This window comes from Marinomonas sp. KMM3893 (genome assembly GCF_004352855.1).
In the GTDB taxonomy this organism is placed as follows: Bacteria; Pseudomonadota; Gammaproteobacteria; order Pseudomonadales; family Marinomonadaceae; genus Marinomonas; species Marinomonas arenicola.
Map to the genome: position 1 here is coordinate 57,672 of NZ_SJSC01000006.1, position 57,671 is coordinate 115,342.

57 protein-coding genes (2 of these 57 cut by a window edge) are annotated in these 57,671 nt (G+C 44.1%); 31 read left to right on the plus strand and 26 right to left on the minus strand.

Translation table 11 applies throughout. The features are described from left to right. On the minus strand, positions 1 to 912 hold the 5' portion of the coding sequence (locus E0D71_RS13985) for a Wadjet anti-phage system protein JetA family protein (RefSeq protein ID WP_133003940.1). Its footprint begins 480 nt before the window's first position; 912 of the gene's 1,392 nt are visible here — the first part of the coding sequence; its start codon is at positions 910 to 912; its stop codon lies beyond the left edge, outside the window. A 33-nt stretch (positions 913 to 945) separates the two neighbouring features. Further along, positions 946 to 1,326, minus strand: a complete 381-nt coding sequence (locus E0D71_RS13990; RefSeq protein ID WP_133003941.1) for a CbiX/SirB N-terminal domain-containing protein — start codon at positions 1,324 to 1,326, stop codon at positions 946 to 948. A gap of 195 nt (positions 1,327 to 1,521) precedes the next feature. Between E0D71_RS13990 and E0D71_RS13995 the strand changes: the two genes are divergently transcribed. Next, the gene (locus E0D71_RS13995) at positions 1,522 to 2,406 is read left to right on the plus strand and encodes a TIGR01777 family oxidoreductase (RefSeq protein ID WP_133003942.1); all 885 of its coding nucleotides are present in this window, start codon (positions 1,522 to 1,524) and stop codon (positions 2,404 to 2,406) included. A gap of 6 nt (positions 2,407 to 2,412) precedes the next feature. On the opposite strand, the gene E0D71_RS14000 is transcribed toward E0D71_RS13995, so the two are convergent. The 6 genes from E0D71_RS14000 to E0D71_RS14025 all read right to left on the minus strand — a co-directional run bounded on the left by E0D71_RS14000 (position 2,413) and on the right by E0D71_RS14025 (position 7,153). Then, positions 2,413 to 2,922: a topoisomerase DNA-binding C4 zinc finger domain-containing protein gene (locus E0D71_RS14000; protein WP_133003943.1), complete on the minus strand. Its 510-nt coding sequence runs from the start codon at positions 2,920 to 2,922 to the stop codon at positions 2,413 to 2,415. 49 nt (positions 2,923 to 2,971) lie between these two features. After that, on the minus strand, positions 2,972 to 3,319 hold the full coding sequence (locus E0D71_RS14005; protein WP_133003944.1) for a hypothetical protein: 348 nt from the start codon (positions 3,317 to 3,319) through the stop codon (positions 2,972 to 2,974). Between the two features lie 12 nt (positions 3,320 to 3,331). Continuing rightward, positions 3,332 to 4,051 (minus strand): HAD family hydrolase, encoded by a 720-nt coding sequence (locus tag E0D71_RS14010; RefSeq protein ID WP_133003945.1) that lies wholly within the window; start codon positions 4,049 to 4,051, stop codon positions 3,332 to 3,334. A gap of 2 nt (positions 4,052 to 4,053) precedes the next feature. Further along, a complete protein-coding gene (gene hemH, locus E0D71_RS14015) occupies positions 4,054 to 5,049 on the minus strand; it encodes a ferrochelatase (protein ID WP_133003946.1) in 996 nt (331 codons plus the stop codon). Positions 5,050 to 5,231: 182 nt separating this feature from the next. Continuing rightward, positions 5,232 to 6,056, minus strand: a complete 825-nt coding sequence (locus E0D71_RS14020) for a sulfite exporter TauE/SafE family protein (protein WP_133003947.1) — start codon at positions 6,054 to 6,056, stop codon at positions 5,232 to 5,234. Positions 6,057 to 6,217: 161 nt separating this feature from the next. Continuing rightward, entirely contained in the window at positions 6,218 to 7,153 is a 936-nt protein-coding gene (locus E0D71_RS14025) for a chemotaxis protein CheV (protein ID WP_133003948.1), read from the minus strand. A 114-nt stretch (positions 7,154 to 7,267) separates the two neighbouring features. On the opposite strand from E0D71_RS14025, the gene E0D71_RS14030 reads away from it, so the two are divergent. Further along, a complete protein-coding gene (locus E0D71_RS14030; RefSeq protein WP_133003949.1) occupies positions 7,268 to 8,458 on the plus strand; it encodes an HDOD domain-containing protein in 1,191 nt (396 codons plus the stop codon). Continuing rightward, a complete protein-coding gene (locus tag E0D71_RS14035; RefSeq protein WP_133003950.1) occupies positions 8,458 to 9,228 on the plus strand; it encodes a TatD family hydrolase in 771 nt (256 codons plus the stop codon). Before E0D71_RS14030 ends, E0D71_RS14035 begins: the two co-directional genes overlap by 1 nt. 120 nt (positions 9,229 to 9,348) lie before the next feature. Here E0D71_RS14035 and E0D71_RS14040 read toward each other — a convergent pair whose 3' ends face one another. From E0D71_RS14040 to E0D71_RS14050, 3 genes are read right to left on the minus strand one after another with little or no spacing between them, the layout of a single operon-like run. Further along, positions 9,349 to 11,724, minus strand: coding sequence for a DNA polymerase II (locus tag E0D71_RS14040; RefSeq protein ID WP_133003951.1), 2,376 nt, complete (start codon positions 11,722 to 11,724; stop codon positions 9,349 to 9,351). Between the two features lie 45 nt (positions 11,725 to 11,769). Further along, the gene (locus tag E0D71_RS14045; RefSeq protein ID WP_133003952.1) at positions 11,770 to 14,229 is read right to left on the minus strand and encodes an FtsX-like permease family protein; all 2,460 of its coding nucleotides are present in this window, start codon (positions 14,227 to 14,229) and stop codon (positions 11,770 to 11,772) included. After that, positions 14,226 to 14,909, minus strand: coding sequence for an ABC transporter ATP-binding protein (locus tag E0D71_RS14050; protein ID WP_133003953.1), 684 nt, complete (start codon positions 14,907 to 14,909; stop codon positions 14,226 to 14,228). Before E0D71_RS14050 ends, E0D71_RS14045 begins: the two co-directional genes overlap by 4 nt. Positions 14,910 to 14,937: 28 nt before the next feature. On the opposite strand from E0D71_RS14050, the gene E0D71_RS14055 reads away from it, so the two are divergent. The 3 genes from E0D71_RS14055 to E0D71_RS14065 are packed head-to-tail and all read left to right on the plus strand — an operon-like array spanning position 14,938 to position 17,227. Then, positions 14,938 to 15,567: an arylesterase gene (locus E0D71_RS14055; protein ID WP_133003954.1), complete on the plus strand. Its 630-nt coding sequence runs from the start codon at positions 14,938 to 14,940 to the stop codon at positions 15,565 to 15,567. After that, entirely contained in the window at positions 15,564 to 16,502 is a 939-nt protein-coding gene (locus E0D71_RS14060) for a D-2-hydroxyacid dehydrogenase (protein ID WP_133003955.1), read from the plus strand. Before E0D71_RS14055 ends, E0D71_RS14060 begins: the two co-directional genes overlap by 4 nt. Beyond that, a complete protein-coding gene (locus tag E0D71_RS14065; protein WP_133003956.1) occupies positions 16,499 to 17,227 on the plus strand; it encodes a pseudouridine synthase in 729 nt (242 codons plus the stop codon). Before E0D71_RS14060 ends, E0D71_RS14065 begins: the two co-directional genes overlap by 4 nt. A 28-nt stretch (positions 17,228 to 17,255) precedes the next feature. Here the strand turns inward: E0D71_RS14065 and E0D71_RS14070 are convergent, their stop codons facing one another. Continuing rightward, positions 17,256 to 17,780 carry a GNAT family N-acetyltransferase gene (locus E0D71_RS14070; protein ID WP_133003957.1) on the minus strand — a complete coding sequence of 175 codons (525 nt, stop codon included), beginning with the start codon at positions 17,778 to 17,780 and terminating at the stop codon, positions 17,256 to 17,258. 133 nt (positions 17,781 to 17,913) lie between these two features. On the opposite strand from E0D71_RS14070, the gene yciH reads away from it, so the two are divergent. The 3 genes from yciH (at position 17,914) to E0D71_RS14085 (ending at position 19,887) form a co-directional block, all read left to right on the plus strand. Further along, positions 17,914 to 18,264 (plus strand): stress response translation initiation inhibitor YciH, encoded by a 351-nt coding sequence (gene yciH, locus E0D71_RS14075; RefSeq protein ID WP_133003958.1) that lies wholly within the window; start codon positions 17,914 to 17,916, stop codon positions 18,262 to 18,264. Between the two features lie 196 nt (positions 18,265 to 18,460). After that, positions 18,461 to 19,468, plus strand: a complete 1,008-nt coding sequence (locus E0D71_RS14080) for a diguanylate cyclase (protein WP_133003959.1) — start codon at positions 18,461 to 18,463, stop codon at positions 19,466 to 19,468. Positions 19,469 to 19,485: 17 nt separating this feature from the next. Continuing rightward, positions 19,486 to 19,887 (plus strand): acyl-CoA thioesterase, encoded by a 402-nt coding sequence (locus tag E0D71_RS14085; protein WP_133003960.1) that lies wholly within the window; start codon positions 19,486 to 19,488, stop codon positions 19,885 to 19,887. A gap of 105 nt (positions 19,888 to 19,992) precedes the next feature. On the opposite strand, the gene E0D71_RS14090 is transcribed toward E0D71_RS14085, so the two are convergent. Beyond that, positions 19,993 to 20,886: an AraC family transcriptional regulator gene (locus E0D71_RS14090; protein ID WP_133003961.1), complete on the minus strand. Its 894-nt coding sequence runs from the start codon at positions 20,884 to 20,886 to the stop codon at positions 19,993 to 19,995. A gap of 226 nt (positions 20,887 to 21,112) precedes the next feature. Here E0D71_RS14090 and E0D71_RS14095 point away from each other — a divergent pair, with 226 nt between their 5' ends. The 3 genes from E0D71_RS14095 to E0D71_RS14105 all read left to right on the plus strand — a co-directional run bounded on the left by E0D71_RS14095 (position 21,113) and on the right by E0D71_RS14105 (position 23,738). After that, positions 21,113 to 22,273 carry an iron-containing alcohol dehydrogenase gene (locus E0D71_RS14095; RefSeq protein ID WP_133003962.1) on the plus strand — a complete coding sequence of 387 codons (1,161 nt, stop codon included), beginning with the start codon at positions 21,113 to 21,115 and terminating at the stop codon, positions 22,271 to 22,273. Between the two features lie 296 nt (positions 22,274 to 22,569). Beyond that, positions 22,570 to 23,370, plus strand: a complete 801-nt coding sequence (locus tag E0D71_RS14100) for an SDR family NAD(P)-dependent oxidoreductase (protein ID WP_133003963.1) — start codon at positions 22,570 to 22,572, stop codon at positions 23,368 to 23,370. 131 nt (positions 23,371 to 23,501) lie between these two features. Then, positions 23,502 to 23,738 (plus strand): YdcH family protein, encoded by a 237-nt coding sequence (locus E0D71_RS14105; RefSeq protein ID WP_133003964.1) that lies wholly within the window; start codon positions 23,502 to 23,504, stop codon positions 23,736 to 23,738. Positions 23,739 to 24,063: 325 nt separating this feature from the next. On the opposite strand, the gene E0D71_RS17460 is transcribed toward E0D71_RS14105, so the two are convergent. Then, complete coding sequence (locus tag E0D71_RS17460) at positions 24,064 to 24,237, minus strand: hypothetical protein (RefSeq protein WP_207923411.1); 174 nt, start codon at positions 24,235 to 24,237, stop codon at positions 24,064 to 24,066. 310 nt (positions 24,238 to 24,547) lie between these two features. Here E0D71_RS17460 and E0D71_RS14115 point away from each other — a divergent pair, with 310 nt between their 5' ends. From E0D71_RS14115 to E0D71_RS14160, 10 genes are all read left to right on the plus strand, one after another. Further along, the gene (locus E0D71_RS14115; RefSeq protein ID WP_133003965.1) at positions 24,548 to 25,537 is read left to right on the plus strand and encodes a zinc-dependent alcohol dehydrogenase family protein; all 990 of its coding nucleotides are present in this window, start codon (positions 24,548 to 24,550) and stop codon (positions 25,535 to 25,537) included. A 222-nt stretch (positions 25,538 to 25,759) separates the two neighbouring features. Beyond that, positions 25,760 to 26,770, plus strand: coding sequence for a YeiH family protein (locus E0D71_RS14120; protein ID WP_207923412.1), 1,011 nt, complete (start codon positions 25,760 to 25,762; stop codon positions 26,768 to 26,770). A 10-nt stretch (positions 26,771 to 26,780) separates the two neighbouring features. Beyond that, a complete protein-coding gene (locus E0D71_RS14125) occupies positions 26,781 to 27,203 on the plus strand; it encodes a universal stress protein (RefSeq protein WP_165943010.1) in 423 nt (140 codons plus the stop codon). 378 nt (positions 27,204 to 27,581) lie between these two features. Then, the gene (locus tag E0D71_RS14130; protein ID WP_133003968.1) at positions 27,582 to 28,247 is read left to right on the plus strand and encodes a GntR family transcriptional regulator; all 666 of its coding nucleotides are present in this window, start codon (positions 27,582 to 27,584) and stop codon (positions 28,245 to 28,247) included. A gap of 72 nt (positions 28,248 to 28,319) precedes the next feature. Beyond that, positions 28,320 to 29,759: an MmgE/PrpD family protein gene (locus tag E0D71_RS14135; protein ID WP_133003969.1), complete on the plus strand. Its 1,440-nt coding sequence runs from the start codon at positions 28,320 to 28,322 to the stop codon at positions 29,757 to 29,759. 71 nt (positions 29,760 to 29,830) lie between these two features. After that, positions 29,831 to 30,751 (plus strand): tripartite tricarboxylate transporter substrate binding protein, encoded by a 921-nt coding sequence (locus tag E0D71_RS14140; RefSeq protein ID WP_133003970.1) that lies wholly within the window; start codon positions 29,831 to 29,833, stop codon positions 30,749 to 30,751. A 60-nt stretch (positions 30,752 to 30,811) separates the two neighbouring features. Next, the gene (locus E0D71_RS14145; protein ID WP_133003971.1) at positions 30,812 to 31,267 is read left to right on the plus strand and encodes a tripartite tricarboxylate transporter TctB family protein; all 456 of its coding nucleotides are present in this window, start codon (positions 30,812 to 30,814) and stop codon (positions 31,265 to 31,267) included. 4 nt (positions 31,268 to 31,271) lie between these two features. Further along, positions 31,272 to 32,750: a tripartite tricarboxylate transporter permease gene (locus E0D71_RS14150; protein ID WP_133003972.1), complete on the plus strand. Its 1,479-nt coding sequence runs from the start codon at positions 31,272 to 31,274 to the stop codon at positions 32,748 to 32,750. Positions 32,751 to 32,953: 203 nt separating this feature from the next. After that, a complete protein-coding gene (locus tag E0D71_RS14155) occupies positions 32,954 to 33,949 on the plus strand; it encodes an ABC transporter substrate-binding protein (protein ID WP_133003973.1) in 996 nt (331 codons plus the stop codon). 177 nt (positions 33,950 to 34,126) lie between these two features. After that, positions 34,127 to 34,564: a thermonuclease family protein gene (locus E0D71_RS14160; RefSeq protein WP_133003974.1), complete on the plus strand. Its 438-nt coding sequence runs from the start codon at positions 34,127 to 34,129 to the stop codon at positions 34,562 to 34,564. Positions 34,565 to 34,624: 60 nt separating this feature from the next. On the opposite strand, the gene E0D71_RS14165 is transcribed toward E0D71_RS14160, so the two are convergent. After that, positions 34,625 to 35,482 carry an SDR family oxidoreductase gene (locus E0D71_RS14165; protein ID WP_133003975.1) on the minus strand — a complete coding sequence of 286 codons (858 nt, stop codon included), beginning with the start codon at positions 35,480 to 35,482 and terminating at the stop codon, positions 34,625 to 34,627. A 90-nt stretch (positions 35,483 to 35,572) separates the two neighbouring features. Continuing rightward, positions 35,573 to 36,064 (minus strand): DUF2798 domain-containing protein, encoded by a 492-nt coding sequence (locus E0D71_RS14170; RefSeq protein ID WP_133003976.1) that lies wholly within the window; start codon positions 36,062 to 36,064, stop codon positions 35,573 to 35,575. Positions 36,065 to 36,165: 101 nt separating this feature from the next. Here E0D71_RS14170 and E0D71_RS14175 point away from each other — a divergent pair, with 101 nt between their 5' ends. Next, a complete protein-coding gene (locus E0D71_RS14175; RefSeq protein WP_207923413.1) occupies positions 36,166 to 36,591 on the plus strand; it encodes a MarR family transcriptional regulator in 426 nt (141 codons plus the stop codon). 67 nt (positions 36,592 to 36,658) lie between these two features. On the opposite strand, the gene E0D71_RS14180 is transcribed toward E0D71_RS14175, so the two are convergent. Next, entirely contained in the window at positions 36,659 to 39,583 is a 2,925-nt protein-coding gene (locus tag E0D71_RS14180; RefSeq protein WP_165943011.1) for an HD domain-containing phosphohydrolase, read from the minus strand. A gap of 167 nt (positions 39,584 to 39,750) precedes the next feature. Between E0D71_RS14180 and E0D71_RS14185 the strand changes: the two genes are divergently transcribed. Beyond that, positions 39,751 to 40,548: an ABC transporter substrate-binding protein gene (locus tag E0D71_RS14185; RefSeq protein ID WP_133003978.1), complete on the plus strand. Its 798-nt coding sequence runs from the start codon at positions 39,751 to 39,753 to the stop codon at positions 40,546 to 40,548. Between the two features lie 103 nt (positions 40,549 to 40,651). Here E0D71_RS14185 and E0D71_RS14190 read toward each other — a convergent pair whose 3' ends face one another. Beyond that, positions 40,652 to 41,482: a DUF4437 domain-containing protein gene (locus E0D71_RS14190; protein WP_133003979.1), complete on the minus strand. Its 831-nt coding sequence runs from the start codon at positions 41,480 to 41,482 to the stop codon at positions 40,652 to 40,654. 194 nt (positions 41,483 to 41,676) lie between these two features. After that, a complete protein-coding gene (locus tag E0D71_RS14195; RefSeq protein ID WP_133003980.1) occupies positions 41,677 to 42,297 on the minus strand; it encodes a TetR/AcrR family transcriptional regulator in 621 nt (206 codons plus the stop codon). A 171-nt stretch (positions 42,298 to 42,468) separates the two neighbouring features. Here E0D71_RS14195 and E0D71_RS14200 point away from each other — a divergent pair, with 171 nt between their 5' ends. Continuing rightward, entirely contained in the window at positions 42,469 to 43,710 is a 1,242-nt protein-coding gene (locus E0D71_RS14200; RefSeq protein ID WP_133003981.1) for a hypothetical protein, read from the plus strand. Positions 43,711 to 43,712: 2 nt separating this feature from the next. Further along, a complete protein-coding gene (locus E0D71_RS14205) occupies positions 43,713 to 44,858 on the plus strand; it encodes a hypothetical protein (protein WP_133003982.1) in 1,146 nt (381 codons plus the stop codon). 167 nt (positions 44,859 to 45,025) lie between these two features. Here the strand turns inward: E0D71_RS14205 and E0D71_RS14210 are convergent, their stop codons facing one another. Continuing rightward, on the minus strand, positions 45,026 to 46,816 hold the full coding sequence (locus E0D71_RS14210; RefSeq protein ID WP_133003983.1) for a SulP family inorganic anion transporter: 1,791 nt from the start codon (positions 46,814 to 46,816) through the stop codon (positions 45,026 to 45,028). A 401-nt stretch (positions 46,817 to 47,217) separates the two neighbouring features. Then, positions 47,218 to 47,688: an SDR family oxidoreductase gene (locus E0D71_RS14215; protein ID WP_133003984.1), complete on the minus strand. Its 471-nt coding sequence runs from the start codon at positions 47,686 to 47,688 to the stop codon at positions 47,218 to 47,220. Positions 47,689 to 47,895: 207 nt separating this feature from the next. On the opposite strand from E0D71_RS14215, the gene E0D71_RS14220 reads away from it, so the two are divergent. Further along, a complete protein-coding gene (locus tag E0D71_RS14220) occupies positions 47,896 to 48,807 on the plus strand; it encodes a 2OG-Fe(II) oxygenase (protein WP_133003985.1) in 912 nt (303 codons plus the stop codon). Positions 48,808 to 49,379: 572 nt separating this feature from the next. On the opposite strand, the gene E0D71_RS14225 is transcribed toward E0D71_RS14220, so the two are convergent. After that, complete coding sequence (locus E0D71_RS14225; RefSeq protein WP_133003986.1) at positions 49,380 to 50,726, minus strand: MATE family efflux transporter; 1,347 nt, start codon at positions 50,724 to 50,726, stop codon at positions 49,380 to 49,382. A 236-nt stretch (positions 50,727 to 50,962) separates the two neighbouring features. On the opposite strand from E0D71_RS14225, the gene E0D71_RS14230 reads away from it, so the two are divergent. Beyond that, entirely contained in the window at positions 50,963 to 51,859 is an 897-nt protein-coding gene (locus E0D71_RS14230; RefSeq protein ID WP_133003987.1) for a LysR family transcriptional regulator, read from the plus strand. A gap of 87 nt (positions 51,860 to 51,946) precedes the next feature. Here E0D71_RS14230 and E0D71_RS14235 read toward each other — a convergent pair whose 3' ends face one another. The 3 genes from E0D71_RS14235 to E0D71_RS14245 all read right to left on the minus strand — a co-directional run bounded on the left by E0D71_RS14235 (position 51,947) and on the right by E0D71_RS14245 (position 55,460). Further along, positions 51,947 to 53,797, minus strand: coding sequence for a monovalent cation:proton antiporter-2 (CPA2) family protein (locus E0D71_RS14235; RefSeq protein ID WP_133003988.1), 1,851 nt, complete (start codon positions 53,795 to 53,797; stop codon positions 51,947 to 51,949). Position 53,798: 1 nt separating this feature from the next. Then, on the minus strand, positions 53,799 to 54,407 hold the full coding sequence (locus tag E0D71_RS14240) for an NAD(P)H-dependent oxidoreductase (RefSeq protein ID WP_133003989.1): 609 nt from the start codon (positions 54,405 to 54,407) through the stop codon (positions 53,799 to 53,801). A gap of 207 nt (positions 54,408 to 54,614) precedes the next feature. Further along, a complete protein-coding gene (locus tag E0D71_RS14245; protein ID WP_133003990.1) occupies positions 54,615 to 55,460 on the minus strand; it encodes an enoyl-CoA hydratase/isomerase family protein in 846 nt (281 codons plus the stop codon). A 302-nt stretch (positions 55,461 to 55,762) separates the two neighbouring features. On the opposite strand from E0D71_RS14245, the gene E0D71_RS14250 reads away from it, so the two are divergent. After that, positions 55,763 to 56,716, plus strand: coding sequence for a LysR family transcriptional regulator (locus E0D71_RS14250; RefSeq protein ID WP_133003991.1), 954 nt, complete (start codon positions 55,763 to 55,765; stop codon positions 56,714 to 56,716). 19 nt (positions 56,717 to 56,735) lie between these two features. On the opposite strand, the gene E0D71_RS17420 is transcribed toward E0D71_RS14250, so the two are convergent. Beyond that, the gene (locus tag E0D71_RS17420; RefSeq protein ID WP_165943012.1) at positions 56,736 to 56,903 is read right to left on the minus strand and encodes a hypothetical protein; all 168 of its coding nucleotides are present in this window, start codon (positions 56,901 to 56,903) and stop codon (positions 56,736 to 56,738) included. Between the two features lie 174 nt (positions 56,904 to 57,077). On the opposite strand from E0D71_RS17420, the gene E0D71_RS14255 reads away from it, so the two are divergent. Together E0D71_RS14255 and fepB are read left to right on the plus strand one after the other, a co-directional pair. Continuing rightward, entirely contained in the window at positions 57,078 to 57,272 is a 195-nt protein-coding gene (locus tag E0D71_RS14255) for a hypothetical protein (RefSeq protein ID WP_207923414.1), read from the plus strand. Between the two features lie 138 nt (positions 57,273 to 57,410). Beyond that, positions 57,411 to 57,671, plus strand: partial view of a Fe2+-enterobactin ABC transporter substrate-binding protein gene (fepB, locus tag E0D71_RS14260; RefSeq protein ID WP_133003992.1) — the 5' end (the start) only. The gene runs 777 nt beyond the window's last position; 261 of the gene's 1,038 nt are visible here — the first part of the coding sequence; its start codon is at positions 57,411 to 57,413; its stop codon lies off the right edge, out of view.

A 57,671-nucleotide genomic window follows, 5' to 3' on the forward strand; every position in this document is an offset into this window, starting at 1 on the left:
TGGGCGTGAGCTGTCCATGTATCTGGCGGTGTCTGCGGCTCGTTTCTCTAATCGATAGCGATATTCATCGATACGATCAAGGCGCTGCTCTATGTTACTAAAGGTCTGGATGATGTCACGACAGTCTTTCTCGACCATCACTTGCGCCGCTTTATGACTGATCAGTTGTTGATCAACATAACACTGGGAAACGTCTTGCAATAAATCTGGATTCGCAAGAAATTCCTGCGCAAGCTCTAGAATCTGGCGACGAAAACGAAATGGGTTGTTGCTGGTTTTGATGGTTTTGTAGTCAGCAATCAAAATCCCTTCGACAAACAAGTCAAAAAAGCCTGCCACAATCGCCTTCGGGTCACGACTAGAAAACAACTCACGCTGCAAACTTCTAATACCGAGTAAAATCTGATTCAGATGCGCTGAAAAATCGCGAGACGCTTCAGCGGATTGGCTCAAGGTCACACCGCGCTCTTTAGGGTATTTCGCTACGGATTCAAGGTTGCTTAAAATGCTCAGAACGGTGGCGCCATAATTGCGCTTTCCGTGACGACTGATTTCCACAAGAGAGCGCAGTAACATGGATATTTGCGGTGTCATTAGCACGCTAATCCGGTAAAGCTCTTGTTCTTCAACCAGCCAACCGGTGTTCACCAAACGATGGTAAATCCGAAGGGCATAATCATGGATCGTTTTGGGGGACTCAAAGGGCTCTTTTTGATCATCATGCCAAGCCAGCGTTTCGAGCTTGTGCAGGGTGTCTTCAATCGACTCAATGATGGCCGACTTTTCTTTTATCGGGTCTTCCGCATGATCGTAAAACACATCCGCAAGATCGTATAACACAGCCTCTATCAAGGCGCGATTGGAGCCGGACAGCGCCTGAAATATTTCGTCAGGTAAATGTTTAAACAGCATTCCGTGCTCCAGAGATCAGCAATAAAAATGACATTATTCTTCTCGTCCTAAATGGCGCGCAATGACGGTATACATGGCCTGCTTAACCAGTTCATCGTCGCCGATCGGTGGCAACAGATCAATGCGTAACTGCTCAGTTTGCAGGGCGGCGATCTGCGCGGGAACGTCGTGACGTAAATGACGACCTACAGCAAAAAACAAAGGCAAAACAGCGACTGTCTTAATTTTCTCGTCTAGCTGCCCTACCACGTCTTCTAACGTCGGTGTGGTTAATTCCATAAAAGCTAAGCTGGAATGTTCTGTGCCGTAAAATTCAACAGCTTGTTCATACAAGGCTTCAAACGGCTTCTTCCATAATGGGTCTGGACTGCCGTGAGCAAGAAGTATGATGTGATCGTATTCATTGTGTAGCATTTTGATACCTAATGTTTCAGCTTCCCCATTTTAGCCATCCTACCTTAGAAAAAGAAGGCGTTAAAAGAAAAAGCTTACCAGGCTTTTAAATATTCCGGTTAAATCCTAACATTTGGCTAAAATTCAGAAGTGATTGATCCTATTTCATATTTTTTTCGTATCCAGTTGGTTAACTCTCAAACAATAGGCGCTTAGATGAAAATTCTTATTTCCGGTGCAACGGGTTTTGTTGGCACAGCTCTGACGGCGTTACTGCAATCGTCAGGACATCAGCTGTTTGCCTTAGTCAGACATGTCGATATCAGATTGGCACCTAGTATCACACAATACACGTTAGAGACATTGCACGAGCTTGATCAGCAAATGGACGTGTTTATCAACCTTGCAGGGGAAGGCATCGCTGACAAACCTTGGTCAGAAAAACGCAAGAAAAGCCTCTATGAAAGCCGTGTCACCTTAACGAGAAGCGTCAAAGAGCAACTGGTGAAAACGCCCCATACTGTTATTTCTATGTCGGCCATTGGTTATTACGGCAGCCATTCCAATGCTGAAGTGGATGAATTCAGTGAGCCTGACAAAGGCTTTGCCCATGAACTGTGTGACAAATGGGAAGCGGCGGCCTTCGAGTTTTCCGAGTTAGGAGCAAGAACCGTGGTGTTTCGTCTTGGCGTTATCCTTGGCAAGAATGGCGGTGCTTTAAGCAAAATGAGACCGGCCTATTTATGCGGACTGGGAGGAAAAATAGGTCGAGGTAATCACGGATTTTCCTGGGTACACCTTCAAGATGTATTAAAAGGGATTGTAAGCGCCATGCTAGATCCACGCTTCGATGGCATTTATAACCTCACCGCCCCCGACTGTGTTGCGCAAAAAGAATTTGCTAAGTGCTATGCCCACGTACTCAAGCGCCCTGCTGTTTTCACCACGCCGAACATGCTCTTGCGCCTGTTATTTGGAGAAATGAGCTCGCTGCTGACTCATGGCGTCAAAGCGCACCCTAAGCGTCTGATAGAACAAGGCTTTCTGTTTGATTACAAAAATTTGGAAGCGGCGCTCATGGCCATAGAAAACAAACATTAAAGCGGCTCAGCGTTTACGCCGTAATACTGGCAAGCCTTTATCATCGTTTAATGTGTGTGTGCATTTGGGGTACTCAATGCACCCCCAGAAATAACCATTTTTACTTTTTTTACGAACCAAATAGTGCCCACACTCACGACATGGGTACTTTCTGGTACTAGACGGGACACCATGGTCATCTTCCACGGTGACCTTACATTCTGGGTAGCCACTGCAACCCCAGAACACATTGTCTTTAAAGGTCTTTCGACGTAACGGAGATTGGCAAGCGGGGCAAAGAAATCGCTTTGCCCTGACTGGCTTACCCGCTTCATCATTGGCGGTATAATCACAGCTTGGGTAGGACTCACAGCCCCAAAACAACCCGTTTTTCCCTTCTTTGTGAACCAATAAACTCTCACACTTTGGGCATCTATAACGAACATTAGGCGTAACTAACTGAGCATTATCTTGTGAGATAAACTCTTGCTCCCAGTAACTTGCTGAGATTTTATTGTTGTCATCCTTTTGACTCATTACAACACATGCCTATTTTTCTGAGATTTACATCGGTTGTTGCCACAGGCTATTGGCCTGCCGCTGCTCGTATTTTCTGCACGCCTTCTTTGCTTTTATCGGCCGCTTCAGACCCCAGCTCTTTCATCTTATCCCATACTTCTGCGCTGGTTTCTTTGGTTTTCTCAGCGGCAATACCACCATATTCTTTGCTCTTATCAACAGCAATGCCGCCGTACTCTTTGCTTTTATCGACAGCGATACCACCATATTCAGAAGCTTTCTCTTTGGTCTTGTCCCACATTTCTGAGGCTTTGGCTTTGGCACTGTCCAGCTTGCTGTCGCTGTCTTGATCTTGTGCTTGAGCCAATGGCGCTGTGAGTAAAAAAACAGACAATAATAATGGCAGAAAACGCATACTTAATACCTTTTATGAATGTTGTGATAACCACTTAGGCAGTAACGCAATAGACTCCAACGTCACTAACTGAGGGTATTCTATTAAAGTTTGCTCAGAGACTTCTTCATGAGCCCATGTGGTGTGATAAGGCACATGAATTGCGGTGGCGCCAATATCGAACAAAGGCAAGACATCGGATTTTAAGGAATTGCCGACCATGAGAAACTCTTTTCTGGAAATCTTGTGTTTGCTGAGTATTTTTTCATAGGCTTCAGGCGTTTTATCGCTAGCAACTTCAATAATATCAAAAAACGGGGCTAAGCCAGAGCGTGCTACTTTGCTCTCCTGATCCAATAAATCCCCTTTCGTAATAATCATCAATTTATGATCCGCTTGCAGCTGTTCAAGCACGGATTTGATGCTTGGGAGTAATTCAATGGGCGCCTCCAGCATACGCCGAGCAAGTTCAATAATACTATGTACTTGATGGCCTGTAACACGGCCTTCTGTCAGCTCTATCGCGGTTTCTATCATAGAAAGCGTAAAACCTTTAATGCCATAGCCAAAATGCTTCAAATTTCTAATTTGCACATCGCCTAGGTGTGAACGAATGTACTGCTCATCATGATATTGAGCGAGCAGTTCAATGAACTCACCTTGCGCAGAAACGAAAATATCTTCATTGCGCCATAAAGTATCATCGGCGTCAAAGGCGATAATAGGGAATTTCTGTTGAGAAAGTTTTGTCAATGTTATTGTGTCCACTGTTGCGTATTTTGCTCGATCAAATCAAGGTACAGAGCCAATTGATCATCGCTATCATTTAGTGCAGGAATGTAATCAAAAGCCTGTCCGCCATGCTGCTTAAACTCATCACCAAGCTCTAGAGTGACTTCTTCTAAGGTTTCAATGCAGTCAATGGAAAAGGCTGGACTGATGACATTGATGCGTTTAATGCCCATCTCAGGCATGGATTTAAGCGTCGCATCTGCATAAGGTTTCAACCATTCTTCGCGACCAAAGCGAGATTGATAAACATGCGTCCACTCGCTGTCACTTAACCCTAATGCTTCTGCCACTAACGTACTGGTGTTTTCGCAGCGTCGTGCGTATGGGTCACCGTTTGAAACATAGCGCTTTGGAATGCCGTGATAAGACAGCACGAGATGGCGTTGTTCGCCTTGCTTTGCCCATTGCGTTCTCACTGAATTGGCCAGCGCTTTAATGTATAAGGGGTGATCCGCATAATCTTGAATCAGCTGCAATGCAGGCCAATGAGGGCATTTTTTCAGCGAACTCATTAATCTGTCATACCCTGCCGCAGTTGTGGTGGACGAGAATTGTGGGTACATAGGCACGACTAGGATTTTATCCGCGCCCGCAGCCCGCAATTTATTCGCGGCGCTTTCCATGCTTGGATTACCGTACGTCATCGCCATTTCTACCGGAATTCCGTGATCGAAGCGAGTTTCAAGAGCGGCGGCGATACGATTCTTTAATCGATTACCTAGCACCAACAATGGAGAACCCTCCTCCATCCAGACCTGCTGGTAAACCTTGGCCACCTTGGCTGGGCGAATCGTTAAAATAATCAGGTTTAAAATCGGCTTCCAAATAAGAGGATTTAAATCTACCACTCGCTTGTCAGACAAAAACTCTCTTAGAAACGTGCGCACTTCAGGTGTTTTAGGTGCATCTGGCGTGCCTAAATTAATCATTAGTACGCCGTATTTTGGTGAGCTTTTCATGATAAACCTTTTCGTCATATTAGAGGGCTATTATATCGTTAAACGAAGCAATAGAAATCGTCATAGCCTGTGAATTTTCAATCCTGTTAATAGCTTACTGCTATCTACTGCACGAGCAAGAAAGACACTCTAGAAAGACCCGCTATAAAGAGGGTCAGAATAAAAGTAACTGAACGCGCTCATTAAAACGCCATCAGCCACACTCTGGATGCCGCAATCAACATAAAGAGAACAAAACCTATGGTTAATACCAGGCGATCTAAGCGGTTTCCTTTCTCACGGCACAACAGATAGAACAACATCTGGCTAACCGCCAAGACCAAGCACGACAGCAACTGAATGCCGCCAATAAAACCGTCCGTATTAGGCAGACTCAATGGCATGGCTGGAAATGAAAACCCAACCATGGCCGCAATGGAAACAAACAATGCCACACCTACCGCCGTCGAATGTCGATGTTCGTCATCCACCGACGATTTGGTTAACACAGTCTCTGCCATGATTTTACCCGCGCCACCAGCCATCATGCTGACAACACCAATAAACAAACCAATGGGCATACGCAAAGCGTGGCTGTTTAGATTACCTAAATACGCATTATTTGTGTTTTGCAAACGCTGGCGAGCGCTTAACCAACCACGATACACCAGCAATAAGACAAGTATGCTTAATGCCACTTTGAAATAAATCGGCGACATAAAAGACACCAGTTGCGCGCCAATGACACCGCCCATTGCCGCACCAGGAGACAAGGCTATCAGCACGACAGAGTCGACCTTACGCTCTTTCATATCCCTAACCCACTCAAGCAACAGAATAGGAATAAAAGAAACGACGGCGGTGGCGATGACCGGGAGCAACACCCCGCTCAGCTCTACGCCTAATGCGGGTAAAAATAGCAGCACAGCAGAGACAATAAACAAAGGTGTGGAGACTTGAGTGGTGGCGTACAAGGCCCCAGCGACGCCTCCAATGATGAATAACAAAATAAGCAGTTGCAGTTCCACGGTTGTTACCTAAAAAATAATGTCAAAAACAAATAGCCTAACGAGACACAAGGCATTCTTAAACAGGTTGAAAAGACAAATTAAAAGCACAAATTGGCAAGAGACATTAAGAAGACAAAAAAACAGGCATTAAGCCTGTTTTTTTTTAACGCACGAACACACTATTTGCGTGCCATGACATCGCGAATGCGTTCTTGAATCACGCCAGCGAGCTTATCTGGCTGAAACTTAGATAAAAAATCATCACAGCCAACTTTCTGTACCATGGCTTTATTAAAGCTGCCACTTAATGAAGTATGAAGCACAATATAAAGATCTTTTAATCGAGGGTCTTCGCGGATTTCACGGGTTAATCGATAACCATCCATTTCCGGCATTTCGGCGTCTGTAATCAGCATAAGTAACTTCTCGGGGACGATTTCTCCCTGATCTGCCCAGCCTTTGAGTTTTTCCAAGCCTTTTTTACCGTCGGTGGCGGTATGCACCTTAATGCCCATGAAGTCGAGCGTAGACTGACATTGAGACAAACCAACGGAAGAATCGTCGACCACCAGCACCTCAAGATCCGTTGCTTGACTCAGCAGCTTAGTATCAATAACGTCGGCACTGACACTGGTGTCATAAGGTGAAATCACCGCCAGAACTTTTTCCACGTCAATGATTTCTACCAAGCGTTCGTTAACGCGCGTAATCGCCGTTAGATAATGCTGTCTACCGGTACCGTCAGGCGGTGGCAGAATCTCGTTCCAATTCATATTAATAATGCGATCAACTTCGCCGACCATAAAACCTTGCACTGTGTTGTTGTACTCGGTCACAATTAAGTTACAAGGTTGGCTACGGTCTATCGGTCTCATGCCAATGGACTCAGACAAATCGATCACGGGAATGGTTCGATTTCTAAAATGTGTCACACCGGCCACCGAAGGGTGACGATGGGGCATTAAATTTAGCCTAGGAAGCTGAACTACTTCCTGGACTTTAAACACATTGATGGCAAACGTTTGCATTCCACCTAAGCGGAACATGAGAAGTTCCAAACGGTTCTCACCGACCAATTTAGTTCTTTGATCTACGGCGTCCAACATGCCGGCCATATGCTACTCCAATGGTTTTCTTATATGGGATCTATTTAATAGCAACCATGATATTGTATTCGGCTATCCGTTACAGTAAATTTTTATACAAACTGCGCTTACAGAGACAATTTAATGATCAGTAACAATTTTCTTTTTAGCCGCCAAGCTGTCGTCGACAGTAAATTGTCGGTCAAAGCGAATAATTTGTTTCATCTCAACAACATGGAGCAAGAAAAAAAGGATTCTTTCTTAAGTTTATTATTTACGGACTTGAGTATTGTTGATGTCATAAAGCATCAACCGATCTTTATCACTGTTTCAATTCATGAGGTAGAACACCTTCCTACACCACCTTCCGCATTGCGCTTTGTGCTGTTTTTTGACGCCGCAGAGTTGGTCCCAGAAAGAGACAGCGATCGTCTGTCTGGACTGCGCTTAGATGGCTATCAGTTAGGTTTAACCAATTTTTCGCTTAAGTTTTTTGGCACGCCTTTTTTTGACTACTTTTCATTTGTTGAGCTTAGCCTTAACAAATACGATGTGAGTCATGTTTTGCACGTGGACCGTCATCAAGCGCTTGCCCATAAAGAGATATGGATTAGCCATATTAAAACTCAAGAGCAACATCGTGAAATCGACACTCATACTCACGCAAGCTGGTTTAGTGGTGACTTTTTGTCCCAGAGCGTTCCTGTGAGAGGCAGCAATGTCCCCGGTTATCGCTTGATCTTGATTGACTTACTCACTCGCCTGCAAGATGGCCGTTCTTCGATCCGCGATATTTCAGCGGCCATAGAAAAAGACGTCACCTTGTCCTATCGAGTATTAAAGCTGACCAAGAGTGTGATGTATCACCGTCAGTTTAACGTGCATAACGTACAACGGGCGATTGAGATAATTGGCATTAAGGACCTAATCAAATGGGTCACGTTAGCCATGTTCAGCAGCATTGATGGTAAGCCGGATTGTCTGTTCTCCATGGCGGTGAACCGGGCTTGTTTGTGTGATGGCATTGCAAAAGCGATTTACCCAAAATTAGAAGGGGCGTTTTTGGTTGGCTTGTTTTCTTACCTGCCTAGCTTCTTTGATTCTCCGATGGAAGAGATTTTAAAAGATCTGCCATTGGATGAAAGTCTAGTCGTGGCGCTAAGCCATCATCAAGGGCATTTAGGCAGCATTCTAGCGGTGGCTAAAAACTATGAGTCAGGTTGTTGGGAGAAGATTCCTTTTGAGCAATTAGCACAGAAAAGCTTATCCAGTAATCAGCTTCGCCAAGTTTACATAGACAGCCTAAAAGCAGCCAAAGAGATTTACCAAATATAATGATCGACATCGGCGTTAATATCCAACACGACTTCTTTTTGCAAAATATAGAAGACACCATAGAGCAAAGTAAACAGGCTGGGGTCGAAGGCATGGTCTGCATTGCGTCAGACTTGGAAGAAAGTCAGTTTTTACAGACCTTGTGCTTAGAACATCCTTCCCTGTGGCCAACCTTTGGCTGTCATCCGCATCAGGCAAAAAGTTGGCATTCGAACAGCGCCAATGAGCTTACGCAGATGATAAAACATAACCGCCCGATCGCACTTGGCGAAACGGGGCTGGACTTTAATCGTAATTATTCAACGCCAGATGAGCAACGCTACGCCTTTCAGGAACAAATTGAATTGTCTTTGCAGCATAATCTACCGCTGTATTTGCATGAACGTGACGCCCATGAAGAGATGGTCGCTCTGTTACGCGCGATCGGAGGAGAGCAAATAACAGGCGTTATTCATTGCTTTACTGGCAGCATAGAGCAACTGGAGAACTATTTAGCATTAGGTCTGCATATTGGCGTAACAGGTTGGGTTTGTGATGAGCGACGAGGGTTGTCATTGCAACAAGCGGTGCCACACATTCCCCTAGATCGTTTGCTGCTAGAAACCGACGCGCCTTACTTACTGCCAAGAAACATTCGTCCAAGACCGAAAAAGAATCACCCGAAATACTTGCCTTGGGTCGCCGCAGAAGTTGCTAGATTAAAAGATCTGTCTCAGGACGAGCTTGTTGCGCACACAATGGCCAATACAAAACGCCTCTTTGCCCTGTGATGGCTCGGTTGTTTCCTTAAGCCATCAGTCTAAGAAAGTGACAAAAAAGCCGTACTGTATATTTATACAGTACGGCTTTTTTATTGACCTAAACGCAGTCAATAGACAATTTTAGGGCCATTAGATAAGCGAGATTTGCTTACTCAAAATGGCTTCCATACTGGATTTATAGTGCGTCAATATGCTGTCTGCGATGGGTTCTATCTGCTTACTAATATAATGTTCGTAATCCAAATCCACCAGATCAGCAGCGCTTTCATAAGGCACAACCCCACGACGCTGATAAAGATAACTCACTCGTTTACGCCCTTTATCGTATTCAAGAGGCTGTCCAAGTTCCGCTCTTTTCGCGTCTATCATAGCGGCCGCTCTTACGTGAGGAGGAATGTTTTTCTTATAGGACGCCAGCGGTCTGCTCAACTGCTTACTGTAAATCAGCTGTTCGTCAAACTCCCCTGCCTTGAGTCTATTGACCGTGTCCTGAATATAATCAATGGGGTTTTCATCGTTAAAGATTTTCTTGAAAAGCTCACGCTGAAACTCTCGAGCCAATTGGGTCCAGTCAGTACGAGCGGCTTCTAGCCCTTTAAAGACCAAGTTACCATCAGACAAGCCAGCATAGCGTTTTTTACTGCCCTCTTCTTGGCCACGAATGGTTGGCATAAAGAAGCGGTCGTAAACCCTTTCAAACTCAAGCTCTAAATAAGATTCTAAATGCGCGTACTCTTGGCACCACTGAGTCAGAAAGGCGTTCATATCGTCACAAAGACGCTGCCCCAAGACTCTTGGGTCGGTTTCTTGATCATTTAGGGTAATGAAAATAGAGTCCGTGTCCCCGTAGATGACTTTTGCACCGCGTTCTTCCATCCATTGCTGAGTGCGCCCTAGCAACTCATGACCACGCATGGTGATCGAGCTGGCAAGCTCAGCGTGGTAAAAACGACAAACATTAGAGCCTAGTACACCATAGAAAGAGTTCATGATGATTTTGATCGCGTAGCTTAGGATATCATTACCCTCTTGCTTGGCTTTTTCCCTTGCCTGAGCAAGCTCAGTCACCAGTTCTGGCAGAATGGCTTCTTTGCGATTGAAGTGCGCGCCTAAGTAACCAGGCACTAAGGTCTCTGTCGGGTCATCAGGCTCTTGCGGTTCAATAGCATCGCTGTGTTGCAGCGCCTTTTTTTGTTGCCCTGCGGTGATTCTAGCAAGCGGATCAATGTAAAAGGTTCGGATAATGCTGGGGTACAGACTCTTAAAATCGAATACTAATACGTTCTTGTACAAACCAGGGATAGAGGACATCACAAAGCCCCCTGGACTTGGAACAAAGACGTCGTCATGCCAAGCGGGCGCTACCCATCCAGCTTTATGCAGCCTAGGCAGATACAAGTTTTCAAACGCCGCCACCGAACCGCCAGTCTGTTCGAAAGGAATGCCGGTCAAGTCCACGCGAGTTTGCTGTAATTCGATGAGTTTGAGCTTTTCGAAAATCTTCAGCACCAGATCGCAATCTTGCAAGTTGTAATCGACAAAGCCTTGCAAATCTTCTTGGTGTAAGCGTTCGATTTCTTGCCAACGGTCGCCACCCTGTAACAACTTCTGATCTTGTAAAATTTCTTTGCTTACGTTGTTCAGGCTGTAAGATTCAAAATGATACCCCCCCACTTTCAGTAAGGTGATGCCGTCCAGCGCGACCCGCCCAGGAATGCTCGCAAAATATTTGCCTTGGTTATCCGACGAATGAATTCGCCATGTTTCACCATTCACCCCAAAAGCAGGGCGAATACCCAAGCGCTCACAGCGCTGATTGATAAAGTTCAGATCGAAACCAATCAGGTTCCAACCAATAAAAATATCAGGCGAATACTTTTTGACGTAACGAATGAAGTCCAACAGCAGGTCTTTTTCATTCTGATAGGCTTTAATAACGTCGGTGTTCACCGCTTGATCTGTCACCACAAAAGCAATGCGCTGCTGGTTAGAAGTGATGCCAATGGAGAGCAAGCAGTTTTTGCTCACAGAGGTTTCAATGTCCAGCGACCAGACGGTCCAATCAGGACGCCACTCACCGGGAATCACCTTAGCTTTGGTATAACGCAGACCGCTGCTGTCTGGAATCCCAATAAAGCGAACACTGCCACGAATGTTGCGCTCCATGAGATAGCGGTTATGGGCTTTAATGTCTTCTTCGTACACAGAAAAGCCATTTTTCTTAGCCAGTGCGACCATTTGCTGGTGCAGCACCAAACTCTTACTTTGAATCAAGGTGACATATTGATCATTAAAGGCCCGATAACTGGGCTCACTAACACGAACACCGCGCAGGCTGTCTGGAAAACAGTGACGCGGAGCATCACTGAAAAACGTACTAAATTGGCGGTCAGGTAATACCTGCACTGTGCCTTCCGGTGTTTTCACGAACAAGCTCATCTCGAGCTGTCCGTTTACTTCTTTGGTATGGCGACTAATGATATAGCCATTTTTTTCTACAAACATCGATAAACCAAATTGTCTTATGTAAATTGTCTTGTTAAATTGCCATTAAAAATCACGCAACAGGTGCATAGGCGGCACTTTTAACACAGTTCGACTTGCGAAGACACCAATGCTCGTTATCAAGATCACCCCGATTAATGGGCCAAGTACCCAAAGTAGCGGGTGCCAGCTAACCGCAGATTTAAAGACAAAGGTTTGCACGCCGTACAAGGAAGCCTCCGCACCTAGCGCGGCAATCACGCCAGAAAACAAACCAAGAAAGCCGAATTCAACGATCAAAGCTTGTCTCACCAAGCTGGCTTTTGCCCCCAGCACTCTTAACAAAGCGCCTTCTTCACGGCGCTCTTCTAAGGTGGAACCAATGCTTGCGATTAACACCAAGGCGCCTGCCGCTAAGATACACAGCAGCACCAGTTGAATCGCTTGAGAAAGCTGCGCAATGATGGTCTGAATTTGCTTAAGCAAGTCCCCCACATTCAAAATAGACACAGTAGGATAACGGGACATATTTTGATAAAAAGCCTGCGCCTGATCCGGTTTAATGAAAAAGCTGCTGACAAAATTCGCAGGGTAATTTGCTAAAGTTTGTTTCGGCACAATGACATAAAAGTTAGGTCGCATACTTCCCCAATCGACCGTACGAATGGATGTCACCGGCAACGTATAATGCAGGCCGCCAATACTAAGCGTGAGCTTATCACCCATTTTGATGCCCGCTTCCGCGGCGGTTTTTTGCTCTAATGAAATACCTTGATCATGAAAATCCCCCGCGACAACTTGATTGCCCTCACCAACATGATCGGCCCAGGTTAAATTCATTTCGCGTTCAAACAACTCAGGTTCAGGCGTGCCTTCGGGGTACAGTGTCTCCACCAGATCCTCGTTCACTTTCGTGATTCGGCCTCGCACCATAGGAAACCAGCTTGATGACGAGAGATTTAATCGCTGACTGATGTCGTTGATGCCGGCAACCTGATCCGCTTGCACATTAAATAAATAGTGATTCGGAGCGTCTTCCGGCAGTTGTGCTTGCCAATCGGACACCAAGCTGGTTTTTATGCCAACTAAAATAAGCCCCAGCATAATGATTAAGGTAAACACCAATAATTGGAACAAATTAGGAGTCAGGCGGCGATACAAAGAAGCCAAGCCAATTTGCCAACCACTGGTCGCGCCAGAAGTCGCCCATCGACCTAACTTAAACATCCCCCAGCCAAGAATCGACACCACCAAACCGACGCCGGCAATGGCCAGCGTCATAATACTTGGCAGCATAAAGCCTTGGGTGTACAAACACATCAGACCATAGAGTCCAACAAAGCCCACCACGTAGATAACCAAGGCGTTCTTTTCCACTCGTGCAGAAGGCTGCAGCACTGACAGCGGTGAAATTTGAATCAGCCGAATCATCAGCGGCAAGCAAAAAGCAATTAACGAGATAAAGCCCGTCGCCACCCCAAGCCAAAGCTTGCCAATGGATGGTTCCGGCAAGGTGGTTGTCATTAAGCTTAAAAGCAGTGACGAAATCCCTTCTTGAATAAACCAACCACTGATCAAGCCACCTAATGCGCCCACCACAAATAAGATAAACAACTGCAACAAAAATAATTTTGCGAGTATGCGAGGGGTTGCCCCCAACGTTTTTAACACAGCAACCTGCATTAAATGGCGTTTTACAAAACGTGCTGAGGCCAAGGCCATTGCCACACCTGACAGCACCACGGCCAAGGTCCCCGCCAATAATAAGAAGGACTCGGCTTTATTTATGGTTTGGCCGATGCTTTGGCCTTTCTGCTTGGGTGTTTGCCAACGTTGACCCTCTTTCAGTTGCGGCTCAATCCAAGTTTCGTATTGCTGCAAGGCGTCTCGGTCACCCGCGAGCAACAATGAATAGCGCACTCGACTACCAGGAATAATGACATGGGTCGCGGCCAAATCAGTCACATTCATCACCGCCCGTGGCGAGACAGCAAACGCAGAAGTACTAGAGCCTGGGTCCAATACAAGGTATTTAGACACACGCAATTTGGCATCGCCCACCTCGACCATTTGCCCTATTTTTACCGCCAACAAACTGGCCAAACGAGACGAGAGCCAGATCTCCCCACTGGCAGGGGCTATGGTAGAAGGGTGGCCTTGGGCAAATAAGGCGTCATCGACTAAAAACTGCCCTTTTAATGGGTAACTCGCACTCACCGCACTGATTTGCGACAGTTGCAGTTTGTCATTCGCGAAAATCATAGTGGCAAACGAGGTGCGCTCGGCTTGTTCAAGCCCCTGTTCCGTGGCGTGAGATTTCCAGCTCTCTCGTATCGGTTGATCTGAGCGCACCACCCGATCAGCGGCCAGTAGATTGGCCGACTCTTGTTCGAAGGAGAGTTGCAAGCGGTCAACAAACAAGCTAATCGAGGTCACAGTCCCCACAGAAATAATCAGCGCTATGATGAGCGTGATCACCTCACTGCTGCGTATTTCTCTAAGAATAAAGCGCAGAGCAAAACTCATAGATTGCCTTCCTTAAGTTGCCCAGCAGACATAATTAACTGGCGGTCACACATGCTCGCCAAAGTATTGTCATGGGTCACCATAATCAGCGTTGTGCCTTGAGAGCGATTCAAATCGAACAACAACTGAATGATGGTTTTGCCATTTTCTTCATCCAGGTTGCCCGTTGGTTCGTCAGCAAATAAGATTTTAGGCTCGGAGGCAAACGCTCGAGCAATGGCCACCCTTTGTTGCTCGCCACCAGAAAGTTGACGAGGGTAATGGGTTAATCGATGCGATAAACCGACTTGTTCAAGAAGGTATTCCGCTTTTTGACGTGCTTGCTTGTCACCTTTTAATTCTGCAGGAAGCATGACGTTTTCAACGGCTTCTAAGCTGGGCAACAAATGAAAAGATTGAAAAATAAAGCCCACATACTGACCGCGTAGCAACGCGCGTTTTTCTTCGCTTAATGACGTGAGTGAATGATTGTAAAGGGTTATCTCTCCTGCCGTATTACGGTCCAATCCCGCAAGCAAACCAAGCAGCGTAGACTTCCCTGAGCCTGACGCCCCAACAATAGCAACCGACTCTCCCTCCTTGATTTCTATATCGATTCCTTTCAATATGGTCAAATTTCCGGTTTTAGACGTTACCGTGTGTGTTAGATTGTGTGTTTGAAGTGCGGTAATTTTATCCATAAAACAGTATTCTCACTTAAGGTTTCTTATGCCATTCAAAATACGGCTTCTGTTGAGTTCAATTCTCTTGATATTGTCTCTTGGCGTAGCGCACGCTTCTTCATTGCTGGTTATGGGAGACAGTCTCAGTGCCGCTCATAATTTACGACAACAAGAAGGTTGGGTTAGTTTATTAAAAAACTCACTTGCACATTCTTACCCCAATGTGACCATCAATAACGCCAGTGTGAGTGGCGAAACCAGTCAAGGTGGGCTGTCTCGATTCCCTTCATTATTGCAAGAATACACGCCAAATTGGGTGATTTTAGAGCTTGGTGCGAACGATGCCTTACGGGGTTATCCTCTTGACCAGACCCGTGCGAACTTAGGCGTAATGATTGAGCAAGCTCAGCAAGCCGGTGCTCAGGTCTTATTACTTGGTAACCGGATTCCACAAAACTATGGCAAGCGCTACACAGACATGTTTTTTGGTTTGTATAAAACACTTGCAGATCAATATGATGTTACGTATCTGCCGTTTATGCTAGAACATGTTGCACTCAATAAAACACTGATGCAGCAAGATGGGTTACATCCTACAGCGGAAGGTCAAAAACAAGTATTAAAGAATATTCTACCCTACCTCATTCCATTATTAGACAAAGAGAAAATACAATGAAAGCCGTATTTTTAGATCGTGGCTCTTTCCCTAACAGCGTCAATCTGGTGTACCCAGAATGCATCACTCAGGTGGTTGAATTCGAAAACACTCGCGCAGATCAAGTAATCCAAAGAATTCAAGACGCCGACATAGTACTAACCAACAAGGTGGTGGTCGACAGAGCGGCCATCGAGTCAACAAGCGCCCTTAAATTAGTACAAGTCATGGCCACGGGCACCAACAATGTTGATAAGCTCGCCTGTGAAGAAAAAGCCATCGCAGTGCAAAACGTGGAAGGCTACTCCGGCATCAGTGTTCCTGAGCACACCTTCTCTCTTTTATTGGCGCTGCGCCGCAACCTGGTCTCCTACCTTGATGATGTAAAGAAAGGGCATTGGGCTAAATCCGAGTATTTTTGCTTTTTGGATTACCCTATTCAAGATTTGGCCAATACCACCATGGCCATATTTGGTAAGGGTAATTTGGGGCAAAAAGTCGCAAACATTGCCGCCGCTTTTTCCATGAAGGTTCTCTTTGTTGAGCACAAAAATGCCACCACAGTGCGCCCAGGTTACACAGGGTTTCAACAGGCGTTGAAACTGGCTGATGTGATTACCTTACATTGCCCATTAACCGACAACACCGCCAATATGCTGTCTTATGATGAATTTAAAATGATGAAGCCCAACTGTGTGTTGTTAAACACCGGCCGTGGTGGCTTGGTCAATGAAGACGCCTTGATTGATGCATTAACCACACACAAAATTGCCGCCGCAGGCTTTGACGTTGCCACACAAGAGCCAATGCCAGTTGATCATCCACTGCAAAAGCTGACCGAACTACCGAACTTCTTGCTGACGCCTCACGTTGCTTGGGCAAGCGCCGAAGCCATGCAATCCCTCGTTGATATTGGCATGGATAAAATCAAGCAATTCTCAGAAGTCGCGCAATGAGCCTAGAGATCTTATTTGAAGACGAATACTTGGTTGTGGTTAATAAGCCGGCAGGTTTGTTAGTCCACAGAACCGAGCTGGATAAAACCGAAGAAGATGCCGTGGTTCAGCGATTAAGAGATCAAACCGGTCGTTGGGTATTTCCGGTTCACCGATTAGACAGAGGCACATCTGGCGTTTTGGTCATGGCCTTTTCGCCACAAACTGCACGCTATTTATCGGAGCAATTTGCCAATGCGGCCACGGCGAAAACCTACCATTGTTTAGTCCGCGGCTTTTGTCCTGATCAGGGTGTGATTGATTACCCATTGGCGAAGCTGAACGAACAAAAAGGCATGTCTCGGTTCAAAATCGAAGGCACTGAAAAAGAAGCACAAACCGAGTTTGTTTGTGTGCAGCATTATCAGCTTCCTGTACCGGTGAGTCGTTACGATGCCATGCGCTTAAGTTGGGTTGAAGTCTCGCCAAAGCAAGGACGAAAGCACCAAATTAGACGTCACTTTAAGCATCAGTTTCACCCATTAGTGGGCGATACTTGTTATGGCTGTCGCCATATTAATAAGGTGGTCCGAACACTGTGGCCTGATGAACAAAGGCTAATGTTACACGCCTCTTCGCTGACATTTTTCCACCCTCACACGCACAAATCCATGACCTTTAACGCGCCATTAGACGATCAGTTAAACGCCGTGTTAGCAAAGCTGGAAGCCTATAAAGTGGCTTAGAAAGAGGCTCTATTAAGAAAAACAGCGTTTAAAGAAGCACCGCGCTGTTTTCCCATTTAAAGCTTAGTTTGTCTTGAATGCCGGTGGGTAATTTTATCGAATGGGTATCGGTGGCGGTATGCGAGAATCCGCAAGAGAGCAATAACCGAATGGAGGCTTCATTGCCGTCGCCCACATAGGCATAAACCGTCTGTACCCCATAACACGAAAAGAGCACCAAGAGTCGGCGCAAAACATACCGGGCAATCCCCTGCTTTGTAAAACTCTGCCCAATGCGATAACTGATTTCTACGGACTTAGCGCGGCGATCCAGCAGCTGCACACAAAATCGACCTATGACATTGTTATGTCGATGATAGATAAGATATTGAAGGGTATTTCTGGTGTCAGAAATCTGCGTTTGAAAATACTGTTTGTTTTGTTTTTCTAGCACCTTTTGAGGCAAAAATTGCGCAAACCATTGCTGGTTGCGGGCCTCAAACGACAGGATATCCTCAATATTGGCTTCGGTAGCCCGTTGTATTTTTAAACGCTCATCGATATCACTTTTCATAATGACACACGCACTGTTACCTTAATCTATTCAGTTTAGGCTATTCGCTTCATTTATGTTGAATTCTAGTGTGATCTATATTTTTATAAATGGTAAAATACAGCAAGATTAAGACCCATTAAGTGAAGCCTAAATGAAAAAAAACAATCTCGTATACTCTACCGATCAAGGCCGACTCTGCCCTGACTGTGAGCAACCTGTTGATCAGTGCCAATGCCAAAATAGCGCGATTATTGGCGATGGCAATGTGAAAATTTCCCTTGAAACAAAAGGCCGAAAAGGCAAAGGCGTTAGCCTAATTTCAGGGCTTGCTATGACGCCAGACGAGCTTAAGACATTGGGCAAAAAACTAAAAGCTCAATGTGGCACAGGCGGAGCGGTCAAAGACGGTCACATTGAAATCCAAGGCGATCATCGACAAAAGTTAAAAGATTTGTTAGAAAAAGACGGCATAAAAAGTAAATTTTCGGGCGGCCAGCCTTGAAGAAAATCAACACGATTAAAGCTTCCACTTTGTACGCCGATAGCTTAGCGTGTTACCTACATTGTTATTGCTTCCCCCTAAGCATATAACATCCAAGCTTTTTAATAGAACCGCGAACAGTGCGTTGTACCGCGCTCATATTCTTACCATTTTAGAATGGATTTTTAGGTAAGTTGTTCTCTGTATAGAGGTAGTAATGCAGAACGAAAGCCCTACAAAAGCCACTGAGCTGATGCAAAAAGCAGTCCCTATGATGTTAAAGCTAGAGGTAGCTCCGACACCATATAACTATGGAATATGGTATGAGTATGTTTCTAATAGAAACCAAAAGCTCAATCAAATTATGGACGGTACCTTACGAAAGCTGGGACACTTACCTAGTTTCTTATCCCGTGAGTTATTCCATGAATTTCTGCTGCCAGATGAATTCCAACAGGGGAATGGCCAGAAAAAAAAGCTAAAATCCATTGTTGATAGCGCCGCCTCTTCCTCTAAAGACATGAGTAAAGGGCTTGATGAGCTAAATACCGTGTTAGCGAAAAGTCGAAAAATCCTAAAGCGCGCCGACAAAGAAGAACACATTGATAGCGTGATCAATTACCTTGAAAAAGGCGCCTTGGTTGCCAGTCAAAAAGCCAATCACTTTAATCAATCCCTTGAACAAGTGCACGCCGAACTCGCCAAACTAAAAGCAGAGTTAGACGACATTAAAAAGCAAAACGATGTCGATGAGCTTACTCAATTAGGCAATCAAAAAGGCTTTGAACGCACCTTGTATCAGTGGCTTCCAGACGCCGAAGACGACATCAGTATTATCTTGTTGGACATTGATAATTTGGCGTCCATTAATCAGCAGTTTGGAAAGCGTGCCGGCACCGCATTGATCCGTTATATCGCAGATCTGATGAAGACCTTAGCGTTAGAGAAAAGCGTTATGTCCAGGTTTGAAGGTGGCACCTTTGGCATACTCCTTAATGAAGCGACCTTGGATTTTACCCACCGTTTCGCTGAGCTGCTTAGGCAACAAATTTCTGAGCAAAAAATCCGTTATAAACAAAGTAAAATTCACATGCCACAAGTCACTGTATCCGTTGGCATTGCGACTCTACTGGGCCAAGAAGGGCCGGAAGAGTTTTTAGAAAGAGCGCGTAAAAACCTGTTGCGGGCAAAGCAATCAGGTAAAAACTGTACATCTGACCGATAAAATACTTAGGAAAATTTATGTCTACCAACCTCACCGCTCCCCATTCTATTGCTTTTAGCGTGAGAGATTATGAATGTGATTTACAAGGCATTGTGAATAACTCCGTCTATCAGAATTATTTAGAACATGCTCGTCACTCTTTTATCAAATCCAAGGGATTGGATTTTGCACAAATCACAAAAAGCGGCATTCACCTTGTCTTAATGAAGGCGGAGCTCGATTACAAACGCTCTCTAAAAAGCGGTGATGAGTTTGTTGTAGAAACCTTTGTAGAAAGAACTTCTCGCTTCAAATTTGTTTTTCATCAAGTTATTTTGGACTCTGAAGGTAACAAATACTTGTCCGCCAAAATGACCATCGCCTCCATTACTGAAAATGGCAAACCAATCGTCTTTGAAGAAGCCAACGTACTCCTATAACGCTTCTATCTAATGGTCATTGCCCTTGTCCATTTGAATCTCGCCCATACTTCTTTTATAGAATGGGCGTGATTTCTCCTCTCTCCCTGCCCAACAATACGGCTTCTAACTGGCGGTTTGCGACGGTGGAAAACCAAAAAACCGCTTATATTCCCGACTAAATTGAGAAAAGCTGTTATAGCCAACTTGGTAACTGGCTTCGTTTGCTTGTATGCCTTGAATCAACAACGCCTGTGCTTTCTGTAGCTTAATGGATTTGATGTATTGCATGGGTGAAACATGCATGAGCTTTTTAAACGCGTTAAAAAAAGACGTTTTACTCATATTGGCAATGGACGCCAACTCATCCACCTTGATGATCTTGTTGACATTGTTATGGATGTGATTCACTGCCCGTGACACAGGCTGTATATTGCCATATTGATGCAATAATTGACGCAAGGCGTAACCGTGTTCACCAGTGAGTAATCGGTAGTAGATTTCGTCAATAACAGATTCCCCCAAAATGGCGGATTCCAATGGGTCCGATGCGACCTTCAACAATCGTGAAAACAATTCAACCAGATCGCCATTGGCTTTACCTACAACCACACAGGACGCCGTTTCTGGCACGGCTTTTCGCAAACTCATCTCTTGGCGCTCAATGCGCACAATCATATCGGCCAATTTTATTAAATTGATGCTCATCACCGCCGATTGAAATGGCACCTCGGCGGAGGCTTTCGTCACCTCGGCGTACACGGGTATGGGCAAAAAATTGATGAAAAAATCGCCCCCTTGATACACAAAAGCAGCGTCGCCAATCCGGCAAATTTTTTCACCTTGGCCCATCATGCAAATAATAGGCTCATACAAAAAGGGCGACATTTGTTGCGCACGGTGCCATTGCACCACACCCACACCCTCGATGTGCATTTCAGTGAATCCTTCGTGATGAACATTTTGTTTAATCAACTGATTAAACTCATCCATTTGGTTTGATCGTACGACTTTCATCATTGCTGTTAGATGGCCTATTGAGCGGTTTAAAGAAAGATAAGGTTCTAGTATGCAAACAATCGATAGGATTCAAGGAGCATTTAAGAAAGAACACTCACCCATCCGTGCAAATATCAGGGAGTGTACGATTATGCATGTTTTTTAGCGGTTTGTGGATATGAAAACAATTATATTAATACTATAGTGCATGACAAATTTGGTAACTATATCGCATACGAGGAAACCTATGCTTGATTTTGATTATTACAACCCGACTCGCATCGTCTTTGGACAGAACCGCATCGCTGAACTAAACAGCCTTATTCCAGCGGATGCCAAAGTTATGATTACCTTCGGTGGTCAGAGCGCTAAAAAATACGGCACCATTGATGCCGTTCGTACTGCTTTGGCTTCTCGTGACATCATTGAGTTTGGCGGCATCGAAGCCAACCCTCAATTTGACACACTGATTAAAGCGGCGAACATTGCCAAACAAGAGAAGGTAGATTTTCTTCTTGCTGTCGGCGGCGGTTCGGTAATGGACGGCACAAAATTCATCGGCCTTGCCGCAAAAGCCGCGCCTGAAGATTACGCAGGCCTACTGTCTCACGGCTTTGCTCCGGTTCCTGTTACAGACATTTTGCCTCTTGGCTGTGTCGCGACATTGCCAGCAACAGGCTCTGAAATGAACATGGGCGGCGTGATTACATTAGAAGGTCAAAAGCGCCCATTCATGTCACCTTTGGCTTTTCCTAAGTTCTCATTATTGGACCCTGACTTAACAAAAACCTTGCCGAAAGAACAAATCGCGAATGGTGTTGTTGATGCCTTTATTCACGTTTTAGAGCAATACTTAACCGTTCCTGTGGACGCGCGAATTCAAGACCGTACCAGTGAAGGCATTCTAAAAACATTGATTGAAGTGGGCCCTGTAACCTACCGTGACAACGATGATTTAGACGCTCGTAAAAACTTCATCTGGTCTGCTACTAATGCTCTAAATGGCGCGATTGGTGCCGGCGTACCACAAGACTGGTCTACACACATGATTGGCCACGAATTGACGGCCTTGTTCGGTATTGCTCATGGTCGTACCCTGACCATTGTGTTGCCTTCTCTATTGCGCGAACGCAAAGCGAAAAAACACGCTAAATTGCTTCAGTTTGCAGAGCGTGTGTGGGACATCACAGAAGGGACTGATGATGAAAAAATCGAAGCGGCAATTAACAAAACAGAAGCCTTCTTTAACTCATTAGATATCGTAACGAACCTAACTCATTACGGTATTGATGATGCTGGCATTGATAAAGTGATCGCGAACTTAGAAAACGTTGGCATGACAGCATTGTCTGAAAGTGGTGATTTAACGCTTGATATCGTTCGTAAGATTTTGGTAGCGGCTAAGTAATTTAGCACAATCCAAGCACATACTTACTAAAGGTCAGCTTATGCTGACCTTTTTGTCTTCCTCCATGACCCTCTCTTCTTTTGTTAATTATTAGACAAAGCTGGATAAAAAAATCAAATCATTATAAATAAAAACTAAAAACAGCTTTCGTTTTAACCATCATTATCAAGACCTGCTTATACTATTATTATACTAAGTATCGAAGGTGCAGTAGAGAATAAGGCAAGCTACAATCTGCCGCTGTTATCTCATCACCCTATGCATCGTTAGATCACTTTTATGTTAGGAGTATTACCATGAAGAAAACCATATTGATTACCGGCTCTACCGATGGAATTGGCTTTGCTACGGCTAAATCCCTACTAGCACAAGGCCATACAGTACTGCTTCATGGTCGCAGCGCCGGCAAGCTTGACTCAGCAAAAGCGCATTTATCAGACCCAAACTTAGAAACTTATCAAGCAGACTTATCACGCTTAGAAGAGGTTTATTCACTGGCTTCACAAATACGTCAAAATCATACAAAACTTGATGTTATTATTAATAACGCTGGCGTATATATGGTACCGGTAGTCATTACTGAAGACGGCTTGGATGTTCGCTACATGGTTAACACCATTGCTCCATATTTACTGACTAAAGAATTGTTACCTATATTAACGCCAAGCAGTCGTGTGGTGAATTTATCATCTGCTGCACAAGCGCCTGTGATGGCGGCCGAATTATCGGCTCCCAGTCAGCTAGTTGATGGCATGGTATACGCTAAAAGTAAATTGGCGTTGACCATGTGGTCTCGTCATTTAGCCACCACACTAGGGGCACAAGGCCCTATTATTGTAGCGGTAAACCCTAAATCCTTTTTAGGTAGCAAAATGGTGAAAGAGGCTTATGGTGTTAGTGGAGGCAACCTACAAGATGGTGCTGATATTCTGACCAAAGCGGCATTATCAGACGAGTTTGCTAACGCATCAGGCCTTTACTTTGATAATGACATTGGCCAGTTTAGCGACCCGCATCCAGACGCTCTGGATGCTCAAAAAAATGCGGAAATCAGTCTAGCGATTGATAAAATCTTAGCAAATAAAAAAGTCGTATAAACGGCACAAGTTAAGCCTTCAGAGTCACAATATTACTGACTCTGTTAGCAGATAATTCGCAATTCCATGAGTCACGAGCTATGGTAAAAGTGATTCGTGTCGCTAGCTGTAAATATAACAAGGAGAAAAGTATGTTAGGTGAAGATCACGCTATTGTAATCGAGTTTCCAGAACACAAAGAGAAAATATCCGAGCTTAATAAAACAGATTCCGCATTTGCCGAAAGTGCTCGTCGCTACCACGCATTGGATCAAGAAATACGTACTCTTGAACTGGATAATGCGCCAATCGACGACGAAGACATGCATCAATTAAAACATGATAGAGCAGTTCTTAAAGACGAAATCTATCAACGCCTGCAAGCGTAATTAATGCCTAAAAAGATTCCTTAAAAATAACCATAAAAAGAGCAAGCATGACGATGTTATGTTGGCTCTTTTTTATTTCTGATGAGGTTAGATATTACTATTTAGCATTGTTTCCCAATAGGGTACGCCGCCAAAATCCCCCCTGCACTCTGATTTTCTCTCACCTTCTGGCATCTAAAAGAGCCAATAATCCAAACTCGATAAATTAATAAACTGGTGGTTAAGCAAATCTTAAGGGGACGCGCAGAGCACTCGCTTATCTGTCGCAAGCTTACGGAAGGGGACGCGCAGAGCACTCGCTTATCTGTCGCAAGCTTACGGGCGACTAGGGTGAGTCATTTAAAGAGGCGTTGCGAATCGCGATATCAAATCCGCCTTTAACCAAATCAACTACGCTATCGCTCATAATAAAATCGATTTTCAAATCTGGGTAGATGTCGGAAAACTCTTTCAGCGCCGGTATGATATGCATACGTGAAAAAGGCGCAGGGGCGGTCAAGCGAAGTGTCCCTTGGGGCGTTATAGTGCCCCTCTTCCGTAAGAGACACCTTTCTAGTTGTGCGATGGATTAATTTCACCGCCAAGGTTTATTCTAACTTGTTCATGTAAGAGCTAAACACTGCAGGAGATAAATTTAAATCTTCACCCGCTAAGCCAATATTATGAGTAGCTGAAATACGACCAAATAATTTTAAGTGGCCTACCTTCATTATCAATGAAATCTAAAAAGTGATTGTATGAAATAGCATATTATCAAGAATAATTTCTGTAAATATACTTTAATCACAAATTAACAAGAGGTGTTTACGATGAAAGCAATGACAATCAAGGAATTTGGCGATAGCAGCGTTTTTCAGGCAGCAGACCTAGCAAAACCAGAAGTAACGGAAGGCCACCTAGTGATCAAGGTTGTTGCAAGCAGCGTAAATACTGTAGACATGATGATTCGCCAGATGGGTACTGACCTTGGCCCCCTAGCACCTCAACTACCAGGTGTATTAGGAATGGATTTTGCTGGTACTGTGGAAGCCGTTGGCGCTAATGTGACTGGCTTTGCTGTGGGCGATGATGTTTTTGGTTGTGCCGGTGGGCTTGGCGAGTTACAAGGCGCCCTTGCAGAATATATATTGGCCGATGCAAAACTTGTGGCTCACAAGCCAAAAAGTATTTCTATGCGTGAAGCAGCGGCTTTACCACTGGTTGGCATTACTGCCTATGAAGGCCTAATCAGAGCGGGTATTCAACCTGGCCAAAATGTACTTGTGCACGGTGGTGCCGGCGGTGTTGGTCATATTGCAGTACAACTTGCTAATTATTTCGGTGGCAATGTATTCGCGACCATCAGTGACGATGAGCAAGTTGCTGTCATTGAAAAACTAGGCGGCACAGCGATCAATTATAAGCAAGAAAGCGTGGCTGACTATGTTGCAAAACATACTGACGGTGTAGGCTTTGAACTGGTGTTTGACTCAGTTGGTGGCGAAAACCTTAACGCTTCTTTTGAAGCCGCGGCTCTGAATGCCAATATCGCAACGACTGTCTCTCTACTGAACCTAGATTTAACCGCAGCGCATTTCAAAGGTTTGTCGCTACACGTTGTCTTTATGTTGATTCCTATGCTGCATAATCATAAACGCGAAGAGCATCAACACATTCTGACTCAGCTGGCGAAAATTGTAGACGAAGGCAAGTTGACACCAATCCTAGATACACAGACTTTCAGCTTAGAAGATGCTGGTAAAGCACATGACCGTTTGGCAAGCCGAAAAGTCATCGGCAAAGTCGTGATCGACATTTGATAGCTTCCTTCATATTCCCAAAAGCACTCTGTTACTGAAAAAAGAGACCAAAATCATAATGTTGATTTTGGTCTCTTTTGTGTTTTGATGACGCAAAAACTGGAAATAAAGCACTCTCCCCCTCTATCGTTTAGAAAAACCAAACGCCTGTTAATAATTACAAGATATATGAATATAACCATATTGATAATAATTGACTCATTACCTACGACAGGAGTTGATATGAAGTATTTAAGTGGTTTAGTCGTCATGCTGGTTATGAGCCTTGTTTCTTTTCAAATAGCCAACTTGAACGTCATTAAGCATTACCAAATAAGCTCACTGGTGATCTGTATTTTAATGGGCATGGTGTTGGGCAATCTTTTTCAAAAGCGTATCCCTAAAAGCGCGCTACCTGGTATCAAATTTAGCCAACAAAAACTGCTTAGATTGGGCATTATTTTTTATGGGTTCTTTATAACCTTTCAGCAAATTATTGAAGTGGGCCTACCTGGGCTAGTAACGGATGCCATCATTATTGTGACCACCTTCATCGGCGGTACTTTTATTGGCATGAAAGTATTAGGGCTTGACCGTGAAATCAGTATGTTGACGGCGACAGGGTCTTCTATTTGTGGCGCCGCGGCCATCTTGGCTGCTGAGCCAGTGGTGAAAGCCAAACCTCATCAAACCGCTGTTGCGGTGGCAACTGTGGTTATTTTTGGCACTCTCGCCATGTTTGTTTACCCCGCCATCTTCCATCTTTTCCATATTGACCCAAGGCTAATGGGCATTTATACGGGGGCCACAGTGCATGAAGTCGCTCAAGTGGTTGCTGCGGGAAACGCCATGAACAGCGATATAGCGGTGACTTCTGTCATTGTGAAACTGACTCGCGTGATGATGCTGGCGCCCTTTCTTATTGCATTAAGCGTCTATTTATCACGAAGTGCTGTGAAAGAAGGGGTTATTAGCGAGAAAACGAAAATCACAATCCCTTGGTTTGCGGTCTTTTTTGTGGTCGCGTCTGGCATTAACTCTCTCGATATTATTCCGCAAGAAATAGTTCATTGGTTAACACAAAGTTCTGTCTTTTTACTCACCATGGCCATGGGAGCATTGGGGATAGACACCAATCTGACAAAGATCCGTGGTGTGGGTATCAAACCGATTATTTTAGCCGTCATTCTGTTTACCTGGTTGATCTTTGGTGGCTATGGCATCACCACCGCGGTCGCGCATTTATTTCATTAAGGAGCTTATTATGTACCAGCAAATACTTGTCGCTATTGACCTATCCATAGAGTCTCAATCTCTACTAGAGAAAGCCTCTAAATTAGCAAAAATCCATCAGGCAAAATTGCAAGTTATTCATGTGGATCAAAGCTTCTTGGGTACATATGATGGCATTTTTGCGATTAATGAAGCAGGTTTTGAAGAGCGTTTACAGCATGAGTCGATACGTGCAATGCGCAGCCTATTTGACAATAACAAGCTTGATGTCGATAAATACTATGTTACCGGGGGAGAAATTGATGATGAAATCCTACAGGTCATTAAGCAAGATAACATTGACCTGGTAGTACTTGGTCATCATAAGTCTTCGCTTTTACGGCAAACATTTATGTCAATTTCAGAGCCCATCATTCGGGACATGCCTTGTGATGTAAACTTGCTACGACTCTGAACTCCTTGAGTGCCTCCTAGTCGATATGAGATCAGCCCTCGCCTTCATAGGTTAGGGCTGATCTTAGCTAAGCCTCTCTCTTGCACGCCAATAGCAGACCATCTCGATTTGAGCCATTACCACTATATAACACCAAACAAATGACGACCTAAAAGAGAATAAAAAATTATATTTATCTTTTTTATTTTATTTTATTTGTGACATCTACTCGAGATAAAGCGAAAAATAACAAACGGACACAAGACTTTTATCTAGATGCCTGCCCGCCCCAAATCGTTTTGAAAATCAAAAAGCCAAAAATAAGGAAGAAATAGGGTTTACAAATAAAATTAACAGATATAACCTGTCGACAGACGACTAACGATAGATGCAAAACATATGAACGATAATTCATTTACTGACGAGCTAAACAACCTTAAGAAACAATCATTGAGTAAGACGGTTGAAGAACAGCTCGAAAAGATGATTCTTTCAGGTCAAATTGCTCCTGGAGAGAGAATAAACGAAAGCGCTTTATCTGCGTCACTTAACATCAGCAGAGCGCCTATTCGTGAAGCCTGCCGCCATATGGCCCAATATGGTATGGTTGAAAACCGTGTCGGTAAAGGGACTTTTGTTTGTCAGGTGGATTATGGTGAAGCTGTAGACCTTTACGAAGTACGAGGCATGTTAGACGCCCTCGCCGCGGAAAAAGCCGCTGTTTTAGCAAGTGACGATGAAATAGAACAACTTCAACAACTGGTGATGAGAATGGAAACCCTCTCACAAAATGGCGATGCACCAGAATATTTTGCCGCTAACTTAGATTTTCATCAAACCATCATGGCCGCCTCACAAAATAAATCTCTGTTTAACATGTACCAAGTGATTTATAAAAAGTTGTCTTTGTTTCGTAGAAAAAACCTAGCTGAGACTGAACGTTTACGAGCATCATTTGCAGAACACGAGAAAATATTCCAAGCAATCAAAGCAAAAGATCCTCATCAAGCTGCGCTTCTGTCACGGCAGCATGTAGAAGAAGCCAAGAAAAACCTACAGCACTAATGAGCGATAAAATAAAAAAATTTTTGATTCATTAGTCTGTCGACAGGCGACAGACGACTAAAGGAGAAGAAAATGACTATTCAGCAAAACCCATTTGTTGACGTGCCAAGTGACTCAACTATCACCAAGGCTGCGGCTAATTTCATTGAACAAGTAACTTATGATCAGATACCAGAAGAAGCGATCCGCATTGGTACCCGCTGTGTTCTAGATGGTTTAGGTTTGTATGTAGCAGGAAGTGATCATGAAACCGCGACTATTCAAGCCGCGTTAGCGGATGAAACCGGTGGCATTTCGGATGCTCTACTGCTCGGTTATGGCGATAAAGCAGTGCCAGCACCTCTTGCTGCTCGCGTATTAGGAACCGCAGGCCATGCACACGATTGGGATGATTCCCAAGTTAGTCTTGACCCTGACCATGTTTATGGTTTGCTCACTCACCCGACTATTCCACCACTTACGTCAGCAATGGTTATGTCTCAAAAGCTTGGCAATATTTCAGGCAAAGAGTTTATCTTGGCATTTCTTACAGGCTTTGAGGTCGAATCAAAACTGTCTGAATGGATGTTCTCACAACATTACAAACGCGGCTTTCATTCAAGCGGTACAGTGGGCACTTTTGGTGCTTTTGCTACCGCCGCAAAACTGTTGAATTTAAGCGGTGATAAGTTACTCCATGGTTTAGGTTTGGCTGCTAGTTTTGCCGCCGGCATCCGTTGTAATTTCGGCACCATGACCAAACCCTTGCATGTGGGTCGAGCAGCTGAAAACGGTATTACTGCCGCATTAATGGCAGAAAAAGGTTTCACTGCAGACAAGTCTGCACTAGATGGTCCATGGGGATTTTTTGCTGTGCTTGGCGGTGGCGTAAGCATGGATAAAGTCGCGAATGAAACCTTTGGCAAACCTTGGTCTATTGCTGAGCCAGGCATTAGCATTAAACCTTACCCATGCGGCGTTTTAACCCATCCGACCATTGATTTAATGGTGAAGCTTGTCAAAGAAAACCAGCTAAGCGCAGAAAAAATTGAAAAAGTTACTGTTTACGCTGGTTCGAATATCCTCAACCCAATCCGTTACCCGATTGCTAGCAATCACCTTGAGGCAAAATTCTCATTACCAGCAGTACTCGCTATGGTCGCGATTAACGGCAAAGCAGGCAAAATCGAATTTGAAGATGATTTTGTACAAAGTGATGCCATGCAGGCTATGCAACGGGCTATCGAAACACGTTTTGACGCAGAAATAGAGGCGAAAGGCTTCGATAAGATGCGCTCTAGAATCGAAATTCAACTTAAAGATGGCACTAAAATCAGCGAAATGGCAGACGAGCGCTATCGTGGCGGACCTGAAAACCCACTAACCGATGCTGAATTAGAAGATAAAGTTCGCAGCTGTTGTGAAGGTGTTTTAGATAGCAGCGCAACGAGCAAGATAATTTCAAGAGCATGGAATCTACTTGAGCTAGAAGACGTATCGACTCTCGCTAAATCCATTCAGACTGGATACTAATGAGTCAGGATAGGAAATTTAAAATTCAATAAAACATCTAAAACTAGAATAAATATAAGAGGTATAAAACGATGTTACTTAAAAAAATGATAGCCGTATGTACTTTTGCTGTTTCAGCTTTAACTATAACGCCAGCAATGGCTGCTTACCCAGAAAAACCAATTACATTAGTGTGTTGGTCTAGCCCGGGATCTGGCCATGATTTAATGGCACGCTATATTGCCAAATTGGGTGAAAAATATATTGGCCAGCCTATTGTAGTGGTTAATAAAAAAGGCGGTAAAGGTAAAGTTGCAATGAGTTATGTGCTTAATCAGAAAGCCGATGGTTATGTCATCATGACAAATACTCGCAGCATGACTAAGCGCTTAAAACCAACAGGTGGATCCATTGCTATTGATAGCTTTAAGTATATTAGCCGCGTGGTACAAGACCCCTTTGTTATTGTTGTAAAAGAAGACAGTCCTTTTAGTACAATGTCAGAATTAGTCACATACGCTAAAAATAACCCAAACAAAATTAAAGTCGGAGGATACAGTACTCAATCAGTAGATGAAGGGTTAGTTCATGACATAGAAAAGATTTCTAACATTAATCTTAACTATATTCCTTATAAAGGCGGAAAAGAGCCTGTAGTGGCTGTATTAGGAGGGCACATTGATGTGGCTATCGCGAACCCAAGCGAAATGATGACCAGTTTTCAGGCGGGAAAACTTAAAGCATTAGCAGTCACAACAGAAGATAGATTCAGCCCATTTGATGATATTCCTACGCTGAAAGAGCAAGATATCAACAACGTGACGGTTCATTGGCGTGGTGTCATGGCTTCTAAAGATGTACCCGATGAAGCAATTAAAAAGCTTGATAATATGATCCAAAAAGTATTAGAAGAACCAGAATTTAAGAAGTTTCTTAATAGTTCGAACATGCTTTCTGGCTATATTGGCAGTGATAAATTCGGTGAATATGTAGCACAGCAAACAAAAAAATAATTTTTGTTCTGTAAGGAAGAGGTCTTCCTCTTCCTTTGTTATTTTACCGAGGAGAACCCCATGAATAATAAAATAAAAATATTTCACCATGATCGTATTTTTACATTACTGCTTATCGCTATCGCAGTTATATTTTTCTATATGATCGGAAAAATATCTGACACCCCAGGAACAGGTGAATTAGCAACGGCGACTTACCCAAGAGTTATATTGGGCGCCTTTATTTTTATTGCCATACTGCAATTTGTCTTTCCTAAAAAAGGCGATGAGAAGCCAGTTTCCTTTCCTATTAAAGGGTTACTTTCCATCTTATTAATTGCCGTATACATTTATCTGCTTGATAAGGTCGGTTATTTCTTACTAACGCCATTAGTACTTTTTATCCTCCCACTTCTTGCTGGTTACCGTCAGTATCTAGCCATTGCCATCAGCGTTATTTTTGTTACCGCAGTATTGTATGGGATTTTCAAATTAGTACTTAACATCCCATTACCCGCTGGCTTTTTAGGAGCATAAGACAATGATTGATAATTTACTGTTAGGCTTTTCAACCATTGCCACCTTCCCTGCCCTTTTCGCCATCGTCGCTGGTGTCTTAATCGGTATTATTTGTGGTGTGTTACCCGGTTTAAGTGCATCAACCGCAGTAGCATTAATGGTGCCATTTACCTTTGGCATGGACCCAGTGGTTAGTATTGTGCTGCTCGTTTCTGTTTATTTAGCAGGTGAATACGGTGGATCTATTACCGCCATTGCGATTGGTGTACCTGGCACGCCTGCGGCCGCGGCGACCATGCTCGATGGTTACGAGCTAACCAAACAAGGTAAGCCTGGCCTTGCCCTCACCACATCTGTGGTCGCTTCCAGTATTGGAGGCATGATAGGCGCTATTATTCTGTTTTGTTTTTCCGAACCATTGGCCAATGTCGCCTTATCGTTTGGCGCGCCAGAATACTTCGCATTAGCCGTTTTTGGTCTCGCTATTATTTCCAGTCTTGCCAGTGACAACCTTAAAAAAGGCTTTATTGTCATGTTTATTGGCCTCTTTTTAAAGACCATTGGCTTAGACCCTTTTAGCGGTGAAGAGCGCTTCACTTTTGGTGTGCCTAAGCTAATGGATGGGCTTGGTTTTATTCCAGCACTGATTGGTTTATTCGCAATGGCTTCGGTATTTACTGATATTGATAAAGCCACGGCCAAAAGTAGAGCCATTGCATTATCTTTTGCGATGCCAAAAATCCGTCAACTATTATGCATGTGGAAAGTTTATTTACACTCCTCTATTCTGGGCTCCATTATTGGAGTATTGCCAGGTGCGGGTGCCACCATTGCGTCTTTTATTTGCTACAACGAAGTAAAACGGTTTTCCAAGAAAAAAGATCAATTTGGTAAAGGCTGCTTAGAAGGCGTCGCCGCTCCAGAATCCGGTAATAACGCCGTGGTCGGCGGCTCTTTAGTACCACTTCTTACTTTGGGTATTCCCGGTTCAGGAACGGCCGCAGTGCTTATTGGCGCACTCATGCTACATGACATTCAGCCTGGCCCTTTATTGTTCCAGACTAATGGCAACATAGTGTATGGGATTTTTGCAGGGTTATTTGTTGCCTGTTTAGCACAGTTATTTTTCGGATTAATTGGGGTGCCAGTTTGGATAAAAGTGATTTCAGCGCCAAAAGCATTATTGCTGCCAGTCATCGCTTCTATCTCAGTTGTAGGTTCTTACAGCTATAACAACAGCATTGTTGACGTTTGGGTAATGCTAAGCTTTGGCTTATTAGGTTATTTGCTGAAGAAGTTTCATTACCCTGTTTCGCCAATCATATTGGCTTTGGTTCTGGGTGGTATATTAGAAGAAAACTTCCGTCGCTCATTAATGATTTCAGAAGGTGATTTCTCCATCTTTGTGACTCATCCTATTAGCGCAGTCTTGCTTTTATTTGCTGTACTCTCTTTGCTGAGCCCGGTTTTATTCAATCGTCTCGCCAAGGTAAAAAGCTAATATTGGCTATGACATGCTTCCAACGAATCGTCTGGCCTAGGTAAAAACCTCCCTCCTAAAAGTATCCTGACTCTTTCTTCTGTCATCCATAAACAGAAGAAAGAGCAAGGGTAGCCTCAACTAAATTGCACAGATTGTGTTCCTTCTTATTATGGCTTTTGTATATACTTAGTTTTCTGTCCACTATTAAGGAATCCAGCCTAATGAAGATTCTTCCTTCACTTCTACCAGCCATGCTAGTGTCTGCTTTTTCTGTCAATGCCAGCGCCGCAAGCTGTGGTTCTTTTACCATAGCGGACATGAACTGGAATTCCGCGAGTTTGATTGCGCATATTGATCAATTTATTCTTAACAATGGATATCAATGTGATGCCGAACTGATTCCTGGTGACAGCGTGCCTACTGGCATCTCAATGATCGAGAAAGGCCAGCCCGATGTGGCGCCTGAGCTTTGGACCAACAGTGTCAAAGAAGCCTTAGACAAGGGCGTCGCTGATAAGCGTTTGCGCTATGCCGGAAAAGCATTAATAAATGGCGGTGAAGAAGGTTTTTGGGTTCCTGCTTATCTTGTCAAACAGTACCCTGAAATGGCAACCATTGAAGGTGTGATCAAGCACGCAGCGCTATTCAAACACCCAGAAAGTGAAACCAAACACGCGTTTTATAGCTGCCCTGCTGGCTGGACTTGCCAAATTACCGCAGAGCACCTTTTTAATGCTCTAAAACTGGCTGATTACGGTTTTGATATGGTCGACCCAGGTTCCGGTGCGGGATTAGCAGGCAGCATTTCTCGAGCTTACGAACGCCACCAACCTTGGTTTGGCTATTACTGGTCACCCACACCGGTATTGGGCAAATACCCTATGGTCAAAGTGGATTTCGGCACCGGTGCGGACGTAGAGGAATACCGCAATTGCACCACGCAGCCAAATTGCCAATCACCAAAAGTGACCATGTACCCACCTTCTCCGGTATACACCATCACCACAGAAGCTTTCGCCCAAAAAGAACCTTTGGCCTACGCTTACTTTGAAAAACGTGGTTTTACTAACCCACAGATGAGCAAGTTATTGGCCTGGATGGAAGACAATCAAGCGGATGAAGAAACCGCCATGTATTACTTTTTAGAAACGTATCCAGAAATTTGGAAAGCGTGGGTGTCGGCTGACACCGCCGAAAAGGTAGAAAACGCGTTATAAAATCCGATTAGACAAACATCATTAAAGCCTGAGTAGCGTAAAAGCCACTCAGGCTTTTTATTATCACTGACTCAGCAAATACGCTAAAATAGCCGAAATATTAAGGTGTTAACTCACCTACTTGAACGAAAATAAGCTCAGCACAGGACGTGCTAATACTCTTTGAGGTAACAAGAGATGACCCGCGTTTTGATCTTATTTGGGCTGCTGTTTACACCATTCGTGTATGCCCAATCGATCGTAGTAGATCGCATTATATCTGTATACGACGCCGACACCTTTCGAGTCGACATTGATAGTTGGCCACAGATCATTGGCAAAAACATGTCGATTCGAGTGAATGGCGTCGACGCCGCCGAAATCCGTGGCAAATGCCCAAGCGAGAAGTTGCAAGCCAAAATGGCTCGGGACTTTACAAGAGCGTTTTTAAAGAAGGGGCATTTAATAGAACTAAGAGGCATGAAGCGCGGTAAGTACTTTCGCTTGATTGCCGATGTTTACGTGGATGGAAAGTCACTCTCAAAAGAGTTGATTTCCTTAGGATTGGCTCGCCCTTATGATGGTGGCCATAGAGACGGATGGTGTTCAACCAATACGAAAGATAAACACCTGTAGCCCATCTTGGTCGACAGGTGTTTATGTTAAGCGACGGCATTAAGCTAAAGAAGACAGCGGTTAGTGCTTGTACTCAGCTTTTAGCTTGGAAAAGTAATCTTCCCAGCGAATGTGCTCTCGCCCTGCCGCGGCGGCGAATTGACTAGGGTTATCAGATTTACCTTCTAAAATACCTTGGTAAATGCCCGCTATCACAGTACCAAGAAAATCCCCTAGCTCGGCAATTCGGTTCTCTTTAAACGCTTCAACCGTCATCGCTTGATACACCAAGTTGGCATCAAACGCCTCGTTCATAAAGTCCACCAATTGGGATTGGGTAATCGATTCACCATTGAGGTTATAGGTGTGACCCTTGTGTTTATCTTCTAGCAGCATTTTTGCATAAGCGTAGGCCAATTCACCGCGGGTGGTATAACCACACTTGCCTTCCCCAGCACAGTTAAAAATACTGCCCGCTTTTTTGTAGTTTTCGATGTATTCAATGTCTGGCTCAATATAAATGCCATTACGGCCAATCACCCATTCTAAACCACTTTCACGCACATCTTGCTCGGTCTGACGATTGCTTTGAATCACGGGTGAAAACGCGGTATTTTCTTCTGCTCCCTGCACACTGGTGTAAACGATTTTTGTTACTCCAGCCTTCTTTGCTGCAGCGATCACATTTCTATGCTGACCTATGCGTTTATCAGGTGCGTCCATACCAGAAACAAGCAACAAGGTGTCAACCGATTGCAGTGATGCTTCGAGTTGTGCCAAGTCATTGTAATCCCCTGGTCGTACTTCCACGCCCAAGTGTTGTGCTTTTTCAGGCGTTCTTGCCAAAGCAATAATATTCTCTTTCGATGTTAAGGATAACAAGGCGTTAACAATGGCTGCGCCTAACTGGCCACTGGCTGCGGTAACGGCAATTTTCATTTTCTTTCCCCTGTTTTGCTGATAATCAGTCTTTGTAAAAGTGTATTTTAGTTTACTCATCTTGCTTGTTCATTTGCTTACGAAGCGCTATTAGCTGCGCAAAAAACGCTCTATTTTCGGTTTTATTGTCATTGTAATGACAGTCGACAAGGTTAACGCCACCGGCAACGCCGCCAATAATCCATTTAACCAGCCATGATAAAATGCAGAAAGGTCATGAAAGCCAATATTGTTAGCCGCTGTGCTGAACGCCATAAAAGATTCCATGACACACGCCATGCCAACGCCAACGATCAAATTGCGTTTGTTCTCCCGCATTTTGGGAGTGAGCTTTTCTACCAGCTTAGTGACCAAGGCCATCAAAATAAACCCTGCTGGCATCACGGTAAACAGCGCGGTTATAAATGAGGTTAACCAGCTTAAGAAAAAAGTGTCGGTAAAGCCAATATTTCGATACGTCATGATGCCGGTTAAAGAACCACCTATAAGGGTCATTACCCCTAAAACAAGGGCGATTTTATGCAATAAAGGGGTTTTCTTTTGTTCTAATTCTGGAGCGGATGCAATCGTTTTAATGGTCATTTTAAAACCCAACCTTGAATTCAATAGATAAGTGATTGATAATATCAACCATAATATACACATGATTGATAAAGTCAACTAATTCCAAGAGAGAGCTTAGATTGCCTACTAACACATCACTAGAAAACCTATTCCACCTGGTGCACGCACTGAAACAACAAATGCATCGACACATTGAGGAGCTTGGCTTAAATATTACCGCGATGCACATACGTACCATCAGCATCATTAATGACAAAGGGTCTTGCACAGCCAGCGAGGTAGCCAGCTTCTTACAGCGCGATAAAGCTCAAATAACCCGTTTGCTGAACGCGCTCATCAAAGACGATTTAATCACTAAAGAAAACAATCCTGACGACAAACGCAGTCAATGTCTGCGTCTTACCGAGAAAGGTTTGCATTTGCTAAAGCAAATAAAAGGCATTGAAAAGACCATCTTCAAGATGATGTCGAACGGCATGTCAGAGGAGACATTAGAGGGCTTTCAGCAAGTTACCAAACAACTTACTCGCAATCTTACTGGCTAATCACAAGTGCCTGTCTGATCATTCTCGATCTAGTAACGAGATGACCTAGACAATGGTGTCAATCATGTCACGAAAGATAATCAGCAATTGGCACGTCATCAATCTGATCTGGGTTCATGTATTCTTGAGCGTAAACCAGATAAGCCTTCGATTCTAAAAACAACCGGAAGATATCAGGGTCGATATGCTGGTTGGTTACCATAGAAGACATGATTTTAATGGCTTCGGACAGTTTTTTACCTTTTTTGTAGGGTCTATCTACTGCTGTCAGTGCTTCAAATATGTCGGCTACGGCCATCATTCGAGAAACGGGCGACATGTCATCTCGGGTTAACCGTTTAGGATACCCAGTTCCATCCATTTTTTCGTGATGGCCACCAGCAAGTTCAGGCACAGACTTTAAATGCTTCGGAAACGGCAACTTATCCAGCATTTTTATGGTTTGAACAATGTGCTCATTGATCTTGTAACGGTCTTCTGGTGTCAACGTGCCACGCTGAATTGAGAGATTGTGCAGTTCCCCTCGATTGTAAAGAAATTCAGGCACATCCATTTTGAACCCCCATGGATTACCTTCTGGTAATTTTTCTGAGTCAGGTCGCTCAAAAAGATGTTCTGGCCGGTCAGCAAGTAATGGCTCTTTGACCGGCAATGTGGGAGCTGCTGTTCTATTTTTCCTTTCTAGTTCTTCATGGGAAATGCCAATACGATCGTCGAGGGTTCGAGTCCAGGTTTTTTGCGCAATGCTGTCCATGCGGCCTTGTTTGCTTTCATCCAAATACTCTCCTCCTTGATTCAACTTGGCCACAAATGCAAAGTCATCATCCAGTTGAGCCAGCGTTTCATGCAACGCCGCGTCGTCAACCACAATGGCGTTCTTATCCAGTGTACTGCGCAAAAATTGAATCTCTGTCTCACGCTTGATCACTTCTACTCGCATGCGAATCTCATGAATTCGGTCGTAAATGGTTTCCAGTTTCGTGGCTTTATCGATCACAAATTCAGGGGTAGTGATTTTGCCACAGTCGTGCAACCAAGCCGCGACGTGAATCGCTTCCCAGTTATCTCGAGATAAACTGAAGTTTGCAAATGGTCCTTCTTTGGCGTCATTCGCGGCGTTTGCCAGCAATTTGGTCAGCTCTGGGACACGAGCACAATGCCCGCCAGTGTATGGGCTTTTCGCATCGATGGCCCCCGCTATAAGCTGAATAAAACTCTCAAAGAGGTCTCGCTGGGCGGCAATCAGTCGTCGAGCTTCCACCGACACCGCCGCTGAACCAGACAAGGCCTCAGTGAATCGCATTAGCGCCGGGTCTATGCTCTCTTGTTCGAAAAGCAATATGACACCGACGAGTTCGTTTGTTCTGTTAAATAACGGCGTGGCCAATAAATAGGATGGCGGAGTCTCTAAAGCTTGGCTCAGCTCACCTAAGCCCATTTGTTCAAGCTCTGCATAGGACACCTTAATATTCTGTGCGGCTTTATGTTCGACGGCGCGCACAATTAATGAGTCGTCTAATGACAGCTGGATAGGAGGAATGTTGACGTCAACGTGTTTTTCACTCGCAATTCGGGATGCAAATGACACCAGCGACCCACCTTCACTATCGGTTAAGTAAAGCACCCCTGCTTGGGTTTCCGTGGTGGCGATGATCTCATCCAGCAATTTAACCAAGAGTGTGTTGAAGTCTTCTTCTGCCGCGATCGTTCTGTTGATATCAAGAAAACGAGAAACAGTGACCCTCAATCGATCAACCGTGTCGGCTAATTCAGACGCCTCCTTTACCCTAGAGCTTACGGTAATAGGTTGAGTAAAATCGAAAGAAGCCAATTTTTGCACATCTTTAGATAACTGGCTTAACGGTTTGGTAATTTGGCGGATTATCAGAATGCCAAACGGTATAAACAGACCAATAATGATTAAGATCACCATGCCTTGGTCTCGAATGATCTTACGTGTTGTGGCGAATAAATTGTCTGCCGGCACCGCAAGCAATAGACGCACTTCTGTCCCCGTCCCAAAATCTAACGACCTGCTGGAAACAACCCACTCCCTTCCCTCTGATTCCACCATGCCATGGCTGTATGGCCCAGACAGTCCTATCTCACGAGCAGCAGTACTTAAGGTGGAGGAGCTTAAATTGGATATGTTTTTGCGAACTATCGTACCCGCAGAATCTTTCTCGATTAATTGAGACAGATCAGAATACGCGATCAAGGTGCCATCACTTTCTGTGATGGCAATTTCAGAGTCTGGCGTCAATCGCAGGTTTTGTACTTCGGATGCAAGCTGATCGACGGTGGCATCAAATCCGACAACAGAAGAAGCGCTCACGGATCGTTGCGATATGGTGACCCCAATTTCTCCTGTGGTAAAAAAGGTGTATGGACCACTGGTGACTGAATTTTTATCGCCTTCACTGGACTGAAACCAAGGCCGCTCACGAGGGTCATAAATATAGTCTGGCTTTGGGCGCACCGCCTGCAAACGAAGGTTTGCATCGTACAATCGATATTCCCCGACCCGGTTGCCATTCACATCTAACGTAATCGTTTGAACCAAGTATCTCGTGGCATCCTTTAGATGAAACATCGAACGCATGTCATTGTTGTCTATTTTTCTGACGAGAAAAAACTCTCCATTCGCGTAGCCGACGTAGATATTGCGAATGGTGGGGTTGCTTTTAAGCGCTTCAGCCAACACGGGCAACCTGGACAGACGAGTACTTAGATCGGACGCAACCGTCATTTGATCATGGATCAATATGCTGAGTTGCGATTGAACCGGTTCGGTTAATCTTCGAATTCGCTCACGGACCATCACCCCAATCGTATCAAACTGCTCTTCGAGCGCCGCCGTTAAAGCATTATTGACGCCTTTATAGCCAAGCACTGAAACGGTACTCGTAATGGCAATTGCAAGCGTAACGCTAGCCGCAATAAGCAAGGTTTGTACGGAAACAAGAAACTTTTTTGGTTTGCGGTGTGGCATGAGAAAACAATCCCTTTGATTTTCGTGCTCAAGGCATGTGCAATATGTAAGTGTTAGTATTAAGTCATTTTTTTGCTTGAAATGCACAAAAAAACCAAATATTTCTGACGTTTTAATCCTAATGTGCATTACTATTAATTATTTTTTGCATTTTTGAAGGCTTCTCTATGCGCTCAAAAGTTCTGGTTTTCACCTTATTCTGGGCATTAATCTCACCCGCATCGGCGGATCAATTTGGGTGCGATGATGGCGTTATTTCTGTTGGCGTTACCCAATCTGGAGTGATGTATCAGGACGGACGCGGGATAGACCCAGACCTTCTTAGAGTATTAAGCAAGATAACCCATTGTGAATTTCAGCTAATCCCCATTGCCAGAGCAGATGCTTTTGGCCTAGTAAAGCAAGGAAAAATAGACCTTGTTCCTAGCGTCACTCGGGAGCCTCTTCGAGAGTCTTTTGCCTGGTTTATTCCCTACTATGAAATCAAGTTCTTACTCTTAACCAATGCAAATAGACTCCCCGCTGTAGCGAATCTAGAACAATTGAAAAATATCGAAGGGGCCAGCATCGCAAAAGCGCTAGGCAGTGGCTACGGAAGTTATTTTAATTACCATTTATCTGAGATGGCGGCACTCGGAATGGTACGTCTTTATGCGGATTATGGAGAAACCGTCAAAGCGTTATTAAACGAAGAGGTAGATGCGGTATTGAGCCTGCCGCAAATTTACCGTTTTTTCTTTGCAGAAGGAAAAGAACCCTTCCCAATAAACATTATTGATGTCTCCCCAGCTACACCAACAACTGTTTCGTTAATGCTGGGCAAACACCGTTTCTCAAGCCCGCAAGTGGCCAACTGGCTTAGAGTAATGGAAACCTTACGCTTAGACGGAAGACTGCAAACTATTATGGAAAATTACGTATCCACCAATGAGGCAGCCGCTATGTTAGGAGCAGATCCACACTAAAATCAGCCCTTTCTCCCGAAAAATGGAACCAGTTCGGTTCCATTTTTCTTTAAACCAACTTTGTATTCAGGCTCACTTACCAATCAAACGATAAACAACTATATTAGTTTGACGTGATGTCGTATTTGCCATTGGTGCGAATATAGATAGTCGCACCAGTACTTGAAACAGAAATACCATGTTCAAATTTCCCTGTTGAACCAAAGTAACTGCCTGGCGCCAGTTCTTTCTTTTGTTTTGTTTCTGCCGATTGGTAGCTCACGTCACCCTTGATCACAACCGCACGAAACTCTTTTGCATTAACGTCAATTTTGCCTTGATAGCCAGCGGGTAATTTCACCATAGAGCCACCTAGCTTGCCGACTTTATTACTGCCCCACAAAGAGCTTATTTCTACATTTTTACCGTGGATTGATTTAACGTCAGATTTATCCAGCCAAACAATGTTTGATTCCGCTAGGTTCAATGGTTTTTCACCGTTATCGAAATGCTCATCAGCAGGCTGTACCAGGTAAGGACCTCTGTCGATCTCTAAATAGATCATGTTATCTTGGCCTTCTGCCGCTGTAACATGTGTCTCACCGGCTGGCTGAGTCCAAAACGACCCTGCTGGCATCCACATCTCTTCCGCTTTTGGGTCATCGTTATGCATTAAACCCTCAATAACAATCGCACGGTAAGTAATGTTATGAATGTGCGGTGGCGAGGTAAAACCTTTTTGAAACTTCACTAACATACCCGTTTCCATATCTTTGGTACGATCTCCCCAAAGGTCGGTTGCGCCTGGGCTTTGATCACCACGTAATGGGTTTAAATAGCCCCAATTAACCTCATTGGCAGTAACCAATTGAGAATGTGATGGTATCTCATCAGCGTAGGCGGAAGAAAAAATGCCCATTAGAGCAAGGGTTAATGTGGCTTTAACTAATTTCATAAAGGGTAACTCTCTGTTAAGTAATTTAAACACGACCATCTTAGCCTTTTGATTAATTTGAAAAAGATGGCAAACAGAGAAAGATTGTTAAGCGTTTTTTGATAATACGCTGGGAACTTTTTGAAAAAAGTACCTTCTTGTTCCTAATGGTTAAGGTTTAGCCAAAAAAGTGCTGGAACAAGCGACCACAAAGACTATTTACGAAACGCCGCAAGACCAAGCTCGATGACCTGCTTTAACACTTGGATAGTCTGACGATTTTTTGCCATTACCCCTAGTCCATATTGCATAGTTTGGATGTAGTTCGCGTAGGATTGAGGCGACATTTTATTTTCTAAGTTGCCATTGGCAATCTCTGCTTCAAAAAACTGCGCTAGCATCTTGATACTGTTTCGATTAAGAGATTCCACCGCTGCAATGGCTTCTTCTGGCAAGCTTCCTTCGTTCACTTCACAGGTACTATTAGTTATAAAGCACCCTGCTGGGCATCTTGTGTCAGTAATTCTATCGGCGATATTAAATAAATAAGGTTGTAACTTTTCAGCAGTATTTTGGGCTGATGCATTGAGCAAACGTTGTCGGTTAGGTTGTCCATATAGGCGGGCATAATGATTCACCGTCTCAATAAATAGTGATTCTTTGTTTTTAAAGGTGCCATAGAGACTGGACTTATTGATCCCCATTGCTTCTGTTAAATCACTGAGTGAGGTGCCATGAAAACCTTGCCGCCAAAACGTATACATTGCTGCTTCGACCGCATGTTCTAGGTCAAAGCCCCGATTTCTTCCTACACTCATTTTTACCTCAGTTGTCATTTTACAATCTTGACATTTTGAAACGCTCAGTACAGAATGTCAATTATGAACCGATCAGTCCAGAATAGACAGTTATTTACTCCCACGACTAAATTACTCAGTAACGACTTAGAAATAGATTACTAGGCGCAGATTCACTTACTTATTACATACACTTAAAAGGGTTTCACTATGGATTTTCGAAAAACACTTCCACTGACGCTTGCACTGTTAGGTGCTGTCGGTAGCTCAGCAAGTATAGGCAAGGCATTGGACTTAAAATTTGCAGGCGCTCTGGAATTTTCAGACCAAGGGACTCTCTTTGTCGGCGACAATATTAATGGTGCCATTTATGCTTTTGAAATAAACAATAAAACCGCCGTCAACGATGTGCATCCAATCAAAATTGATGATATCGACGTGCGCATTGCCAACTTGTTAGGTGTTGGTAAAAACGCCATTGAAATAAACGACATGGCCGTGCACCCAGTGACACATGATGTGTATATATCTGTGTCTCGTATTGGCAACCAAATTGCCAAACCTGCGATTATTAAAGTGGCACAAGACGACAGCATTCAATTAGTAGATCTGAACAAGCTAAAGTTTTCAGAACAGAAACTTGCCAATTACCCAGATCAAACAACCAACTTTCAAGTGCGCGGCCTAATGGGAATGCCACCAACAGCAAAAGACATTGCTAAAGGGGATGTAAAACTAAGTTCGCTGGCAATTATGGACATCTTGTACCATGACCATCAGCTATATGTGTCCGGTGTTGCTTATGACAACTTCTTGTCGACACTGCGCAAAATGCCATATCCATTCACCGGCACGCAAAACACCACAAGCGTTGAAATGTATCATATTGCCCACGATCAATATGAAACTCGCGCTCCGATACGCTCTATGTCTATCCAAAAAGTAGATGGTGTCGACCAAATGGTAGCGGCCTATACCTGTAGCCCAATCGTATTAATTCCTTTAACAGACATTAAAGACGGTGCCAAAATCGCGGCGCACACCATTGGTGATATGGGGAACGGTCAACCTATCGACATGATTCCATACACCTTCAAAGGAAAAAAGATGCTGTTTGTGACCAATAACAGCCGCTCTCCTCAAGTTATCCCAGTCGATGGTTTGAATAATGCTCGTACCGTCACAGACAAAGACTTTGCTCGCGGACCTAAAATGGATCTGGGGCCTGTGTTACCTTACGGACCAGTCGGTGAAATGGTGATGTTTGAAGGGGTATCCATGCACATGGACTTGTTAAGTGACAAGTACTTCGTTTCTATTACTCGCGATACGCAAACAGGCGGTTTAAACTTGGATTCAAACCCAACCTTCTTCCCAAATCGCGTGCACAACCTAGTCGCCGAATACGATTTCCCTCAGTATCAGCAAGAGCACAAAAAACAGGCTGAATAATAATGACCTACGCTAGATCAACTAGCATGGTGGGCATGGCTAACGCCATGTCTACTCTGCTTTTCATCCTAATACTATCTGTGGTTGCCCCCCTCGCAGAGGCTCAAAAAGGTTCAGTAAGCTTACCGACAACAGAAAGCCAAACGCTTTCTATTGCCTTAAATCGTCTACCCAAAGATGCAATAAGCGGTGATATTGCAGACTATTTGAGTGTGTTTGTTGGTACCAAAGATACTTGTTGTGAGCAATCAAACCCAATTGCAGGTCGCTATCACCATGATGATACGCGAGCCTATTTCACGCCCTATTTTGAGTTTGTTAGAGGCCAATCGTACGTCGTAGAGACGAAAGAAATAACCTCAGAGCAAGGGTTACAGGCTCATTTATATGAGTTCAAACTTACTGCAGCCGTTCCTAAAACGGCAAAAGTAACGCAAATCCAGCCCAGTTCCTCTCGAATCCCTGAAAACACCCTACGCTTTTATCTGTATTTTACTCAGGCGATGAAACCCAATGTGGCATTTAACTATATTAAATTAGTGAATGCTGCAGGCGAAGAAGACAACGCCGCTTTTATGAAGTTTAAGCAAGAGCTTTGGAGCGCGGATAGAAAACGATTAACCCTATTAATGGATCCAGGTAGGATCAAGCGCGGCGTTGAGACTAACCTCGAGTTAGGCCCAGCTTTAGAGTCGGGAAAAAAATATAAAATTGTCGTGAAAGCGGGCTGGCCGACGGCGAGTGGTAACCAAACTTTGCTTGGTTTTTCTCACTCTTATCAGATATCCAATGCTTTAAGAACACTACCAGATGTGAAAAAGTGGACGATTACTGCTCCCAAAAGAGGCTCCTTACAGCCACTTCGCATTCAGCTGGATCGTTTGTTCGATTACCAATTATTGCACTCCAAAATAGCCTTATATACACCCGATGGGGATAAGATTTCAGGTCAAATTGACCTTGATGAAGAGCATCAAACATGGCAATTCACACCTGAAAGACAGTGGCATACAAAACAAGTTATGTTGTCAGTGGATGCAAAACTTGAAGATGTGGCTGGTAATAATTTCAAGGATGTCATGGATCATCCAGTGGGCGATAAAATCCATCAGATTGATTCCATTGAGCGTTCCATCTTACTTAAATGACTAAATAGCCCTTAACAAAATAACACCCTCACCCATCAAGAATGTCCATATTTGGGTAATTAGATTGGAGAATCAGATTGGTGAGAGTGTTTTTTCCTGTAGTACTCGTTAGTAAATACGTCTCGGTCTAAATAACGCTGTGTGTGTTAAGGCACAGCGCTTGTTACTTAAGTTGCAGACTGTGCCAGAGGAGTATGCAGGCCTTCCACAATATTAACCTCTACCAAGTCTCCTGCTTTTTGCAACAACTTCGCCGATTCAGGGCTCAAATGACGCAAATACAAGGTTTTATTCAAGGCTTTGTAGCGTTCACCAAGACCATGCACCGCTTCAATACCTGATTGGTCACAAATACGTGCGTGGTTAAAATCAATATAGGTCTTAACTGGGTCTTGATGTGGATTAAAGCCTTCTTTAAATGACGTGATTGAACCAAAAAACAAGTTGCCCTTTAGATGATAAATCTTTGCGTCCGCTTCTTCCTCACTGGTTACTCGGATTTCTTTAGCGGAGTTCCAAGCGTACACCAATGCAGATATCACAATACCTATGCCCACTGCCACAGCAAGATCAAGTACAACTGTCACCGCTGAAACCACCACAATAATGAAAATTTCAGACTTAGGCACTCGTCCAAACAAACGTAAAGATGACCATTCAAATGTCGCAATCACCACCATGAACATGACGCCTATCAAGGAGGCCACTGGAATCATCTCGATCAAACCTGGGAAGAACAAAATAAAAATCAGCATAAAAATAGCCGTCGCGATACCTGAAGCACGACCACGGCCGCCAGAGTTTAGGCATACCATACTCTGGCCAATCATGGCACAACCACACATACCACCAAAAAGACCACTCAAAATATTACCCGATCCTTGTGCTATGGATTCACGATTGCCATGACCACGGGTTTGCGTGATCTCATCGATCAATGACAAAGTCATTAGCGTTTCTATTAAGCCCACTGAGGATAAAATAAGGGCTAATAAAAACACCGTCACTAAAGCATTTCGAGTGTTGGAGTCGGTTAAATCCCAACTAATATCAGGCAAATGCAAGCTTGGTAGTGTGCCTTTTAAGCTACCATCCAGCGGGTCAACGTCTGTCTTTTCGCCGTCACGAACCATACGCTCTTGATCTGCTGCCCATTTGGCCTTGATCTCAGACATTGTCGGTCGGTCCGCTGCCGTCGCCTGTGCTAACTGAGCATAGTCACCGTAAGGAGCTTGGTCTTTAATAGCATCAAAACGCTCATTGATTATCTCCTTCTCAGTCATGGATACTCGCTGATCCAATACCACTTGGCTAACCAACTTGGACTCTAGCGGTGTAAAGGTCACTAACAAGGTACACACGGCAATGGCTGCCAAAGGGGCTGGTATCGCTTTAGTGAAACGCGGCAAGAAATACACAATGGCCATAGTGAGTGCAATAAGCCCCATCATGGTTAACATTGCAGGGCTGGTAAGTTGCATCCAATCCCCAGCATAGGTAAACATATCGTGCGTTTGGTCATAAACGACATGGGTGTTTTCTTTGAACTGGCCAAATTGAGCCATGCCGATCACAATCGCCAAGCCATTAACGAACCCGAGCATCACAGGATGCGGCAATAAACGGATAAACTTACCCATTTTTAAGGCCCCAAACACCACTTGCAGAATACCGGTTAACACCACAGCGGCTAATAAATATTCCAGACCAAACATAATGATAAAGGCGGTGGTCACGACAGCCATAGAGCCTGCCGCTCCTGAGATCATGCCTGGTCGCCCACCAAAAACAGCGGTGATAAAGCCAATAAAAAACGAACCATATAACCCCATCATAGGGTCAATACCAGCAACAAAGGTAAAGGCAACGGCTTCTGGAATGAGCGTGAGCACAGCGGTTAAGCCCGCTAGCACATCATTTTTCAAATTGGCACGCCGCCTAGTAATTAAATCAAACATAGATTTCCTCAATGAACACGAACCCACAATAAAAGGCACAACACGCCTATTTTGGTGTACGAGTTAAAAAATAAGAATAAATGACCTGTGAGTGACAGGTATTAAGAGATAAGCCGGTTGATTGCATTGCTTTAAGTAACTTAAGCCATTGCAGCGAAAGAAGAACAAGACAAATTAAAACCGCTTAAAATGAGAGAGTGTGCTTTTACGCGGCGCATTTTAAGGGGATTTTGCGAAGGAAATTAGCCAATGGATAGGTAAAACACTTTATATTTTTTATTAACAATAAAGCCTTTACAGCCATATTTATGAGAATTTAAAAGTAACTATATAGTCGCTCGAGTGGGCGCAAAATGTTTAGCGCTTCCCATGAAGCGCAAAACATTATTAGGATATTGCTATTATGCTGGCTGGCGCGTTGCACAGATCACGATTTCGCGGATACAAACGCCTTGTGGCTGCTGGTAAGCGTATTCCACTGAACGGGCCACATCATCCGCTGCCAATGCACCACCCATACCGTCTTTCCAGTCTTCATAACCATTAATAATCTCATCTGAACTGGTATGGGAAAGTAATTCTGTTTCTACTGCGCCTGAGGCAATCGTCGTTACTCGAACATTGGCGCTCGCCACTTCTTCTCGAACGTTTTCTGAAACCGCATGCACTGCAAATTTCGTCCCGCAATAAGCCGCATGGCTAGGAAAGGTTTTACGGCCCGCAATAGAGCTAATGTTAATAATAGTCCCTGTGTTACGGGCTTTCATTGGTGCTAATACGGCTTGCATGCCATTCATCAAACCAATGACATTTACATCGAACATGGTTTTCCATTCTGCTGGGTCTTGCATGTCCAACTCACTTAATCTCATTGATCATGCATGGCTCCAAAATATCTCGGCCTATTTAGACCATCCATAACGCTCTTTTATTACTCAAAACAATCCATAAACACACTGAAATTATATTACAAAAATTAAAACTGTTTTGCTAACAGCCTCGTTTATTAACAATAAGAAAAGGAATAAATTAACTCTATTACGACGCTAACCCGCATTTAATTAGAGGAGTGTTACAAGATGTCTTTAAATTCATTACAGCAAGCACGGGAATTACAACTCCCAACTCGAGAAGCAATGTTGCAGCGCTCACCCTCTGCACAAATGTTTTGGGATAAAAATAGACAATTACTTAAAAAAGCATGGCAAGAATGGGAAACAAGCGAGCAAGATCGCCTTTTGCCGATTGATGATTCTCTTATTGATAGCACGCTGCGAGATGCTGTCACAGAGTCTTGGAAAGACCCATTACAAGAAACAAAAGTTGCTAACTTGATGCATGAAATTGCACCCGATGTGTTTGAATTTCAACTGTTTGACCCAAAGCGTCTTGCGGACTTACGCCACTACCTTGACGCCGTAGCGGACGCAGAGATTCCACTGCGACCACCCTATGGCATCGTCTTAAACCGTGGCGGAGCAATGTTGGATGCCCGTTCTGAAGGCTATCTGGCGGCACCAAAATTTCAAGATTTGTATCAAGAATTACTGGATAAATACATGCGCCCAATCGCACGCTTATTGTTCCCTGAAACCATGGGCTATGACGGGCAAACGTTTGGTTTCTCGATTCAATATCGTGCCGATACCGACACCTCATTGCGCCTGCACACGGATGCATCAACCGTCACATTAAATGTAAACCTTAATCTACCAGGGGAAGCATTTACTGGCTCTGAAGTGGACTTTTATGACTCCATGACAGGCAAAATGAATCGCTATGTATTCGCACCAGGTGTAGCGGTTATCCACCGTGGTAACGTGGCACATGCTGCGCACCCTATCACCTCAGGTAAGCGTACAAACTTTGTTTTGTGGCTTTATGGTAAGCATGGTCAAACCCCATCTCATCATGCCCCACAACAGTTGACCGACCCACAAGTGCGTTGGACAACACCGGACCAAACACCTGACAGCATGGCGCCTTTCTAAGGCGTCATTACAAGGCGCTTAACAAGACACCCACGCTAAGAAGTCCGCTGTTACGCTTCTTACGGTACAAACCTCAGTCATAAAAGGTCGTTCTAACCCTGTTAGTACGGCCTCTTTTTTGCCTGTAAACACACCCATTTTCAGCACACACGATAAGCTAGTTTAACAAGACACCCATATTAAGAACCTTGTATTAACGAGCTTTTGTACCGCTACGCATAACACACTATTCACTAAGAATTTAACCAGACACCCATGCTAACGGTGCGTTCGAAGAGATACATCGCTGCATTATAAAATCACTAAGAATGGACATGAGAATAACAAAAGAAACAAGTCAGACACTGAGCGTTTGGGATAAGTACAACGGAATAACCATCGCAGTGAACGCATTTAACCTGAGTATTATCAACTGAAGATAGCGCCACCAGCTATGCAGTGATGGCCTAGTGTTGTTGGCTTTCTTCTTTTACCTTTGAGAGTTTGTCTTAGGCGATTTTTGGCTACTTGTTCTAAGTCAGGCATGCTTTTTGGTATACAAAAAGCATTGCTTATCGATTCAACACTTATCACTAGCTTGTTTGATTTGACGTAGTGCAATAGACCCTAGGGTTTATGAGTTTGTTATATTGCCCGATGAACATTTTCCAGCACACCACACCTGAGAGGATATTCCCCAATGATGCGCCAATAAATAACCCCATTAGCCCATACATTTCAGAGCCCAGCCATACCAGTGGTAAGTAGCAAACAAATAACCGCAATAGAGAAGCATGCAATGCCACACTAGGTGCCCCAATCGCATTACAGGCAGACACGCTAATCATGCAAACACCAAGGCCCGCATAACTGATTGGAATCAGATAAAAGTATTGCATTAGCAAACTTTTAACGTCTTCCTCGCCACTTAGCAGACTTGTGATCGGACTGACAAATATCATCATTAAAATCGCCAAAACCAATTGAAAGGCAACAATGCTAAAAATGGCAGTTTTAATCAGTTTTAGAATCTCTGTGTAGCTCTGCTCTCCTTTAAGTTTTCCTATCATGGGAGGCAATGCCATGGTGACGGCCAACACCAAGACGATCAAAACATATTCTATTCGGCTCACCATGCCCCATACACCAACGGCTAAAATGCCATATGAAGCAACAATGATGGTCACAAAGAAGGCTGAAATCGGCGGGATAAATTGGCTTAATAACGCGGGGGCGGTGAATTTTGCAATGGCGCTGGTTCCTGTTCTTATTACTTTAGAATTTTTCGGTAAGGCCATATAGCCTTGCTTAAAAATGGATTTGAAAATGACTACTAAGCCAATAAAAAACGCAATACAGGTCGCCCAAGCGGCACCCGCAATCCCCATCTTAAAAGTGAAAATAAACACCGGATCGAGTACCACGTTAATCACACTCGTCAGTATCATAACCTTTCCAGGAATAAGAGTTTGTCCAAAAGCACGACAAATACTGTAGCCAAAATACAAAAAAGCACCTAGCCAACAACTTAATAACCAAGGTGCCCAAAAGCTGGGCAATAAGCGAATAACATTCGGCTTGGCACCTAACGCAGAAAAGATGCCTTGTTGATAAAACCAGAGTAAAAAAATCAGCAGACTCACCACAAGGCCGCCAAGCCCTAGCACGATCGCACTCAAGTACTTGGCATAGCTATCCCTTCTTTCGCCAATAGCAATTGATATGCAGGCGGTAGCGGCGATGCCGATACCTACTTGAATACCGACAATGAGTTGATAGATGGGTACAGAAAAACCAAGCGCAGCAAGGGGCTGAGGACCTAATTGGGCAATAAAAACACTGTCTATAAACTGACTTCCCATGATCGCAAATAAGCCGACCAACATAGGCAAGGTTTGGCGGTAGAGCGATTTAAATGGTGAAGAAGTTACGTATGCCATTATTTAGGCCTTTATGAAGTCAATGATTTATAAAAAAGGGATAAAAGCTCAACTCACTCGCTATACAGCACAATGAGTAAGGCATGCGAGAAACGAGCAAAATGAAGGAGGAGTTAACAATCCGTGTTAGTCGTAGCTCTTTAATACCCATGATTCCTGATACAGGGAGTATATTTACAAAGCTTTTTTTTGATAATACAATAATCAGTACATTCAGTTTTAAGAATTTCTAAACAATGAATAACGACCATCTACAGCTTTTTGTACGCGTTGCCTCAACCCAGAATATCAGCCTGGCGGGCAGTGAATTAGGCTTGTCGCCACCGGTTGCTAGCATGCACCTTAATAAGCTTGAAGAGTCTCTCGGGGTGAAGCTTATTCATCGAACGACACGTAAAGTGTCTCTAACTGAGGAAGGTCGTGAGTTCTTACCCCATGCAGAGGAAGTGCTCAGCGCCGTAGACAGAGCCAAAGCATCGGTTGGTGCTGGCAGCTTTACTCCTCGCGGCACTATTCGTGTTACGGCGCCCTCTTCATTTGGGCGCATGCATATTGTGCCTGCCTTGAAAGATTTCATCAGTGAATACCCGCACTTAAAAGTCGACCTAAGACAGAGCGATAACATTGTTGACATGGTAGAAGGCGGTTTTGACATTGCGATTCGAAATGCGGCGCTCAATGATTCCAGTCTGGTGGCTCGAAAGTTAGCCTCAGACACCCGTATTATATGCGCCTCTCCTGACTATATTGCCAAATTTGGTGAGCCTAAAACCCCTAAAGAACTTCAGCAGCATAGTTGCATCAACCTGATTGGCATTGATCATTGGGATTTTGAGAATGATGAAGGCATCCAGAGAATTAAGCCCAATAGCGCAATTAGAATAGACAACGGGGAGTCTACTCGTGACGCCTGTGTCGACGGTGCAGGAATCACCATCTCCTCTATTTGGTGTTGCGATAAAGAATTACGTGAAGGGAAATTAGTGAAAATATTGGCAGACTACCAGTTGGTCAATAATTCAGCGATCTGGGCGGTTTATCCAAGCTCACGACTGATTGCCCCAAAAGTGCGAGCCTTTATTGATTTCTTTGTAAAACGTTTTGGTGACAACCCTTATTGGGAAAGAAAATAACCCTTAACAAGGCCGACTGATGACTCACTCGGCCTTGTTTTTTTCAGGCTTCTATCTGATTTTAATTGCACTTAATGAATGAGGCACTTAATGGTCTGGATTCCTTCCCGCCCAGGCTTTATTTGCCGCCTCAAGGCTTTCGTTAGTGCCAAGTTTCATTAAGTCTTCTAACTGAGCGTGATGTTTCTTATACAAGGAAATGTAGCTTTCTTCTTCGCATCGTTTTTTATACAGCTCGGGCATCATTTCAATGTCTTTCTTTCTGAAAATCTGCTTCAGTCTATGGGCCTCATAAGAGTCAATGCCAAGCTGCTGCATCGCCGACTGGCCGATACTTAAAGCGCTATCAAAGGTTTCACGAAAGATATTATCTGCGCCTATGTCCATTAGTTCGAAGGCCGCTTCTCTGTCTCTCGCATTGGCCACGACTTTAAGGTGAGGATAGTGCTTGGCTGCCAGTTCAATCAAGTGCTTAGCAGCATCGGTATTGCCGAAGGTAACTACTAGTAGCTCAGCGTCAGCCGCCCCAGCAGACTCCAATAAATCCAGACGAGTAGCGTCGCCATAATACACTTCTATTCCTAGCTTACGTAGCACACTGACATTATTAGAGTCATAGTCAAGAATGACAGGTTTAATGCCAGCCGAGAGTAAAAAGCGTCCGATATCCACACCCAGTCTGCCAAACCCAGCCACGATGACTTTATGATCTCCTTTTTGGATCACATCCTCGTCTTCCGGAAGTGCTTCTGCCAATGAAGAACGTGCCATTTTATCATGTAAAACAAACATCAAAGGTGCGACAAACATAGAAATCGCCACCGCAGAAATCAGCGGCTCGATCACACTCACGGGCAAGACTCCGGTATTCTTGGTTAGCTGAAACAAGACAAAGGCGAATTCACCACCTTGGGCAAGGGCGATGGCAAACAAAGAACGTTCTTTACTGGTAATCCTAAACACCTTACCGATAAACACCAACACCAACCACTTTAAAGCGATTAGACCCGCGCTAAGACCCAGTATTAGTAAGATGTTGTCGCTAATCAGCGTAAAGTTCAAACTGGCACCAATCGAAATAAAGAAGATACCCAGTAATAAACCTTTGAAAGGTTCAATATCACTTTCCAATTCGTGTCGAAATTCACTGTCCGCCAACACCACTCCTGCCAAGAAAGCCCCTAGAGCAGGCGATAACCCTACCGCCAGCATCAGCAATGAGCTGCCAATGACTAATGCCAATGCTGCGGCAACAAAGATTTCTCTTACCCCTGTTTTGGCAATAACCCGAAACATAGGTTGACCGGCATACTTACCAATCACTAACACCAAAACCACCGCGCCTAAAGTGGTCATAAACTGCAGGTATTCGGGCAAAGCATGTAAGTCAAATAATACGCTGCCGTGCTGATCTGCGGTTAAACTTGGCAAGGTCGCCAATAAAGGAATAATCGCCAACATGGGGATCACTGCCAAATCTTGAAATAACAGCACAGAAAAAACGGACTGCCCTGCTTCGGTTTTCATTTGGCCTTTTTCTTGAAGGGTTTGCAGTACGATAGCCGTTGAAGATAAAGACAGAATGAGCCCTATCGCCAAAGCTTGTTGCCATGGCAAATACCAAGCACTAATCCCTGTGATAACCAAGCTGCTCAACACCACTTGCGAGCCACCCAAACCAATGATCGACGTCTTTAATTGCCACAACAAGGATGGTTTTAGCTCTAAGCCGACTAAAAACAGCATCATAACCACGCCAAATTCGGTGAAATGCATGATAGCTTCCACATCGTGTATTAATGACGCGCCAAAGGGGCCAATCACTATACCTGCGATTAAATAACCCAGTACTGAACCAAGACCGAGCTTTTTCGCTAATGGTACCGCGACTGCTGCCGCTACCAAAAAAATAAAAAATTGCAGTAAAAAAGCTTCCATCTTATTCGCTCCCGATTAGCTGATTGAGATCCGCATTAAGTAGCTCAAGCAATTTTGCTTGCTCTATGTCTACTCGCTCGTCGCGCAGAGCAATTATTGTTCTTCGATAACTTTCTCCATGGCGTAGTATTTCTGCCGTAGGCAGCCCACCATGCACTCCAGTGATGGCGAAAGGCGGCAACCAAACCAATTTGCATAGTTTTGCAGTGGCTCGAAATGGCGCACTCAGTTCTTTTAAAGAAAACTCGTTATAACCGTCTTTTTGGTAGCTAGCCCCATCACCACCAGCACTGATCACCTGAAAAAAAAGCTTATCTTTTAGGGCGTTGCCTTTAGAGCCATAAGCCCAATCGTGCTCTAACACCAGATCAAACCATTCTTTGACGATGGAAGGAGTGGAATACCAATAAAGCGGATGCTGAAAAATGATCACATCGTGCTCTTCACAAAGCTGTTTTTCTCGTTCTATATCGATCATGAAATCAGGGTAAGCTTGATAAAGGTCATTCACCGTAACGCCCTCAACCCCTTCAACCGCCTTTCGTAGGGTTTTATTTACGCTAGAGCGTGATTTGGCAGGGTGAGCAAAATTAATCAGGATTTTTTTCATTTCTATGGCTACCTAGTTATTGGCAACGTCCTTTAAGCCGACGATTAAAAATAAGTGATAAAAGCCCATTGGCTTTGACAACTTAAGTCTCATTGAGATGTATCATTTAAATGTAGTACCTAGCTTATTCAGCCTCACTTCTGGCTTGCCGCCCCAGTTAAGAGCCAACAGCAAGAAAGAAGCAAAGCCGATAGGTATCACGAGATATTAATTAATCTCTTGAACATTCATGACCAAGTCATTCCAGTTACGTTGGTTTTCGATGTCATCTTCAAGACGCTGCTCATCAGCAATTGAGAAGCGCTTAATCGCGGGTGTTTTGCTGGTGGCTTGGTAGAGCCAATAGGCTTCTGCTTTCAAGGCGTCTTCAATCGGCTTATCAATAGACTCATAAACCGCACGTTTACAGGCATTAATAGAATCTGCAGGAAATTGAGCAATACGTTTCGCCAAGGTATCAACGTATTCGCCTATTTGATCCGGGTCCAAAGCCTTGTTAATGGTGCCGAATGTTTCTGCTTCATCGGCATCGAAATCACGAGCGCTCAAAATAATTTCAAGAGCACGCCCCAAGCCTGTTTGGCGAGCCATACGTGAAGCACCACCGCCACAAGGTAAGATTCCCATGGCCACTTCCATTTGCATGAACTTATATTTACCACGAGCCGCAAAACGCATGTCCATGGCAAGTGCAAGCTCATGACCGCCACCACGGGCAAAACCTTCTAATTTGGCGATGGTCGCTTGAGGTACCTTGCTGATTCGTTCACACACTTCTTGTAAGTCCAACAGTTGTGCGTCTTCTCTAGACACTGCAACCGTCGACATGTCTTTTAATAACTCGGTATCATAATGACAAACCCAGATTTCTGGATTCGCAGATTGGAAAACCACCACTTTAGTACTGCGATCTCGTTCTAAGCGCATTGCTAGACTATTAAGGTCGGCGAGCATTTCTTGCCCTTGTACATTGACGCTGCCAAAGTCGAAGGTCACTGTTAAAATGCCACTGTCTTGCTCTGTCGTGAAAGTCTGAAAGCCTTCGTATTTCATAATAAATTCTCCAAATATTGTCATTAAGTGACAAAAACATGCTGTCTTTGCCTAAAAAGATCACCAAATGTGCAAAACAAATACTATATAATTTTGATTTATTTTATTATTGGCCAAATTAAACATTGAGTTTTAAGTTATAATTAATAATGGTTTTCCTTAATGAGCCTATGCTTAATCTTTATGCCTAAAACACGCCTATGCTTACTCCTATGCTCAACAACAGAAGACAGCCAATCGCCTATCAGGCCAAGCACCAATGATTGAAACACGCTTGCCTAGCTATGAGATTTGAGGACGTTATGAAAATTGCTGATTTACAAGTACTTATTAAAATTGCAGAGCTGCAATCGATTACCGCTGCAGCCAATCAGTTGGACATGAGCTCCGCCAGTGCCAGCATGGCGTTAAAGCGTATAGAGCAAGGTTTAGGAAGCCAGCTGTTTGTCCGCACCACCCGCAGCATTCGATTGACCCCAGAGGGGGAACGCTACTTGCCCATATGTCAGCAAGCACTAGAGCTATTGCAACAAGGGCAGATGGTGGTAAATGAAGAGCAAAAAAGCATCACAGGTGAAGTCAAAATGGCGGTGTCATCGGAAATGGGCCGTAACCTCATGCGCGTGTTATTAAATCAAGTGATGGACGAACATAAAGACGTTACCTTGCGTTTGCATGTGAGTGATAGCCGTGTGGATTTCTACCGTGACGGGGTGGATGTTGCACTGCGAGCAATGACCAAGAGTGCCGTACAAGATTCCAATTTATACGGTTTTCAAATTTGTAATATCCCTCATTTCCTATGTGCTTCTCCTGGCTATATTGCTGAGCACGGAGCACCTGAAACCCCGGAACAATTGTCACAACACAATGCCCTTTTATATAAGCTTTATGAAGTGATGCACGACAGTTGGGAGCTTTATCAGGGCGATGATAAATACAAGGTGAAAGTCATCAGTAATCGCGCCGTTAATGATGGGGATATTGTGCGCCGCTGGTGTGTGGACGGTACTGGCATAGCCAAAAAATCAGCCATTGATGTTGCTGAAGACCTGCTCGCGGGGCGACTGCAACGGGTCATGTTAGGCTACCAGATCCCAATAACAGAAATGTGGTTAGTATTGCCAAGTCGACAAATGATTTCACCAGCTATTCGGCTCATTCGCGATGCCCTTAAAACCAAAATCCACTCCCTTAGAGAAAGGCTTATCACAGCACAACTAATAACCCAAGAAGAATGGCCTGATCTACAGTGACTGCGCTCACCTAATGGTTTTATCCCTCATCATTAATCGAGTGGATAAACGCATTAACATAGTCCAGCTCTAAATCTTCATCACGCCCCACGTTGACGCTTTTAACCAAGCCTTGTTGGCCAAGCCGTAAGCTTTTTAGCGCTAATTTTTCTTTATGGGGTGAGTTAAGCCATTCTGGTAGTACCACGATTTGCTGACACTAATTGAAGCATCATTTCTGCCGTCTCAATAGGTACCCAACATTTCGGATTTACATTAGCTGGAGAGAGAAAATGCGTGTAGACATCCAATCGATTGTGACTAACCAGTACGGTAAAAATACTTATTAGTATTAGCCCAAGCGCTTTCTGGAGCAAATAATGTGGTGCTTTATGCTACAGGTGCGATTGTTGGCAGCATCTTGTCTCCAACGCCTTTATTAGCAACACTGCCGGTTACCATTTTTGTGCTGGGGATGGCAGTGTGTGTATTGCCGGTTGGGGAACTTGCGCGCCGGCACGGCCATCAAGCCGTCTTTTCTCGGATTAGGCAGTTTGGACTTCCCAGAGTTTGCTAGACTGTGGGCAACCCAAAGCTGCACTGCGTGAATGGAAGGCATCTAGATAAAACACAATGAAAATGATTATCAATAGTGTTAAATTCCTGTTCTCATCGATATAATAGCGCGCTCATATAGGTCTACAGGATTTCAGACATGGTTCGCCGCATTACGCATTTCAGACGAGTTTTTACACTGCTCTTGTTCAGCCTCATTCTTACAAGCTGTGATCAGTCACCTTCTGCACCACCTGCTCAAAAAACCTTAACCATAGATCAAGTTGAGAAAAGTGATTCTGGCTGGCCAAGAAGCATTATGACGCGTGAAGGCCTATTAACTCTGAAACAGGCGCCGACTCGAATTGTGTCCACCAGTGTGACCCTATCTGGCACCTTGTTAGCGATAAACGCACCACTT

Excerpts from the sequence above, each read along its gene's own strand:
- E0D71_RS14035 (WP_133003950.1), top strand. The coding sequence starts at position 8,458 with ATGATCGACATCGGCGTTAATATCCAACACGACTTCTTTTTGCAAAAT.
- E0D71_RS14120 (WP_207923412.1), top strand. The coding sequence starts at position 25,760 with ATGAAGTATTTAAGTGGTTTAGTCGTCATGCTGGTTATGAGCCTTGTT.
- E0D71_RS14155 (WP_133003973.1), top strand. The coding sequence starts at position 32,954 with ATGAAGATTCTTCCTTCACTTCTACCAGCCATGCTAGTGTCTGCTTTT.
- E0D71_RS14205 (WP_133003982.1), top strand. The coding sequence starts at position 43,713 with ATGACCTACGCTAGATCAACTAGCATGGTGGGCATGGCTAACGCCATG.
- E0D71_RS14090 (WP_133003961.1), bottom strand. The coding sequence starts at position 20,886 with ATGATGAAAGTCGTACGATCAAACCAAATGGATGAGTTTAATCAGTTG.
- E0D71_RS14190 (WP_133003979.1), bottom strand. The coding sequence starts at position 41,482 with ATGAAATTAGTTAAAGCCACATTAACCCTTGCTCTAATGGGCATTTTT.
- E0D71_RS14145 (WP_133003971.1), top strand. The coding sequence starts at position 30,812 with ATGAATAATAAAATAAAAATATTTCACCATGATCGTATTTTTACATTA.
- E0D71_RS14250 (WP_133003991.1), top strand. The coding sequence starts at position 55,763 with ATGAAAATTGCTGATTTACAAGTACTTATTAAAATTGCAGAGCTGCAA.
- E0D71_RS14005 (WP_133003944.1), bottom strand. The coding sequence starts at position 3,319 with ATGCGTTTTCTGCCATTATTATTGTCTGTTTTTTTACTCACAGCGCCA.
- E0D71_RS14085 (WP_133003960.1), top strand. The coding sequence starts at position 19,486 with ATGTCTACCAACCTCACCGCTCCCCATTCTATTGCTTTTAGCGTGAGA.
- E0D71_RS14060 (WP_133003955.1), top strand. The coding sequence starts at position 15,564 with ATGAAAGCCGTATTTTTAGATCGTGGCTCTTTCCCTAACAGCGTCAAT.
- E0D71_RS14030 (WP_133003949.1), top strand. The coding sequence starts at position 7,268 with ATGATCAGTAACAATTTTCTTTTTAGCCGCCAAGCTGTCGTCGACAGT.
- E0D71_RS14210 (WP_133003983.1), bottom strand. The coding sequence starts at position 46,816 with ATGTTTGATTTAATTACTAGGCGGCGTGCCAATTTGAAAAATGATGTG.
- E0D71_RS14140 (WP_133003970.1), top strand. The coding sequence starts at position 29,831 with ATGTTACTTAAAAAAATGATAGCCGTATGTACTTTTGCTGTTTCAGCT.
- E0D71_RS14125 (WP_165943010.1), top strand. The coding sequence starts at position 26,781 with ATGTACCAGCAAATACTTGTCGCTATTGACCTATCCATAGAGTCTCAA.
- E0D71_RS14220 (WP_133003985.1), top strand. The coding sequence starts at position 47,896 with ATGTCTTTAAATTCATTACAGCAAGCACGGGAATTACAACTCCCAACT.
- E0D71_RS14080 (WP_133003959.1), top strand. The coding sequence starts at position 18,461 with ATGCAGAACGAAAGCCCTACAAAAGCCACTGAGCTGATGCAAAAAGCA.
- E0D71_RS14195 (WP_133003980.1), bottom strand. The coding sequence starts at position 42,297 with ATGACAACTGAGGTAAAAATGAGTGTAGGAAGAAATCGGGGCTTTGAC.
- E0D71_RS14180 (WP_165943011.1), bottom strand. The coding sequence starts at position 39,583 with ATGCCACACCGCAAACCAAAAAAGTTTCTTGTTTCCGTACAAACCTTG.
- E0D71_RS14200 (WP_133003981.1), top strand. The coding sequence starts at position 42,469 with ATGGATTTTCGAAAAACACTTCCACTGACGCTTGCACTGTTAGGTGCT.
- E0D71_RS14235 (WP_133003988.1), bottom strand. The coding sequence starts at position 53,797 with ATGGAAGCTTTTTTACTGCAATTTTTTATTTTTTTGGTAGCGGCAGCA.
- E0D71_RS14070 (WP_133003957.1), bottom strand. The coding sequence starts at position 17,780 with ATGAAAAGTGATATCGATGAGCGTTTAAAAATACAACGGGCTACCGAA.
- E0D71_RS14000 (WP_133003943.1), bottom strand. The coding sequence starts at position 2,922 with ATGAGTCAAAAGGATGACAACAATAAAATCTCAGCAAGTTACTGGGAG.
- E0D71_RS14245 (WP_133003990.1), bottom strand. The coding sequence starts at position 55,460 with ATGAAATACGAAGGCTTTCAGACTTTCACGACAGAGCAAGACAGTGGC.
- E0D71_RS14115 (WP_133003965.1), top strand. The coding sequence starts at position 24,548 with ATGAAAGCAATGACAATCAAGGAATTTGGCGATAGCAGCGTTTTTCAG.
- E0D71_RS14065 (WP_133003956.1), top strand. The coding sequence starts at position 16,499 with ATGAGCCTAGAGATCTTATTTGAAGACGAATACTTGGTTGTGGTTAAT.
- E0D71_RS13995 (WP_133003942.1), top strand. The coding sequence starts at position 1,522 with ATGAAAATTCTTATTTCCGGTGCAACGGGTTTTGTTGGCACAGCTCTG.
- E0D71_RS14025 (WP_133003948.1), bottom strand. The coding sequence starts at position 7,153 with ATGGCCGGCATGTTGGACGCCGTAGATCAAAGAACTAAATTGGTCGGT.
- E0D71_RS14105 (WP_133003964.1), top strand. The coding sequence starts at position 23,502 with ATGTTAGGTGAAGATCACGCTATTGTAATCGAGTTTCCAGAACACAAA.
- E0D71_RS14100 (WP_133003963.1), top strand. The coding sequence starts at position 22,570 with ATGAAGAAAACCATATTGATTACCGGCTCTACCGATGGAATTGGCTTT.
- E0D71_RS14150 (WP_133003972.1), top strand. The coding sequence starts at position 31,272 with ATGATTGATAATTTACTGTTAGGCTTTTCAACCATTGCCACCTTCCCT.
- E0D71_RS14240 (WP_133003989.1), bottom strand. The coding sequence starts at position 54,407 with ATGAAAAAAATCCTGATTAATTTTGCTCACCCTGCCAAATCACGCTCT.
- hemH (WP_133003946.1), bottom strand. The coding sequence starts at position 5,049 with ATGAAAAGCTCACCAAAATACGGCGTACTAATGATTAATTTAGGCACG.
- E0D71_RS14040 (WP_133003951.1), bottom strand. The coding sequence starts at position 11,724 with ATGTTTGTAGAAAAAAATGGCTATATCATTAGTCGCCATACCAAAGAA.
- E0D71_RS14130 (WP_133003968.1), top strand. The coding sequence starts at position 27,582 with ATGAACGATAATTCATTTACTGACGAGCTAAACAACCTTAAGAAACAA.
- E0D71_RS14225 (WP_133003986.1), bottom strand. The coding sequence starts at position 50,726 with ATGGCATACGTAACTTCTTCACCATTTAAATCGCTCTACCGCCAAACC.
- E0D71_RS14170 (WP_133003976.1), bottom strand. The coding sequence starts at position 36,064 with ATGACCATTAAAACGATTGCATCCGCTCCAGAATTAGAACAAAAGAAA.
- E0D71_RS14095 (WP_133003962.1), top strand. The coding sequence starts at position 21,113 with ATGCTTGATTTTGATTATTACAACCCGACTCGCATCGTCTTTGGACAG.
- E0D71_RS13990 (WP_133003941.1), bottom strand. The coding sequence starts at position 1,326 with ATGCTACACAATGAATACGATCACATCATACTTCTTGCTCACGGCAGT.
- E0D71_RS14185 (WP_133003978.1), top strand. The coding sequence starts at position 39,751 with ATGCGCTCAAAAGTTCTGGTTTTCACCTTATTCTGGGCATTAATCTCA.
- E0D71_RS14230 (WP_133003987.1), top strand. The coding sequence starts at position 50,963 with ATGAATAACGACCATCTACAGCTTTTTGTACGCGTTGCCTCAACCCAG.
- E0D71_RS14135 (WP_133003969.1), top strand. The coding sequence starts at position 28,320 with ATGACTATTCAGCAAAACCCATTTGTTGACGTGCCAAGTGACTCAACT.
- E0D71_RS14045 (WP_133003952.1), bottom strand. The coding sequence starts at position 14,229 with ATGAGTTTTGCTCTGCGCTTTATTCTTAGAGAAATACGCAGCAGTGAG.
- E0D71_RS14050 (WP_133003953.1), bottom strand. The coding sequence starts at position 14,909 with ATGGATAAAATTACCGCACTTCAAACACACAATCTAACACACACGGTA.
- E0D71_RS14055 (WP_133003954.1), top strand. The coding sequence starts at position 14,938 with ATGCCATTCAAAATACGGCTTCTGTTGAGTTCAATTCTCTTGATATTG.
- E0D71_RS14165 (WP_133003975.1), bottom strand. The coding sequence starts at position 35,482 with ATGAAAATTGCCGTTACCGCAGCCAGTGGCCAGTTAGGCGCAGCCATT.
- E0D71_RS14160 (WP_133003974.1), top strand. The coding sequence starts at position 34,127 with ATGACCCGCGTTTTGATCTTATTTGGGCTGCTGTTTACACCATTCGTG.
- E0D71_RS14215 (WP_133003984.1), bottom strand. The coding sequence starts at position 47,688 with ATGAGATTAAGTGAGTTGGACATGCAAGACCCAGCAGAATGGAAAACC.
- yciH (WP_133003958.1), top strand. The coding sequence starts at position 17,914 with ATGAAAAAAAACAATCTCGTATACTCTACCGATCAAGGCCGACTCTGC.